The organism is Methanosarcina sp. 1.H.A.2.2 (genome assembly GCF_000979975.1).
Classification (GTDB): Archaea; Halobacteriota; Methanosarcinia; order Methanosarcinales; family Methanosarcinaceae; genus Methanosarcina.
On sequence record NZ_JJQL01000020.1, the window covers coordinates 1 to 57671 of the forward strand.

The 57671-nt window shown below is 42.7% G+C and carries 49 protein-coding genes and 1 tRNA gene (1 of these 50 running past the window's edge); 19 read left to right on the top strand and 31 right to left on the bottom strand.

Annotated elements, in window-relative coordinates:
• Window positions 1-512: 512 nt before the first annotated feature.
• A complete protein-coding gene (locus tag EO93_RS03565; protein ID WP_048161147.1) occupies window positions 513-3872 on the bottom strand; it encodes a tetratricopeptide repeat protein in 3360 nt (1119 codons plus the stop codon).
• 583 nt (window positions 3873-4455) lie between these two features.
• On the opposite strand from EO93_RS03565, the gene EO93_RS03570 reads away from it, so the two are divergent.
• Complete coding sequence (locus tag EO93_RS03570) at window positions 4456-5268, top strand: HD domain-containing protein (protein ID WP_048161148.1); 813 nt, start codon at window positions 4456-4458, stop codon at window positions 5266-5268.
• 292 nt (window positions 5269-5560) lie between these two features.
• Here EO93_RS03570 and EO93_RS03580 read toward each other — a convergent pair whose 3' ends face one another.
• Window positions 5561-6382 (bottom strand): Nif3-like dinuclear metal center hexameric protein, encoded by an 822-nt coding sequence (locus EO93_RS03580; protein ID WP_200898080.1) that lies wholly within the window; start codon window positions 6380-6382, stop codon window positions 5561-5563.
• Between the two features lie 531 nt (window positions 6383-6913).
• Here EO93_RS03580 and EO93_RS03585 point away from each other — a divergent pair.
• The 3 genes from EO93_RS03585 to engB all read left to right on the top strand — a co-directional run bounded on the left by EO93_RS03585 (window position 6914) and on the right by engB (window position 11052).
• Window positions 6914-8518 (top strand): BatD family protein, encoded by a 1605-nt coding sequence (locus EO93_RS03585; protein ID WP_048161150.1) that lies wholly within the window; start codon window positions 6914-6916, stop codon window positions 8516-8518.
• 919 nt (window positions 8519-9437) lie between these two features.
• Window positions 9438-10421 (top strand): DHHA1 domain-containing protein, encoded by a 984-nt coding sequence (locus EO93_RS03590; RefSeq protein ID WP_048161151.1) that lies wholly within the window; start codon window positions 9438-9440, stop codon window positions 10419-10421.
• A 1-nt stretch (window position 10422) separates the two neighbouring features.
• On the top strand, window positions 10423-11052 hold the full coding sequence (engB, locus tag EO93_RS03595) for a GTP-binding protein EngB (RefSeq protein ID WP_048161152.1): 630 nt from the start codon (window positions 10423-10425) through the stop codon (window positions 11050-11052).
• A 130-nt stretch (window positions 11053-11182) separates the two neighbouring features.
• Here engB and EO93_RS03600 read toward each other — a convergent pair whose 3' ends face one another.
• The 4 genes from EO93_RS03600 to EO93_RS03615 all read right to left on the bottom strand — a co-directional run bounded on the left by EO93_RS03600 (window position 11183) and on the right by EO93_RS03615 (window position 16197).
• Window positions 11183-12889 carry an ATP-dependent DNA ligase gene (locus EO93_RS03600; protein ID WP_048161153.1) on the bottom strand — a complete coding sequence of 569 codons (1707 nt, stop codon included), beginning with the start codon at window positions 12887-12889 and terminating at the stop codon, window positions 11183-11185.
• A 68-nt stretch (window positions 12890-12957) separates the two neighbouring features.
• Window positions 12958-13983 (bottom strand): homoserine dehydrogenase, encoded by a 1026-nt coding sequence (locus EO93_RS03605; protein WP_255350194.1) that lies wholly within the window; start codon window positions 13981-13983, stop codon window positions 12958-12960.
• Window positions 13980-14483, bottom strand: coding sequence for an amino acid-binding protein (locus EO93_RS03610; protein WP_048133654.1), 504 nt, complete (start codon window positions 14481-14483; stop codon window positions 13980-13982). Before EO93_RS03610 ends, EO93_RS03605 begins: the two co-directional genes overlap by 4 nt.
• Before the next feature lie 616 nt (window positions 14484-15099).
• On the bottom strand, window positions 15100-16197 hold the full coding sequence (locus EO93_RS03615; protein ID WP_235284093.1) for a winged helix-turn-helix transcriptional regulator: 1098 nt from the start codon (window positions 16195-16197) through the stop codon (window positions 15100-15102).
• 263 nt (window positions 16198-16460) lie between these two features.
• On the opposite strand from EO93_RS03615, the gene EO93_RS03620 reads away from it, so the two are divergent.
• The 4 genes from EO93_RS03620 (at window position 16461) to EO93_RS03635 (ending at window position 20224) form a co-directional block, all read left to right on the top strand.
• Complete coding sequence (locus tag EO93_RS03620; protein WP_235284094.1) at window positions 16461-17654, top strand: chromosome segregation ATPase; 1194 nt, start codon at window positions 16461-16463, stop codon at window positions 17652-17654.
• A gap of 159 nt (window positions 17655-17813) precedes the next feature.
• Window positions 17814-18071, top strand: coding sequence for a hypothetical protein (locus EO93_RS03625; protein WP_048133441.1), 258 nt, complete (start codon window positions 17814-17816; stop codon window positions 18069-18071).
• 786 nt (window positions 18072-18857) lie between these two features.
• A complete protein-coding gene (locus EO93_RS03630) occupies window positions 18858-19955 on the top strand; it encodes a hypothetical protein (RefSeq protein ID WP_235284095.1) in 1098 nt (365 codons plus the stop codon).
• Between the two features lie 11 nt (window positions 19956-19966).
• Window positions 19967-20224: a hypothetical protein gene (locus tag EO93_RS03635; RefSeq protein WP_048133439.1), complete on the top strand. Its 258-nt coding sequence runs from the start codon at window positions 19967-19969 to the stop codon at window positions 20222-20224.
• Between the two features lie 133 nt (window positions 20225-20357).
• On the opposite strand, the gene EO93_RS03640 is transcribed toward EO93_RS03635, so the two are convergent.
• Window positions 20358-20684, bottom strand: a complete 327-nt coding sequence (locus EO93_RS03640) for a phasin family protein (protein ID WP_048161156.1) — start codon at window positions 20682-20684, stop codon at window positions 20358-20360.
• Between the two features lie 792 nt (window positions 20685-21476).
• On the opposite strand from EO93_RS03640, the gene EO93_RS03645 reads away from it, so the two are divergent.
• The gene (locus tag EO93_RS03645; protein WP_048161157.1) at window positions 21477-22154 is read left to right on the top strand and encodes a hypothetical protein; all 678 of its coding nucleotides are present in this window, start codon (window positions 21477-21479) and stop codon (window positions 22152-22154) included.
• Window positions 22155-22158: 4 nt separating this feature from the next.
• Here EO93_RS03645 and EO93_RS03650 read toward each other — a convergent pair whose 3' ends face one another.
• The gene (locus tag EO93_RS03650; RefSeq protein ID WP_235284096.1) at window positions 22159-23343 is read right to left on the bottom strand and encodes a hypothetical protein; all 1185 of its coding nucleotides are present in this window, start codon (window positions 23341-23343) and stop codon (window positions 22159-22161) included.
• Between the two features lie 361 nt (window positions 23344-23704).
• Between EO93_RS03650 and EO93_RS03655 the strand changes: the two genes are divergently transcribed.
• The 7 genes from EO93_RS03655 to EO93_RS03690 all read left to right on the top strand — a co-directional run bounded on the left by EO93_RS03655 (window position 23705) and on the right by EO93_RS03690 (window position 32700).
• Window positions 23705-24991, top strand: a complete 1287-nt coding sequence (locus EO93_RS03655; protein WP_048161158.1) for a serpin family protein — start codon at window positions 23705-23707, stop codon at window positions 24989-24991.
• Between the two features lie 650 nt (window positions 24992-25641).
• The gene (locus tag EO93_RS03665; protein WP_048161159.1) at window positions 25642-28560 is read left to right on the top strand and encodes a HEAT repeat domain-containing protein; all 2919 of its coding nucleotides are present in this window, start codon (window positions 25642-25644) and stop codon (window positions 28558-28560) included.
• A gap of 68 nt (window positions 28561-28628) precedes the next feature.
• Window positions 28629-28946, top strand: coding sequence for a hypothetical protein (locus EO93_RS03670; protein ID WP_235282928.1), 318 nt, complete (start codon window positions 28629-28631; stop codon window positions 28944-28946).
• A gap of 137 nt (window positions 28947-29083) precedes the next feature.
• Window positions 29084-29269 (top strand): hypothetical protein, encoded by a 186-nt coding sequence (locus EO93_RS03675; RefSeq protein WP_048133801.1) that lies wholly within the window; start codon window positions 29084-29086, stop codon window positions 29267-29269.
• 230 nt (window positions 29270-29499) lie between these two features.
• Window positions 29500-30708, top strand: coding sequence for an AI-2E family transporter (locus EO93_RS03680; RefSeq protein ID WP_048161160.1), 1209 nt, complete (start codon window positions 29500-29502; stop codon window positions 30706-30708).
• A gap of 205 nt (window positions 30709-30913) precedes the next feature.
• Window positions 30914-31111 (top strand): CxxC-x17-CxxC domain-containing protein, encoded by a 198-nt coding sequence (locus EO93_RS03685; RefSeq protein ID WP_048133798.1) that lies wholly within the window; start codon window positions 30914-30916, stop codon window positions 31109-31111.
• Between the two features lie 1172 nt (window positions 31112-32283).
• Complete coding sequence (locus EO93_RS03690) at window positions 32284-32700, top strand: hypothetical protein (protein ID WP_048133796.1); 417 nt, start codon at window positions 32284-32286, stop codon at window positions 32698-32700.
• 809 nt (window positions 32701-33509) lie between these two features.
• On the opposite strand, the gene EO93_RS03695 is transcribed toward EO93_RS03690, so the two are convergent.
• From EO93_RS03695 to EO93_RS03745, 11 genes are all read right to left on the bottom strand, one after another.
• Window positions 33510-36092 (bottom strand): vWA domain-containing protein, encoded by a 2583-nt coding sequence (locus tag EO93_RS03695; protein WP_048161161.1) that lies wholly within the window; start codon window positions 36090-36092, stop codon window positions 33510-33512.
• Window positions 36089-37975 (bottom strand): VWA domain-containing protein, encoded by a 1887-nt coding sequence (locus EO93_RS03700; RefSeq protein WP_048161162.1) that lies wholly within the window; start codon window positions 37973-37975, stop codon window positions 36089-36091. Before EO93_RS03700 ends, EO93_RS03695 begins: the two co-directional genes overlap by 4 nt.
• A gap of 8 nt (window positions 37976-37983) precedes the next feature.
• Window positions 37984-38865, bottom strand: a complete 882-nt coding sequence (locus EO93_RS03705) for a DUF58 domain-containing protein (RefSeq protein WP_048133791.1) — start codon at window positions 38863-38865, stop codon at window positions 37984-37986.
• Between the two features lie 39 nt (window positions 38866-38904).
• A complete protein-coding gene (locus tag EO93_RS03710; protein WP_048133789.1) occupies window positions 38905-39906 on the bottom strand; it encodes a MoxR family ATPase in 1002 nt (333 codons plus the stop codon).
• 141 nt (window positions 39907-40047) lie between these two features.
• Window positions 40048-40803, bottom strand: coding sequence for a hypothetical protein (locus tag EO93_RS03715; protein WP_235284098.1), 756 nt, complete (start codon window positions 40801-40803; stop codon window positions 40048-40050).
• 606 nt (window positions 40804-41409) lie between these two features.
• Window positions 41410-41622 carry a hypothetical protein gene (locus EO93_RS03720; RefSeq protein WP_048161164.1) on the bottom strand — a complete coding sequence of 71 codons (213 nt, stop codon included), beginning with the start codon at window positions 41620-41622 and terminating at the stop codon, window positions 41410-41412.
• A gap of 17 nt (window positions 41623-41639) precedes the next feature.
• The gene (locus EO93_RS03725; protein ID WP_048133782.1) at window positions 41640-42068 is read right to left on the bottom strand and encodes an ester cyclase; all 429 of its coding nucleotides are present in this window, start codon (window positions 42066-42068) and stop codon (window positions 41640-41642) included.
• A gap of 97 nt (window positions 42069-42165) precedes the next feature.
• Complete coding sequence (locus EO93_RS03730; protein WP_082107552.1) at window positions 42166-42915, bottom strand: ABC transporter ATP-binding protein; 750 nt, start codon at window positions 42913-42915, stop codon at window positions 42166-42168.
• 15 nt (window positions 42916-42930) lie between these two features.
• Window positions 42931-44136, bottom strand: coding sequence for an ABC transporter permease (locus EO93_RS03735; RefSeq protein ID WP_048161165.1), 1206 nt, complete (start codon window positions 44134-44136; stop codon window positions 42931-42933).
• Window positions 44137-44194: 58 nt separating this feature from the next.
• Window positions 44195-45493, bottom strand: coding sequence for a COG1361 S-layer family protein (locus tag EO93_RS03740; RefSeq protein ID WP_235284099.1), 1299 nt, complete (start codon window positions 45491-45493; stop codon window positions 44195-44197).
• Window positions 45494-45664: 171 nt separating this feature from the next.
• Window positions 45665-47032: a sodium:alanine symporter family protein gene (locus tag EO93_RS03745; protein ID WP_052735375.1), complete on the bottom strand. Its 1368-nt coding sequence runs from the start codon at window positions 47030-47032 to the stop codon at window positions 45665-45667.
• A 229-nt stretch (window positions 47033-47261) separates the two neighbouring features.
• On the opposite strand from EO93_RS03745, the gene EO93_RS03750 reads away from it, so the two are divergent.
• Window positions 47262-47663 (top strand): ACT domain-containing protein, encoded by a 402-nt coding sequence (locus EO93_RS03750; protein ID WP_048161166.1) that lies wholly within the window; start codon window positions 47262-47264, stop codon window positions 47661-47663.
• 75 nt (window positions 47664-47738) lie between these two features.
• Here the strand turns inward: EO93_RS03750 and EO93_RS03755 are convergent, their stop codons facing one another.
• The 4 genes from EO93_RS03755 to nikR all read right to left on the bottom strand — a co-directional run bounded on the left by EO93_RS03755 (window position 47739) and on the right by nikR (window position 51192).
• Complete coding sequence (locus EO93_RS03755; protein ID WP_048161167.1) at window positions 47739-48959, bottom strand: calcium/sodium antiporter; 1221 nt, start codon at window positions 48957-48959, stop codon at window positions 47739-47741.
• A gap of 174 nt (window positions 48960-49133) precedes the next feature.
• Entirely contained in the window at window positions 49134-49703 is a 570-nt protein-coding gene (locus tag EO93_RS03760) for a GNAT family N-acetyltransferase (RefSeq protein WP_048133775.1), read from the bottom strand.
• A 164-nt stretch (window positions 49704-49867) separates the two neighbouring features.
• Window positions 49868-50437: a GNAT family N-acetyltransferase gene (locus EO93_RS03765; RefSeq protein WP_082107553.1), complete on the bottom strand. Its 570-nt coding sequence runs from the start codon at window positions 50435-50437 to the stop codon at window positions 49868-49870.
• A gap of 296 nt (window positions 50438-50733) precedes the next feature.
• Window positions 50734-51192 carry a nickel-responsive transcriptional regulator NikR gene (gene nikR, locus EO93_RS03770; protein ID WP_048133773.1) on the bottom strand — a complete coding sequence of 153 codons (459 nt, stop codon included), beginning with the start codon at window positions 51190-51192 and terminating at the stop codon, window positions 50734-50736.
• 634 nt (window positions 51193-51826) lie between these two features.
• Here nikR and EO93_RS03775 point away from each other — a divergent pair.
• Both EO93_RS03775 and EO93_RS03780 read left to right on the top strand, forming a co-directional pair.
• Window positions 51827-52576: a peptidylprolyl isomerase gene (locus EO93_RS03775; protein WP_048133772.1), complete on the top strand. Its 750-nt coding sequence runs from the start codon at window positions 51827-51829 to the stop codon at window positions 52574-52576.
• Window positions 52577-52740: 164 nt separating this feature from the next.
• A tRNA-Ser gene (locus EO93_RS03780) sits at window positions 52741-52826 on the top strand.
• Between the two features lie 107 nt (window positions 52827-52933).
• On the opposite strand, the gene EO93_RS03785 is transcribed toward EO93_RS03780, so the two are convergent.
• The 8 genes from EO93_RS03785 to EO93_RS03815 form a co-directional block, all read right to left on the bottom strand.
• Window positions 52934-53881 (bottom strand): tyrosine-type recombinase/integrase, encoded by a 948-nt coding sequence (locus EO93_RS03785; RefSeq protein ID WP_048161168.1) that lies wholly within the window; start codon window positions 53879-53881, stop codon window positions 52934-52936.
• 32 nt (window positions 53882-53913) lie between these two features.
• Complete coding sequence (locus EO93_RS03790) at window positions 53914-54240, bottom strand: hypothetical protein (protein WP_048161169.1); 327 nt, start codon at window positions 54238-54240, stop codon at window positions 53914-53916.
• Between the two features lie 50 nt (window positions 54241-54290).
• Window positions 54291-55193, bottom strand: coding sequence for a hypothetical protein (locus tag EO93_RS03795; protein ID WP_048161170.1), 903 nt, complete (start codon window positions 55191-55193; stop codon window positions 54291-54293).
• Window positions 55194-55288: 95 nt separating this feature from the next.
• Complete coding sequence (locus tag EO93_RS17225) at window positions 55289-55447, bottom strand: hypothetical protein (protein WP_156161224.1); 159 nt, start codon at window positions 55445-55447, stop codon at window positions 55289-55291.
• Window positions 55447-55836: a hypothetical protein gene (locus EO93_RS03800; RefSeq protein ID WP_048161171.1), complete on the bottom strand. Its 390-nt coding sequence runs from the start codon at window positions 55834-55836 to the stop codon at window positions 55447-55449. The genes EO93_RS17225 and EO93_RS03800 overlap by 1 nt, the downstream gene beginning before the upstream one ends.
• Complete coding sequence (locus tag EO93_RS03805; RefSeq protein ID WP_048161172.1) at window positions 55823-56236, bottom strand: hypothetical protein; 414 nt, start codon at window positions 56234-56236, stop codon at window positions 55823-55825. Before EO93_RS03805 ends, EO93_RS03800 begins: the two co-directional genes overlap by 14 nt.
• Window positions 56237-56427: 191 nt before the next feature.
• Window positions 56428-56865: a hypothetical protein gene (locus EO93_RS03810; protein WP_048161173.1), complete on the bottom strand. Its 438-nt coding sequence runs from the start codon at window positions 56863-56865 to the stop codon at window positions 56428-56430.
• A gap of 15 nt (window positions 56866-56880) precedes the next feature.
• On the bottom strand, window positions 56881-57671 hold the 3' portion of the coding sequence (locus EO93_RS03815) for a hypothetical protein (protein WP_048161174.1). Its footprint extends 184 nt past the window's final position; only the last 791 of its 975 coding nucleotides appear in the window; its start codon lies off the right edge, out of view — the gene reads right to left on this strand; it ends in the stop codon at window positions 56881-56883.

A 57671-nucleotide genomic window follows, 5' to 3' on the forward strand; every position in this document is an offset into this window, starting at 1 on the left:
GAACATGAAAATAAGATCAACTGGAAGTTTACGAGAAAAGTTGCTGATGAGAAAATGTCTAAATATTATGCACCATAATTAAGTTTCTAAGACACTAGTTTAACAGTACTTCTTCAATTGTTAAAAAAATTGCTATATTAATCTGTGAGAAGGATCTGTTCAAAGAACTTTATTTAGCCCCAATCTTACCAACATACCAAAAAATAGGACGAATTCTCCGCCCGTGAGGAATACTATACTGAGACCACACGGGCTATGTATACTCTTCTCTTTTATTTTGGGGAGGGGCTCAGATTAGAGAAGGATATCAACCGATCAACAAAGACCATCAAGCTGTATTAATTGAAGAAAAATCAGCTTCAGCAAAAAGAATTAAAGTTACACAAAAAAGGTACCGAAAAACTGCTGACAGGAATAATTTTGATCTGGTTTCTTTAGAAAAAGTTTACCGGTATGCCTGAAACCTTACACGCATACCGGAATAATTCATTATTTTTACCTTATTTTAAACCTTAAACCTCGTCGGGTTCCGGAACATACCAGTCTTCACTATTATCAGTTTTCTGATCGTCGTCAGGTTCAGGAATATACCAGTACCCGGTGTCATCATAATCGTCAGTAGTTTCATCAGCGTTATCATATTCCTCACCTTGTTCAGAGGAAGTGTTGTTTAACTGCTGATAAATTTCAGTCATGTTTACACTAACGTTTTCAGAAATATTTTCTTCTCCACCATACCATCTTGCAGGCAGCGGATAGTTAAGGTCGCCTCTGTATGTTTCGGGAAGGAAGATGCGGGTTCCCCTATTCTGAAGGGCTGCCACAAAGCCAGGATCAACAGCATCAAGCCTTGCCTTATATACCGAAGCCTCCTCGTATTCCTTTATACGGTAGTGGGCAAAACGCTTGTTATAAAGGGCAGAAGGTGCATTGGGGTTGATTTTAAGAGCACCGTCATAAGAATTGACTGACTCATTAACGTCCCCCATTACATTGTATAGATACCCCTGGTTGTACCATGCCGTTATGCAGTCTGGTTTAAATTGTACCACTTTATTAAAGCATTCAAGGGCAGCATTGTTACTGCTTATTGCGAAATAAGCGCATCCTTTGAAGTACCAGGCTGCAGCATTGTCTGGAGCATACTCAAGGGCTTTGTCATAGCTGGCAATTGCTTCCTGATATCTCTCCATTTTAGAGAAAACAAAACCCTTGTTATTAATCGCATCAACATTTGTCGGGTCCAGCTTAAGAATCTGATCATAACAGGCGATTGCTGCTTCGAAATCTCCCATCGCTTCCAGAGCCTTGCCCTGACGGTACATTATCTCTCTGTTTTCGGGCGTAATCCGGAGAATCTCCCCATAGGTTGAAGCAGCTTCCTCATACCTGCCAAGTTCTTCATACAAAGAAGCTTTCTCAGCCAGCACCTTTGAATTAGCAGGATCAAGTTGCATGATTCTGTCGTAATCCTCCAGAGCCGCTTCCTGCCTTCCGGATCTGGCTAAAGCAAAAGCTCGACCCTCCAGAGCCTCTATATTTTCCGGCTCAAGTTCAAGAAGAGGATTGAAACAGGAAACTGCTTCTTCGTACCTGCCAAGGCTTACAAGGGCCAGAGATTTTCCCTGAAGGGCTTCAGGATCACTGGAATTAAGAGCAAGTAACTGATCGTAGTAAGCAACTGCTTCTTCTGATCTTCCAAGGGTGCTCGATGTAGAAGCTATCCCATACCAGGCATTGCTCGACTGAGGGTCAATATCAAGGGCTTTTTTGTAACACTCCAGAGCTTCCTCGCCTCTTCCGAGTTTGTCAAGGGCAGAGCCTTTCTCATACCAGGCCTCGGTGCGTACAGGATTAATCTTAAGAGTCATTTCGTAAGAATAAAGTGCATCCTCGTACATCTCAAGTTTGCTGTATGTTGAAGCTTTGCCGTACCATGCGGAATCGTAACTGAATTCCGGACTCAGGGCGTTAAAGCTCCCTGAAAAATCCGAGCTCTCTTCTGGACTTGCATACTTGTAGCCCAGAAGGTAAGACCAGAAACCTCCTGAAATTGTCCTTTGTGGGCTGACATCCAGCCTATTACCTTCAACTGACCTGGAAGTCGAGTTTCCGGATAATACTTCCATATCCTTGTTCAATCTGAAACGGGCAATAGAATACCCTGAATTTATCTGGAGAGCCTGACTGTAGCAATCTGAAGCTTCCTGGTATCTTTCGAGCTGATCAAGGAGAAGACCTTTGTTGTACCAGATTTCAGCACTATCAGGGGCAACGGCAAGAACTCTATCATAGCACACAAGAGCATTTTCATATTCCCCTATTTTTGCCAGGGCAAAAGCTTTGCCGTACCATGCAAGTGTGTAATTTCCATTAAGATCGGTGGCTTTATTATAACTTTTTACGGCATCTTTGTATTGTTCGAGTTTTGAAGAATCATATCCTTTTCTATACCAGACTTTAGCATATCCTGAATCCAGTTTAAGGGCTTTATCGTAGCAGTCAGCGGCTTCTTCGTACCTGTTAAGTCTGTCAAGGTCCTGACCTTTTAAGTACCAGATCACTGCATGATCTGATTCGGTCTCAAGAATCCGATTATAGCACTCAAGAGCAGATTCGTAGTTCTCAAGTTTATCAAAAGCCAGCCCTTTATCGTACCAGATTTTAACTGCAGGAGATTTAAACTCGGGAACTTCAGAATAACTGGCAAGTGAAGAATCGTAGGCATTAAGCTTTCCGAGTACAGCATCTCCAGCCTCTTCTATCGCAATTCCTGCATTGGGGTTAAGAGCTCTATCATAGCAGACTATTGCATCATCGTACTTTCCCATTTTATCAAGTATAGAGCCTTTGCTATGCCAAGCTTCAGAGTTATCAGGACTATAAATGAGTATCTGGTCATAACACTGCAGAGCCTCTTCATTTCTACCAAGCTGTTCGAGACAGAGACCTTTCTTCTGCAGGGCACTAAAGTTTTCAGGCTCTGAAAGGAGGACAAATTCATAGCAGGTCAGGGCATCCTGATACATCTCCATCCTCTCAAGGTTTACGCCTTTATTATACCAGGCCTCCACAAGGTCAGGATTAAGGGAGATAGCCTGATCGTAACACTGTATTGCAGCTTCATAATCCCCGGACATATCATACATTATTCCTTTCTGAGTCCAGAGGTCAAAATCGTCAGGAGTAATGTTAAGAGCTCTTTCAAAACAGCTCATTGCTTCGTCGTATTTTTCAAGCCCGGCATAAGCCTTTCCCTGCATTTTCAGAGTTTCGGAAGAGTTGGATCCACGTTCAATTGAACTCTCATAAGAGGCTAAAGCCTCCTGGTCAAGGCTGAGTTTCTCAGAAGCAAGGGCTTTCTGGAACCAGACTCTGGAAAGATAATTATCCGTAGCGAGACTTTTCTCGTAACAATTGACAGCTTCGACATAATTTTGTGTCAGAAGGTTCTCATTGCCTTTTTCATACCAGACCCCGGAAGAAACCGGGAAGGTTTCAATAGCCCTGTCGTAGCAGTCAATTGATTCTTCGTATCTCTCCAACGCGGTCAGAGCACATCCTTTTCCATACCATGCCATTGACGAGTTAGAGTCCATTTCAAGTGCATCTTCAAAGCATCCTATGGAAAGCTCATATTCATTGAGAGAATAAAGTTCATTGCCTTTACTTAACAGGCCTTCTACAGAAGCCGGGTGCTGCGCAAGTACCTCTTCAAGAGTGGGAATAGCAGCAGGGAAGTTATCTCCTACAATATTTGTCTGGCTTTCAGCTGCTTCCGCTGCAGGTAAAAAACCTGAGGTAAAAGATGAAACAAAGGCCAGAAGAATGAAAGAACAAACGATCAAAGAAGTTTTTTTAATTGAGCTCATTAAATACCCCGATTCATTCTAATGAGTTCCTGTGGAAAATTTTCATAAGCAGTCTATCAGTATCATCTAAGATCACTCTGATATGTAGTTTCCTAAATGATGTAAACGAGAACATCCAGAGATAAAAGTCACTGTACAAATTCCTTTTGTTTCCCCCGAAGAGAATTTACCCAGTTCGAACCGGATTTCTTCCTATAACTTTCCAGTAGATACTCATTTAATTTGAAGAGCTCCTTCCATATATAATTAATGCAGTTTAAAAAGGGACTACCGGATTAATATGAGAATTATCAGTTTTTACTAATTTATAAATCTCATATTGTGGTCATATTTTTTTGGGTGTTTGGTTTGCAGATAACTGTTCAATTCACAGGAAAACGTTGAATTTATAGCAGATAGTCACGGTGTTTACAGGTAAGGATTGGGTTCCGGTAAATTGCAAAGTTATTATCTTGAAGGAAACTATAATTATCTCATAATTGTCCGGAGTAATTAATATTATTATTTAAACAAAAACCTTTTCAGTACAAAATCTGCAAGATATGCATAAAGTATATACCTCAACATTTCTTATTGCAGAAGCATGCAGAAAGAAGACCTGGTTTATTTTCGGAGATGGTTTTTCGAGTATGTGAACAGATTATTTTCTCCCGACTCTTTCATCCAGGAAAATCTTGAGCTAAAGATCGAACACACGGGAAGAGTTTGTGAAAATATCCTTTTACTTGCAAAATCGACGAAAATCAGCGAAAAGGAATGCATGCTTGCCGAAGCAATAGCCCTGTTTCATGACCTGGGTCGTTTTGAGCAGTTCATTAAATACAAAACGTTCAGAGATTCAGAATCGGAAAATCATGCGATTCTGGGCGTAAATATTCTGAATAAAGAAAGAGTTCTCTCCCGCCTTTCCGGAGAAGAAGAAAACCTCATCCTGAAAGCTATAGAATATCACAACCTGATGGAAATTCCAGAAAATGTAGAGACCTGCAGTAAACTTTATTTTTTCTCCAGGCTGATAAGGGATGCAGACAAGATTGACATCCTGAGGCTTGCCAGTGAAGAATATGCAGAAGAGGGATGCAGGAACCCGGCGCTTGAACTATATCTGCCAGATGCTCAGGGGTATTCGGAACCCATAGTATCAGAGATCCTGAATAACAGAATGGCAAGAATTGGAGATATGAAAAACAGAAACGACGTAAAACTTCTTCGTCTGAGCTGGATTTTTGACATAAATTTTCCTGCAACTTATTCTATTCTTAAAGAGTACGGATATCTGGAGGCAATAATGGCCTCACTTCCTGAAACAAAAGAAACGGGCATTTTGAGAAGGCATTTTGAAAACTATTTGAATGCAATAGAATCAGAAACCCGATACTGCAACAGTAAAACATAAAACCGGAAATTAAGTATTAAACAGATGGACTCCTAAAAAAATCTGTTTGAAATAAATTGCCCGGGGTATTTGAGATACCATATACGGTACCTCATTGAAATTTATGATTGAAACATATACAGGATATATTGGTTGAAGTAGCATTGGTTGAAGTAGCATTGATTGAAGTAGTATTGATTGAAGTTGAAGTAGCTTATTCAAGGTATCTTCTGCGATATTCATTTCCAAGGCTGCGCCGGTAATCTGAACGTATCTGGTTTCTTGACTGTTCTTCAAGCATGGATTCAAGAGATTACTTCCCGGTTTCTTCCTGTTTACAGGCCTCCTTTCCTTCGTTCAGATCGAGTGCAACTTTATTTTTGTCAAGCCTGCAGTTAACCGCCAGGAGTCCGGAAGGCTGGTCAATGAATTCCACCTCAATTCCAGGAAGCTTGCGCAGCCTGGAACATAGGGCTTCCATACCCGGGTTCTCCGTAGCATAATGGGTTGCATCAATCAGGCAGAGATCTTCGTGCGTTCGGAGGATGTCATGCTTAAGTTCGGATGAGATAAAGGCATCAACTCCGTTTTCCCTGGCGATTTCAAGATATTCGTTCCGAAAGCCGCTACCCCCTATAACCATCACCTTACTGATTTCATCCTTTTCTCCGGCGTACATAACGGGGGTCTGCAGACAATCCGAAACATGGGCTGCCAGTTCAGCTGAGGAACACGGTTCGATTTCCCCTATCCTTCCGATTTCTGAAGTCCGGATATTTTTGAGCCCCAGGCGGGTGGCAAGAACATCATTAATTCCTCCTTCAGCTCTGTCGTAATTAGTGTGCATGCTGTAAAGGGAGATCCCGTTTTCAAGAGCAATCCTGAGGGATGCTGCCAGAGGCTTTGAAATTATATTTACCGGATGAAAGATAAGGGTATGATGAGTAATCAGCATGTCTGCCCTCATTTCTGCCGCTTTTTTAAGAACGTAGGAGTTTGCATCCAGGGCAACTGCTATCCTGTTCACATCATCCTCAAGACCAAGGATCAAACCAATTCTACCTGTATCAAAGTCATCAGCAAGCTCAGGTGGAGCTATCTCTTCAAGGATATGCACAATTTCACTAAGTTTCATGGAAAAAACCTCCGGAAACCGGAAAATTTAAAAGTACTCGTTTTCGCCAGTCAGAATTCTAATTGCCAGAATTCAGATTAAGTGTTTATGACATTTAATCCCAGCCCTGAGTTAAAACTTCATTCATAAACTAAAAGCTCATCAACAGAACAAAGATTCCATTCTAAAGGAGGTCCTCTTTCAATCAAAATTTGCGAAATCATTAGCAAAAATTAAAATAGAATATGTGAAGATAATTTATAGAGATTTACTTAAGATATTTTGAAGAGATGGATAAACTTATAAAATGTATATTTATAAATACATTATTGAAAATAGGGACCTGAAACTAATTATTTAAGAGGGAGTGGGCTGGGGCGAAGACTATGCTACGCATAAAAATAATACGGCTGTTGTAGAATATCACCTAAAAAATAAAAATATATAAATATATAAAATATTGATCAAGCCGCAAATTTCACAGAAACGCAAAATGTACGTTTCCATTGCCCGGGCCCGATATAAACATAATAAAAATCAAGGAAGGTAACCATGGCTAAAAGGATTGCACTGATCGTATTACTTGCCGTTTTTATCTTCTCCGGCCTCTCAATGGCCGCTTTTGCGGCAGATGAAGTGGAGTGGGTGGAGAAACAGAATAATGCAAAACTATATTGGGGAAGTACAATAACCGTAGACGGGTATGAAATAAAAGCAGAGGATTTCAACGAAGATAAGATGGTTTTCGTTTCGATTTCAAAGGGTGGGGAAAAATTAAAGACATGTCCTCTTACGGCAGGTCTGGAATTTGAATATAATGATGAGATAAAGGTTTATGCCCAGAGTGTAAATCCGAATTATGAAATACTTACCAAAGATGGAAAGGAATTCAAGACCGGAAATTGGAATCCATATGCTGAACTGGATGTTCTTGTAAGAGGAAAACCAGGTTTTGACATAAAGATCGAAACTAAAAAAGATACATACGATTCTAAATCTACAGGGGATGGCAGAATCGATGTAACGATAACAGTTAAAAATAACGGGAAAGCAAAGGCTGAAAACGTTGTGCTGACTGTTGATACCGCCGGGTTAGAAGTACTTAGTGGAAAAACAAAATACACATACACAAAGATCCTCAAAGATGAGACTGTTGAGCCCATTACTCTCACACTGAAAACGCCCACTCCCTGGGAAGATACAAATTTCAAGATAACTGCAAAAACCACATGCGAAGACTTCAAGGGCAATAAGTATGAACACGAAGGTTCCAAAAGTATAAAAGTCGAAAAAAAATGGGACCTCATTGTTTCGAAGAGTGCTACGCAAGAGCGCCATATGGAGGAACAGGTATATGTTTCAGTCACTGTTCGGAACGGAGGGCTATGCGACATAAACAATATCGACCTCAAAGATCAGATTGTTTCCGGAATGCACCTTAAAGAAAGTGTATCCCTTGAAAAGACACTTTCCCTGAAAGCCGGAGAAGTGGCTGAAAAGGTTTTTGAGTATACCCTCGTTCCGGAAAGACCAGGGAGCTTTACCGTCCCGAAAACCACAGCTACTTTCACCCTTGCAAACGGGCAGAGCGGGAAAGTGGATTCCGAGAAGTCGGATACGATAAAAATTTACGGGCCTTATATTGAAATTACGAAAAAGGTTGACAAACAGCAGCTAAACCCCGGAGACGAACTGACTGTAACGGTCACTACAAAGAACACTGGAAATGTTGATGCAAGTGTAACAGTAACCGACGTCGTGCCCTCCGAGGCCAAATTAATAAGTGGAGAAACGAGTTTCAAGCAGGTACTTGGAAGCGGCAGCTCAAAGACAATCACTTACATCCTGCAGATGCACAAAGAAGGAGAAGTCCAGCTTCCTGCCTGCAAAGCAACTTTCCTCGATCTCGATAAATATTCAGGAGAGGTCAACTCAGAAACTCCCGTTGTTTATGTAGGAACGCCAATGACCCTTGAAGGAAGCAGCTCACAGCCGGAAGGGACAACCGGATCCAACCAGGAGAAAAATGAACCTGCAAGCCAGACACAAACCGGCGGGACGGAAGAAGATTATGGAGATACCCCTGGATTCGGTTCCATACTTGCTGTAACAGGGCTTCTGGCGGGAACAGGGCTCCTGAGAAAGAGAAGCAACTGAATGACTATAAAAGTCAAATATTATTCCGGATGCTTCCGGGTTTTCCGGAGCATCCTTTTCCGCCCTGCCCACTACACTTATCTGACTGCTAAAACCAGCATCTTCAATCATTAATTTTTTTGCATGGCACCCTTTTTACTTGTCTTTCAGATTCTCCACATGGCTCACTATATGCCCTGTGAACCAATCCATACACATTTTCCTTTGTAGCCATATTGCTGCTGTTCTAATCTATGGGTTATACTACTGGGCTCCACTCAAGAGGAACAAGTTACAATATCTCTGACCCATACTACGTCATTTGCTTTATTATGTATTTCTTGTTAAGCTCGACGCAGGAGAGCGTTCTTTCCAGCAAAAAAGCCCGAAAAGAAGATCGAAAATAAAAGTCAGCAAGCAAAAACTATCAAGGAAAACGTAATATCGAGGAAACCGTAAGACCCAACAAAAAAGAACAAATCAAATTCTACCTGAAAAACACTCTTTGTCAAATCTCTTTTTTATTTCCCTCTTTTTTTTCAGGGCCGCCAGACAAGCTGGCGGAGGCGCTTGTATTTACCTGTGAATTGAAAATCAGTTTCCGGGATTAAGGGAAGTATTCTCTCAGTCCCTGGGGCATTTCTCCAATGTATTGTTTCTCTTTATTGCGGTGTTGTTTTGTCGGGCACTTATTATCTGGCTGACGGCTGGCTCAGGTCCAGTGCGGCGCAGAAAGAGAGAACTGAAAGATTTCCTCAGGGATTCCGGAATAGGTCCACCAGTCGATCAGAACTGTCAGCTCATTAGAATAAAAAGATAAAATTAACAATTAGAACGTAGAACTTTCATAAAACCGTTGAATGAAATTCAAAAATCAGACGCCTTAAAAAGAGATCAAAACAAAAATATACCTTCTAAAAGAAGAAAACGGAATCAAAACATGAAAGAACTCCAGAACCAGCCTAAAGCAAAAACCCTGATCCTGACCCACGGAGACTCTGACGGGATATGTTCAGGGGCAATTGCAAAAAGTGCCTATCCGGACGCATATATCTACTTTACAAGTCCGGTCAGCCTTCTCGATACGTTAGATCTCATTGAGGACGTTGAGAATCTTATAATCTGCGATATTGCAATCGAGGAAAGGCACTGCTCGGAACTCCTCTCAACACTTGAGGAACTTGCGGAAGAATGCAACCTACACTACATAGATCACCATCCCCTTCCGGAAAGATGCAGAAAAGAAGACTGGTTTTATCACGATACGGGAGTATGTGCCTCAGAGCTCACCTACAGGGTCTTTGAAGAGCTTCTGAGCCCGGAAATGCGGAGGGTAGCAATCTACGGGGCTATAGGGGACTTCTGTGACAACACGCCCTGTGTAAAGAGCTGGGTAAGAGACTGGGACAAAAGAAGCCTCTATTTCCAGGCTGGAGCCCTGATCCAGGCAATACTCCAGAAAGGAAAAGAATACGAGTTTAAAAGAACCCTGATTGAACCCCTATCACAGGACGTAATTCCTTCAAATATACCTGACCTGCTCGAGCTTGCCAGGGAAGCTGCAATTAATGAAGAGAAAACCCGGCTTTTTGTTAAAGAAAACGTGAAAGTCCTGAAAAACAGTGCGTATATTGTAAATACGAATAACTCTATTTCAAAGGCAGCGATCTATGCAGCCTCCTACGGCCAGAGAGAAGTGGGAATTGCAGCCGAGTACCGTGAGAGAAAAGGCGTGTATGATCTTAGCATACGTTCCCGCGGAAATGTGGATGTAAATCGTATCCTTCGCTCGGTTGCACCTAAGTTTGGAGGAAGCGGCGGCGGGCACCCTGTTGCAGCAGGAGCGCGCATCCCCGAAGATTCGCTGGAGGTTTTCCTCCGGGCTTTCGATGTCAGACTCGGGGAAGCAAGTGAGGTAAAATAAAATGGAAACCAGCAAGACTGCAGCTGAACACGGCGTAAATATTGAGATTATTTTTGTAGGGCGCTCAAATGTGGGCAAGTCCTCCCTTCTCAGGGAGATCTTCGGAGCAAAAGTAAGGGTTGGGAGACGCCCAGGCGTTACCCTGCGTCCCATACACGCCCAGGCGTCAGACCTTCTTATCACGGATATGCCGGGCTTCGGCTTCATGAGCGGAGTGAAAGACCGGAAACAGGATATTGTAAAAGACCAGACAGTACGCTATATCGAAAAGAATGCCGAAAGGATCAAACTCGGGGTCCTTGTAATAGACGGCCCGGCTTTCCCGGAAGTAGTCGACCGCTGGGATTCAAGGAACCAGATTCCTATCGACGTTGAAATGTTTGATTTCATGAGGGAACTCGGGATTGACACAATCGTTGCTACAAACAAGATGGACAAAGTAAAAGCAGACGAATATGACTATCTCCTTGACGAGGTTTCAGTTCGTCTCGGACTTGAGCCTCCATGGCAGAACTGGAAGCATATCATCGCTCCTATAAGTGCTAAAAAAGGAGATTTGAAAGCCTTAAAGGGACTTCTCCGGGATAGGCTGCACGAAATGAAAAGGGACGACCTGTTCAAGTATGTTTGATCCATCCTTAAACAGGCCACATTAATTTTTAACAGCATATTTTAAACAGTTCTGTTTTACCCGTTCTGTTTTAACTCAATTATTTTGCTTACTCTAACTAATCTTTCAAAATATAGTGGAGATAAGCCTTTCAGAGCCTTTTCAGCTGCTGGCTGTAGACGCGCCCGATCCGCTGGATTGTATCTGCTTCTTCGGGGTCTTTATCGTCCCGGATACGGATGAAGCGGGGAAAACGAAGTGCAAAGCCCGAGTCGTAGTTGGGGCTTTTCTGGATTTCCTCAAAGGCGATTTCCAGAACAACCTTCGGCCTTATGGCAAATACCCCTCCGGCTTCTCCGCTTTCCATTAGCCCTGAGAGCATCTCTGTAAGTTCTTTGAGCTGCTCATCGGTAAGACCCGTACCCACCTTGCCAACCTGCAGGAAGCGTAAAGTCTCGGGATCGTAGCAGGCAACTGAATACGAGCCTATCAGGTTTGCCCTGCGCCCAAAGCCCCATTCTGCCCCCACGATCACAAGGTCAAGGGTTTCCATAAGGGGTTTTTTCTTCAGCCAGTTTTTACCGCGCTTGCCGGGGGAATATAATGAGTTAGGATTTTTGACCATGACGCCTTCGTGCCCGGCTCTTAAGGCTTCCCTGTAGATTTTTTCCACAACCTCGAGGTCTCCGGTTATCACCTGCTCGTCCACGCAGATGGATTTTGAGTCCTCAACGGAGCTCTCCACGCAGGATTCAAGCGCTTTTCGCCGCTCAACAAGAGGGAGATCAATCAGGGTTCTGCCGTTCAGGTACATGATGTCAAAGAGGTTGAGCTGGATAGGAATTCCGAGCATTTTTTCTTCAACATCGTACTTGCGCCTGAAACGCTTAAGGATCTCCTGAAAGGCTTTAGGCCTCCCATTTTCATCTACTGCAACGGCTTCCCCATCAAGGATTGCGGATTCAGCCTTTACATGTTTCCGGACTATTTCGACAAGGTCAGGGAGGGAATTTGTGACGTTTTCAAGCTTTCGGGAAAAAAGAGTAACCGAATTTCCACTCTTGTGGATCTGGACTCTTGCCCCGTCGAATTTCCACTCAATTGCAGCTTCCTTCATATCCCTGATATCGGCATCTATATCAGGGCTGATCTGCGAAAGCATCATCTTTATGGGACGGTTAATTTCGATCCCGAGACTTTCGAGGGCTTTTACCCCACCTTTCTTGGCAGTTGCAGCCACTATCCCGAGGTCGTTTGTGACCATAAAGGCATGTTCTGCTACATCTGCAGGGACGGAAAAGGCTTTTGCAATGGCATCCCTTACAACTCCTTCCCCTACTCCTATGCGGAGTTCCTCAAGTGCAAGCCTGGAGATGTATTTTGCTTCCCTCGGGGTTGATGAAGTAAATAGAAACTGAAGGTTTCTGACCTTAACGTCCTGTGAACCTTTGCCGGAAGCTTCGGATGCGGTCTTGAAACGCTGGTAAACCTCAGTTATTGAAAGCTCTGGCTGCTCTTCGAGGAAAGAAGAAAATGTCACCTGATTCTTTCGCTTTTCTTTAAGGATAAGAAGTGCGGTATCCCCGATGTCTCCAGTGGTCCGGATAAGAGATTCTATACTTTGTACAGACATACCTGAGGCTTTGGAAAGGGAAACATAAAGCAGGCTTGTGCCAATCCCGAGCTGCTCCCCACTCCAGGCAGGAAAAACCTCACTCATAATAAAGTGAGTTGCAAGAGGCAGCTCTTCGACGTCAACCTTTTTGAGAAGGTCAGCAACCTTATTTGTAGTTTCTATAGTGCTCGATATTTTTTCAATCGTCTGGCAGGTTTCTGCAAATTCCCTGAAGCTTGTCATGGTCCACGCAGCTTTTTCGTTTTATGTTTTTTCAGATTCTGGTCTCTGAAGGCCGATATTTCCAGTACTTATCGATTTCCGTAAATTGCAACCAGGTCACTGAGAACTGCGCTTGCTGTTTCGATCGGACCTGCGCCTTTGCCTGTAACCGTAATTTCTCCTGCAAGCTCAGTGTCTATAGAAGCCACATTAAGGGTGCCTTTTACAGCGAGTGGATGGTTGATAGGCACAAGCCTGGGAGCAACATGTATTCTTTCCCTGCTGACCTCTCCTATAAGCTTTATCACATGCCCTCTTTCATAAGCCATTTCCAGGGCCTCAGGCGTGATCTTCGTGATTCCTGTAACCTCAACGTCCCTGTATGTCGCATCAAGCCCGAAAATTGAATTGGCAAGAATTACCAGTTTGCAGGCCGTATCAATTCCTTCAACGTCATATGTCGGATCGGTTTCGGCAATTCCGAGTTCCATGGACTCGGCAAGAATATCTTTATAACTTGCCCTTTCCTCAAGCATTCTGGTGAGGATATAGTTACAGGTCCCGTTAAGAATTCCTTTGATGCTTCGGAGTTTATTTCCAGCAAGGACTTCATTTGCCAGATTAATAATGGGCATGGAGCCGCCGACTGTAGCTTCGAACCTGAAGTTTGATCCGGCTGCTTTCGCAGCTTCCATCAGTTCCCTGTACTTCAGGGTAAGAGGTCCTTTATTGGAGGTAATAACATCTTTGCCGATCTCGAAAGCTGCAATCATGTTCTGAAGACCTGCTCCTCCAGTGACAATATTTGTAGGAGTGGTTTCGATTACCAGCTCATGGTCTACGGACCTTATAACCTCAACACCTGTGAGCTTATCTATGGCAACCGTGCCCCCTGTCCTCTTGCGGGAAAGGCAGTCGGCTAGATCCACTCCGTCGGGGTTAACAGTAGCCCCTTTAGAATCCACAACCGCAACCACCAGAACTTCCAGCCCGATACTTTCCAGATACTCTTTTTTCATAAGGAGTACCTCGGCTACACCCTGTCCAATTGCACCAAATCCTAGAATAGAGCAGCGCACTGTTTTCATGTTTTCAAATCTCCTATGTTTTTTCAGGCATGGATGTCTATTGGAAGAACCATAAGCAGGTCTTTTCTTACCGAGACTTTTTTAAGGATGTCAAGCGCCTTTTGCAGATCCTCTTTACCCACAGCATCGATTCTGATCAGAGCTGAAGAAAGCAGATTAATACCCGGCATGGATAGCGAGATGTCAACTACCTCCGCAAACCCGGTCTTGTCAATTTCATCAATCGTATCCTGGATCCCTGTATGGACCACGTGCCCTATAAGGACTACATTTATGCTCTCTCTGAAACGGTGTTCTCCAACCCTTACGACTTTTATCCCGTTTTCCTCAAGCTTTGCTTTTATTGCTCCGATGTTCTCAGGCTTTATCTCAAGTACAAGCTGTACAGGAACTGTTTTTCTGGGGGTCCGCTTCTGGTGGTGGTGTAAAACAGTTATCAGGTTAGCCTTAAATTCCGAAAGAGGCTGGAGGGCTAAAAGCATCTGCCCGGGCACATCTTTTAATTCAATGTCCATGGAAACTCGCATACTGTCCCTCATGCAATTTATAATAATTAGATTAGATATGAAGTTTAAGTAATAATATATTAATTTAATAAATGTATCAATTTAATAAATATATCAAATTAATAAATGTATTAAATTTAATATCCAGTAATCTAATTCAGTCAGCTCACTGTCAAGGTTATAATAATATATCAGCATATGGACACCGGCTCAAATTATACTGTTTAAAGCTGATTTCATAACTTATTGATAACCCATCTGCTGGCGAATCAGATATTATAAATTTAATTCATGTGTTATGATTTTATAATTCGTTACTTCTATTCTGTAATTCTTTATTCTGACCCTTAAGATCTTTATTCTGACACTAAATTTCCGTCAGCCTTATCTTTGAGAGATATTTGCCCTGATTTTTACCATGATAATACAGTTTACATTTAATGGCATTCCATTGAATGTAGAAGGTAATCATGTATAAATGAGCAAAAAGGGTATCAAGGAATATCATGTGCCAGATCTTTCAAACTTTTATTAATATTTCCTGCTGCTTAGTAGATGAATTCAGTTATATAGTTTGCTATTTACGGGGTTTGCTATTGACGGTTTTTCAAAAGATGTGAAGAAAAGAGTCATTTTCTTATAAAGTACCGTTTCCTCCTGACTCCTTCTTGCTCTGGGATCCCTGCTTGATAACCTCTCCATCAGGAATTCGGATAATGTTTCCTCTGCCCCTTTTGAACTTTTCAACCAATCCGCGTTCTTCAAGATCCGAAAGCATAAGGCTTACTTTGGATTCCGAATACGGAGACTTTTTACGGAGTTCTCTCTGAGTAATTCGGTTTCCATTAGCTCGAATCAGACTCATAATCTCTTTCAGATCATCAGGGAGAGTTGCTTCAGGGATTTCCAGATCACCGGGACTAAACGAATCAAATTCCTCTTCCGAGGGATTAATAGATACCTTTGAATCTTCTGCCAGCTTTACATTTTGCTGCACGGGCATCTCTGTCCCAGATATGTTCCCAGTCCATTCTTCAACGTTAAGAGATGAAGGAAGCTCCTGGTCGGTTTCTGAAACTTCAATAGAACCTGCTTTATTGGATTTTGCATGTTCCGAGGTCTCTACCTCTATTGTTAAATTTTCAGGTTCTGATGCATCTGGTGGTTCTGATGCATTTAGTTCTGATGCATTTAGTTCTGATGCATTTAGTTCTGATGCATTTAGATGTCCCGTTTTCCCCGGGGAGCCTGCTGTCTTTTCAGGAGGGTTTCTTTTTTCCTTTTTCACGAAATAACCAGCCAATAGCAGGATACAGATTGCAAGTAAAGCAAAAGTTAAAACCATATTTTGTGAGCTAACCTTATTTTGCGAACTTGCCGGAGATTGGGGCTCTGCCTCCTCAAAATCCAGATCAACATTTTCGAAGTCCTCCTGGTCAAGAAGATCTTCCTGATAAGTAGGGAAAAGTAGAAGGTCATGAACGAATTCCCCTTCGTCGGAAACTATAACTTCTTCTTCAGCCGTATAAACTATAGTATCCTCTTCAAAATAATTGGCTGTTATCAAGTAGGTTCCTGGAGTAAGGTTAAAAGAGTATTCAGCATCCGTTGCAACAAAGGACTGCTCCGGAGTAGAGTTGATCTCAACTATTGAGTTTTCGAGGGGTTTGAAGCTGTACCACTCATACACGGTCCCGTGAATAGTCGCCGCAAGTGCGTTCCCCTGAAAACACATTAGGAAAATGAATACGCAGGCGATTTTGCAGAGCTTTCTAAAATTCACGAAGCTTTAAATGGGTTTTTAGCATAAATCTTTTACTTTTCCTTGTAAGAAGTTAAAACGTACTGAAGGCAAATTAAAGTTTTATCAAGAAAATAAAGATCCTATCAAGCTTGGAAGCCCATTTATTGTTATTAATCAGTCTTATTCCGAAAAGTATGCTTATATCTCCCTATCTTAATATGACAGTATCTTAACTTGCCAAAGGAGGCAGTCAGATGAAAAAATCAAGAATTGTTCGATATCTGGCTTATATTACATTTATATTAATATTATTCTGTGTACTGCCTGGAGGATCACTTGCTACTAAGGACTCGTCAGAGCATGGAAGTGGGATCCAGTATGCAGGCGAGAGTGCTACAGGTTCAGAAACAGGTTCAGAAAATAGCGAAAAATACAGTGTCGAGGATGCCAATGGCAATACAGATCCAGAAAATAACGAAAAAGATAGTATAGAGGATGCTAAAGGCAATACAGGTCCAGAAAATAACGAAAAAGATAGTATAGAGGATGCCAATGGCAATACAGGTTCAGAAAATAACGAAAAAGATAGTATAGAGGATGCTAACGGCGCTGAGAATTCCGATCCTGAAAATATGCAGGATCAAGACAGAGTCAGAACACAGGATCAAGATAAGATTTCTGCGTATAAACTTGAAAGAAAACAGCTACATGAAGAGCTCCAGCTACAGAAGAACGAATACCGGGAAGCAAAAGGGGACTTCCTTAAGGTAAGAAATCAAATTCGAGCAGGAAAACTTGATCCCAATTCTGAAGAAGCTGTAAATGCCACAGGACTCTACCTTAACTCAAGTATTAGTTATATGATAGTCCACCTGGAAAACGTAAAAACCAACATGCAGCACTCAAATGGCAATGGAATAGAAGAAAGAATCGTTGCCATAGATGAAACTATAAAACTGCTTGAGGCTGAAAAGGCCGAAGTTGCAACTGCTTCCAGCCAGCAAGAATTTGTAGTTACGGTCAGGTCCGTGCGTGGAATATGGAATAATGCGCAGAAGGCCAGCCTGGCAGGCGCAGGACAGACTGTTAGCCATAAAATAGGGGAATTCCTTAACAAATCCGGAAATCTCTCTAAAAAACTTGATACTGAAATTGAGAGCCTGAACGAGACTGGTGTTAAAACAGCGGACCTTGAGACAAGGCTTACCAGTTATAATTTATATCTAAAAGCTGCTCAGGATAAAAAAGAAGCTGCAGATTCTATTTATGAAGATGAGAACGCTACCCGGGAAAACCTGGAAGTGGCAAACAATTATCTGCGTGAATCTCTTAATAATGTCAATAAGGCAAACCAGATACTCAGAGTAATTTTCGACGAACTGAAAGAATATAACTTTGAAGAAGTTAACAATATTAGAGTAGATAACAATATTGGAAACCAAACTTAATAATACCACAAGTATAAACAATACTAATAAGAATTTATCTGTATACGCGGCACTCCTGTAAACGGGACAAAGCCTCTCCGAAAGGAGAATAAACATTGGCTCAGGGAACAGAACCGAAAACTTCTCAGAGGATAGATTGGAGAATTAAGGAGGCAGAAAATGGTCAAATTCGCTCACCTGCTTGTACTGTCAGCTTTAATTGTCTGGCTTGCAGGATCCGGTTGCGTCGGAAACGATGCAACTGTAGTGGAGGAAACAGCCCCGAATGTTGCCGAGGCAGGGAATGGGATATCAGAAGATTCGGAAATGGGACTTTCCCAGGCTGAGATACAGGAACTTGACTCTGATATGGCCGAACTCGAGAACCTGCTAGAAAATGCAAGCCTTGAGGAAGAAATAGTAATTGAAGAACTTTAAGTCTAAAGTGAAGAAAAGTGAAAGTAGCTGAAAACGGTGAGATGGAAGAAAACAGAATAATAAATGAAAATAGAATAAGAAGTAAAATAAGAGTAAGTTCGATTGAAAGATGACCCTCACCTGAAAAATATCTTTTCTTACTCTCGTTTTCTCAAAATCGTCTTTTCAAGGATTAATATCATTGATCCTGTTTTTTCATTCAGTTTTTTTCATTCAGTTTTTTTCATTCAGTTTCTTTTATTCAGTTTCTTTCATTCAGTTTTTTCATTCAGTTTCTTTCATTCAGTTTCTTTCATTCAGTTTTTTCATTCAGTTTTTCTTTGTAAGTTTCATCCGGTTTCACTCATCTTTTGCTCGATCCTTTTGCTTAGCTCACGATCATCTTCCTTTAATTTTTCAGGCTTATCTGACATAACCGGCCTGACAACTTTATAATTTATATGATAAATGTGAGGGACGAACTTATACTGCATGAATATTCGATTTAGTGCATGATGCCGTAAATTTATTTCCCAAACGAAAGAAAAAAAGACAAAACAGAAAAACTTAATTAAATTTTTTACTTATAGTCAATGAGAAAAGTTGAATTTAATATAAAAGCTTTACGTTAATTGTTTATAATTAAGAATATATAAAGGATTTTAAAGCATTATTTAGCAAATATAAAACTCATAAAGCTTTAGATTATACAATTGCCAATTAATGATCTCTTTTACGAAAAGTATACTTATATATTCCCCCCTCCAAATAAGGTAACAATTGAATAATTTAAATGGAGGAAGTCATATGGGCAAATTTGGGAAAGTAATACGCTATGCATCTTGTCTAACTGTCGTACTTATTGTATTTAGTATCCTATCGACAGCGGCTCTTGCCGGGAATGGAGCTGGGGCAAGTAATGATGCTAAGAATAGAGCAGGGGTAAGTAATGATGCTAAGAATGAAAAGACGCTTGAAACTCTCCAGAAACAGGAATTGATCAAGGAAAAAATTCCGGCCAGAAATCAAACCGAGTATGGAACTCTGGAAAGAGAACCGCTGCGAGAAGAAGCTCAGGAAAGGACGCAGTTAAAAGAACAGCTCAAGGTCCATAAAAATAACTATCAAAACTCAAAGAAAAATTTCCTTGAGATCCGAAAACAGCTCAGGTCAGGAAATTACGGTGATGAAGAACTGGAAATCACAAGGGAATATCTGAACTCGAGTATAGATTATATGATAGCTCATCTTGAAAAAGTGCAGTATAACCGTAAGCAGTCAAACGGTGACGACACAGAAGCCAGAATTGATGCTATTGAAGACAGGATAAGCCAGCTGGAAGACGAAAAGAAGGATATTGGAAAAGCCGAAGACCTTGAAGACTTTGCAAATGCAACCGAATCGGTACGCGGCGTCTGGAACAATGTTAAAAATCGGACCGCAGTGGAAACCGGGCAGACTGCCTGCGAGAGTCTGGATAAATTTGTAAACAAATCCGAAGCAGTTTCTCTAAAACTTGAAAATGAAATCGAAAGCCTGAACAAAACCGGTGTTAATACAACTGAACTTGAGGCAAAGCTTGCCAATTACAATGCCCTGATGGACTCAGCCAGGGAAAATAATGAGGCAGCAAAAAAGATCTACAATAAAGAAAACGCCACTCAGGAAGAACTGCAAAAAGCAGACAATTATCAGCAAAGTGCTCTCAAGGAGATAAAAGAGGCAAACCAGATCCTGAAAGAAATCTTCGGTGAGCTGGAGCCGCATAGAAGTGAAGAGAAAAACAGAATCAGAACCCGAAATACCGTGGGAACTGAATTTACTGATACAGAGACCTCTGGAGAAACCAATGGTAGCTCAGGGAACGAATCCGAAAATTCCTCTGAGGACGGACTGGAGAATTAAGGGGGCAAAAAATGGTAAAATTCATACATGTGCTTATGCTTTCAATTTTAATTTTCTGGCTTGCAGGGTCCGGTTGCATCGGAAACGATACATCTAAAGCGGAAGAAGCAGGTATAGCCCCAAATATTCCCGGAGCAGAAGAAAATACTTCAGCTGAACAGGAACTTACCGAAGCAGAAATTCAGGAATTTGAAGAAAACATTACAGAACTTGAGAATCTGCTCGAAAATTCAAGCCTTGAGGACGAAATAGATATTGAAGATCTGTAAGAATAAAAAAGCTGTAAGAATAAAAGAGCTGTAAGAATATAAAAGAGCTGTAAGAATAATTCCTCCTGCAAAACAGAACCAGCAAGATAAAGCAGGAAAAAATACAGCCAATATTAACCAGAAAAAGATGATCTCATTTGAAGAACATCTTTTCTTTATTTTTCATTTTCTGGACTTCGTCCTCCAGAATCTCTAACCTTGATTCTAGCTCACGCATATCTTTTTTGGTAAAGAAATCTGCCTTTGAGGTAGCATCCTGAATCTTTTCAGATATTTTCTTTTCGAGGTCAACCCTCTGTTTCCTGCTTTCTTCAACCAGGTCCTGAACAACTTTTTTGCCTTCTTCCTTGCTGATATCTCCTGTGTCGACCAGGTCTTTTACAAGCTCATTTACTTTTTCTTCGGTCATTGCCCACAGGCCAGCCCCTATGAGGCCAAGTTTTCTAACAGATTCTTTCATGTATAACACTCACCCTGGATTATTAATCTGAAAATAATTAATTTGAAATGATGTATGATGTATTAAAAACTGATAATATATTAAAGGTGATGATGTGTTAAAGATACTATTGTAAAAAGAGTGCCCTTATGTAAAAAGGGAAAAGCTGTCGGTTTTGATTTGAGGCCGGTGAGAGCCCGGTACCCGAAAAACTAAAACAATCCAAGGTTGTTTAGTTCTCAGAAGCAGCCTTAAACATCATTCTGGTAACAAATCAACATCATTCAATAAATTTGGCAGATCCATAGCCCCATCAAGATGAGGAACAATAAATGAAATTGCCTGTGGCCTCATGTCTTTGTCTTTAAGGCTGGAAGCTAACGACTGCCGAATTGTATCTTTTTGTAGAGGTTTAGTTCCCACCAAAACTATTCAAAAATTTAATTTGTGCTCAAAAGAAGACACGACATTCAAAGCAAAAACAACATTCACAGAAGGTAAACAAGTATTCAATATATATATTATAATATCCTTTTTATTAAAAAAGTTATATAAATGTTGATGTCTGGACCACATGTTCAGACCTCTAAACGAATGGGGAATAATATCATGGGAAATTGTGTCCTTCACACTCGGTGAAGTTGAAGAGGTTCCAGCGCAGTGACACAGCCTACTACTGGCGTGTCAAGATTAATTTGAGGGATAAATGTAGGGACGAACCCTTGTAGTTGCCCAATTTGGGTAGGCACAAGACCTGCCTCTACCTATCAAATCACCGTTGATGAGACACTACCAGCTTTTGGGAGACAGATCATGAACGAAGAAGTACGTCCCTTGAATGACCTGCGGCTCAAGACGCCACGTGCTGCGGCCGTTGCCGGTATCCTCTTTGCCGTGCTGAACATCACCGCCAATGTGCTCATCCGGCTCTCTATCCCACCCGATCCGGCCAACGGCGACTTCTGGCTGGAGGAGCGGGCAAAGACCGTAGCCCTGGGCCTGAGTCTGGTGCCCATCTCCGGGATCGCCTTCCTGTGGTTCATCGGTGTGGTGCGCGACCGCATGGGACAGTTGGAAGACCGTTTCTTTTCGAGCGTGTTCTTTGGCAGCGGTCTGCTGTACCTGGCCATGACCTTTGTCTCGGCGGCGTTGGCCGGCGGGCTCCTGACCAGCTATACCCTCGAACCAGACTTGCTGATTACCAGCGGCATATACACCTTTAGTCGGGAGGTGATATTTAACATCACCAATGTCTATGCCATTCGCATGGCAGGCGTATTCATGATCTCGTTGGGCACCATCTCGGTGCGCACCCGTATCATGCCGCGCTGGCTGTCCTTTTTAACCTATTCGCTGGCACTCGTCTTGCTGGTGAGCATCGGCCTCAATTTATGGGTGACGCTGATCTTTCCGGCCTGGGTACTGGTCGTCAGCCTCTACATCCTGGCTTTGAATCTGCACATCAAAGACGCGGGCGCAGAGGACACATAACGTCTTATTTTTCTGACCCACCAATATACGGAACAAGCGAAAAAAGCGCCTGAGCCCTCCGAGACTCGGATTTAATCCTGGTTGCCATCTCAAGGGCTTTTTCAAAAAGTTCTTTTTTCCTTGTTTCATCCAGATGCAGAATAATAAATGAAAGCGCCTGGGGCCTCATGTCTTTATCTTTGAGATTGGAAGCCAACTCAAGGGCTTCTTCTATGATTTCCTCTTTTCTTTGCCCTTTCAGGTGTGGGATCAGCAAAGAAAGAGCCTGTACTCTCAGAAATTCGGATTGAATCCCGGCTGCCATTTCAAGGGCTTTTTCCATAAGTTCCTCATTTCCGGAGCCTTCAAGGTGCGGAATAAGCAAGGAAAGGATCTGGAATTTTGCATCCCCATATTGAATGTGGGGAGAGAAGTCAAGGATATCTTCAATAATTTCTTCTTTTCCCTGCCTCTTCAGGTGAGGGACAAGTGAAGAAAGGACCCTGGCTCTTTCGTCTTCATCCTGAATATTGGAAGTAGAGTAAAGGGTTTTTTCAATGAGTTTTACCTTGTCTGGCCCCTTCAGATACGGAACAATCAGGGAAAGGGCCTGGGACCTTAAATCTCCATATTGAATCTTAGAGGCAAAGTCAAGGGCTTTTTCCATAGTTTCTTCTTTTCCCTGCCCGGCTTCTAACTGCTCTAAATCATGAGCAATACTGACAGTATTGTTTTTTGCGGTGAATTCTTCAAGCAGCTTATTAAATTCTTCAAGCACTCTGGTTTTCTCACTTGAATTTTGTGTTATAAGCTTGACCGAACCATCTTCAGCCTTCATCCTCTGTTCGAGAAGCATTCCCTGTATAATCCCATCTTCCATAAAGGAGGAAATTTCTTTAGCTAAATCAGGGTCCTTTTCAAACGAGTTTATAATTGCCCGGATTAAAACCTGCTTTACCTCCGGGTCGGCGGGTGCAATAACCAGATCTCCTGCGGCTTCCTTCAACTCCGGCCTGTCTCTCGAAAACAGTTTTTCCCACAGTTTTTTCTTAAGCTCCCAAACAGCAGGCCCCACCTTATTGCCAGCTTCTTCAGCCGCTCTTTTAGAGCCAATGACCATATATGGAACTACTGGTTCGATAAAATCTGTTACTTTCTGTGCCAGTTGCCTCATTATTGCATCCTGTTGCCGCATTGTTTCATCCTTCATTTACGAAATGTTATATTCTTCTCTGTTAGATTAGTTCCAGAATAAAGTGATATCAGTAAATGTAATGTATGTACTGGAATAAATATAATAACAGATAAATACTTCGTTGGAAGCTTTAGAAAGCTCAGTGTGATCTGTCTATAAAATCATAATGATTAACCACAAGCACAAATTGCCCGTGTACTTGCCGGTACATTAAGCGGTTGTTGAAAATCCAGGTGCTCAGAAAGCAATCAAAAAGGTTGAAAAAAAGGCTGCATATATTTTTGGAATATACATCGTACTTTATTCAGGGAGAACAGGAATTACCCAGCTAATATATAAATAAATTTTAGTACACTGTTCCCAAATATTATAATAGATGGCCAGAATGAAAATTATTTTTCTGTTATTTACCCTAATGTTGCTGTGCACAGGCTGTGTTGAAGATACAACTGTAGTTGAAGAAAATATAGATGCAGTTAAGGAAAATACGATTAATGCGGACTCAGTTAAAGATTATGACATCGCTGCCGCAAACAATGCTTTTGCTTTTGACATGTACTCGCAACTGGCACAGCTGGAAGCCGGAGATAAAAAGAACGTCTTCTTTTCGCCGTACAGCATATCGGCTGCCATGGCGATCTGTTATGAGGGAGCTGAAAACACTACGAAGGAGCAAATCTCAAACGCATTTTATTTCCCCGCCAATAAAACAGTTTTGAAAGTTCGTTTGGAGAGAATAAACGACAAGATAAATTCCGATGCCGGCGATTACGAGCTTCAAACTGCAAATGCGCTCTGGGTGCAGGAAAGATATCCCGTAAAAGATGCGTATATTTTCAACGTGAAAAAATACTATGACGGAGAAGTGACAAATCTCGATTTTGTAAGAAAACCGGATGATTCCAGAGATACCATCAATGAATGGGTCGAAGCCAGGACCAAGGACAAAATAAAAGACCTGGTTCCTGAAGATTCAATAACGGCTAATACACGGGTAATTATCACGAATGCTATTTATTTCAATGGAAAATGGGTGTATGAATTTGATAAGGAACTGACGGACAAAAAACCGTTTTATCCGACAGGAGGGAAAGAAGTCTCTGTGGACATGATGTACATGTGTAATAATTTTAAATATGGCGAAAACTCAAAGGCGAAAATTATAGAATTGCCTTATAAAGGTAATGATTTATCCATGTACATCGTGCTTCCGAAAGGCAACAATATTGAAAAGTTTGAAACGGAATTCACACTGAACGATTACATTAAACTTAAAAATGACATGGAATTCGTGGAGGAAGTGGAGACTACGATTCCAAAATTTAAGTTTGAGACTAAAACAGAGCTTTCCGAATCCCTAATCGAAATGGGCGTTGTGGATGCCTTTGGGCAGGCGAACTTTTCAGGAATAAGTAACAGTCCATTATCAATATCCAGAGTAATTCATCAAGCATTTATAGATGTGCAGGAAGAAGGCACGGAAGCTGCCGCAGCAACAATGGAGGAAATGGATATGGGCGTGAGCATCTCCTGGGATTCCAAACCAAGAGAATTCAAAGCCGACCATCCGTTCATGTTCTTCATAGAGGATAAACGGACAGGTTGCATCCTTTTCATGGGAAAAGTTGAATACCCTGAGTATGAGGAAACTAAAGAGTTTTAAAGTGGCAGCGAAAAAGGAAACGTCTGGGGTTTTATTTGCTTGTGACCGCGCCCCAAACTCCCGAGGTATTGGACTCGTACCCCTGAGCCAATCGGCATATCACCTGTCTCAAATTATCTTAAGCAACAGTATGGAGCAAAAACAAACTTGAAACTAAATAAGAAAGAGCTGAAAGAAGCTAAGAATAGAAGCTAAAAATAGTTACTGCCAGGACATCTTATCGAGTATCCTGATTAAGTTACTTGCCTCATCAAAGGATAATTCAGGCCAGCTTTTTTTGTATTCATCGCAATACTGACTAATTTTTTTATGTCTTTCCATATACCGAAGAGACTTTATTACTATATTTTTTTGCCTAAAAGTTATCGCTGAATCCGTAAACTCCATAAAATACTCCTTATATCATGCCTTCATTTTTCAATATGCTGTACTGCAATCAATCAAAAATCCGGAAATATTAGAAAAGTTATACTCTTTGATTGCCATTTATATATATAGCTCACACTATATATACATACCTCACGAGGATATATTTATTAGACATAAATGTTAAAATATCATATATAGTCCGGTGTCTTTATAAGAAACAAACCTGCTAAACTCAAATATAGCAAATCGGAAGGGATTAGAGCAGCAGTTGGTGGAAATTTTTGAGTGACCAGCCAGGTATACATGATAAGACTTTCAGTCAGGTTTCGGATGAGAGGATAAAGGCTGCAAGAAAGCTTGGAGCCCTTTTTGAGGTTTTTCCAGAGCGGAAGCAGGCATTCGAAGACCTTTTAAGGCTTTGCTCTGACAGAGACAATGAGGTAAGGGAAGAGGCTGTCAATTCCCTTCAGACGGTTTTTCCTAATGTACCGGACAGGGAGCTTGTCTGGGAGAGGTTTGTAAACCTTACGGCTTATCCGTCAGAGATGGTAATGAGAAGGGCAGTAAATGCTCTGATTGCTGTTTTTCCACTTATGCCTGATAAAGACCGGGCATGGAAAGATCTGGCTGAGCTGGTAAATTCAAAATCAAGTATGGAAGACGTTAGCAGGGGAATTGTCCGCCTGCTTCCTGACGTGGTCCGTGAGATCCCGAATAAGGGGCAGGCCTGGGAAGACCTGCTTGAGATGACTTTTTCAGATGACTCTTATGTGCGGGAAAAAGCGGCTTCTTTTTTAAACATTGTTTTTCATGAAATGCCGGGTGGAAGGAAAAATGACGCCTGGGAAGAATTACTGAAACTGGCAGGCAAATCCGGAGATTCAAAGGTTAGGGAATTGGCTGCAAGGTCTATTGGGGAGGTTTTTCCATCTTTGCCTGATGAAAAGAAAGATGAGGCCTGGGAAGAGATGCTGGAACTGGCAGGAAAATCCGCGGACCAGCCAGTTCAAAAGGAAATTTTGCTTTCTCTGCCTTCTTTCTTTTCTTCTGTACCGGATAAAATGCGTTCATGGGGTGACATTTTCAAGCTGACCGAAGATGAGAGCGGTCATGTAAGAAAGCAGGCAGTAGATACCCTTGTGGCTATATTTCCTTATATGCCCGACAGAACCAGGGTATGGGCTGATTTCCTGAGGCTCACCAGGGCAAGGGACGGGTACGTAAGGGATACTGCTGCAGATGCGCTTTCAGCTGTATTCCCGGGCCTGGACGACAAAGATCTCGTCTGGAAGAAACTTATTGAACTTACAGGGGATGAGGACGAATATGTCCGGAGAACCGCAGCTGATACTCTCAGTAAGGTTTTTCCACACGTGTCCGACAAAAATCAGGCATATTCGGACCTTGTGCATCTGGCTGAAAAGAAGGATAGTTATGTGCTCAGGAGAGTCGTAAATACTCTTGCTTCTGTCTGCCCTCAATTCTGTAATGGGTATGAGATAAATGAAGTGGAAACGGAAACAGGAAAAAATAAAGAGAAAGAAGAATGGAGGGAAAAGAGAGAAAACTGGGTAAAAATGGCAGGAAAGTGGGAGGGAGAAGAGAAAAGTAAACCTGCAGGTTTTTACGAGCTGGCATCAGAAACAGAAAATAGAAAACCTGCTTTTGACCTCCTGAAGCTGACTGGTGACAGGGACAGCGATGTACGAAAAGACGCAGCTGAGTCCTTTGCCAGGGCATACCCTCACCTGCCGGATAAGAAAGAAGTCATAGGAGAGCTGCTAAGCCTGATACAGGACCCGGACCCGCAGATGCGGAGAGGTGCAATCGAGTCTCTACTCACTATTTATTCTCGAAAGGAAGGCAAGACGCAGGATATCTGGAGTGAACTTCTTAAAATGTCAGGGGATGGAGACACAGGAGTCAGAAAGGGCACTGCAGGACTGCTTTCCCACGTATTCCCAGCGGTTGAGGAAAAATCCGGAGTTTTTTATGACCTTGTCAAACTCACTGAAAGCCAGGATGCCCAGCTCCGGAAAAGAGCGGCAGAGCTTCTTGCCGTTGCATTTACATATTCCGATAATAAACAGAGGGCGTGGAACGATCTGTTGAGGCTTACATCCGTTGAGGATAGGGAAGTCAGGAAAGGGGCGGTACTTGCTCTTGCATCCGGATATACAGATATTCAGGATAAAGGAAAAGCCTGGAGTGACCTTATCAGGCTTTCAACTCATAGCGACAGTTTTGTGCAGCGGGCTGCAACACGAGCTCTTGGCCCTGCCTTTTTCTATGTGCCTGATAAAACACGGGCATGGAGAGACCTGCAGGTTCTGATCGATAACCCTTATATCTATGTCCGCAGGTACTCACTCCGCTCCCTTGGAAGAGCTTCTCTCTGGAGGGCACTCAGGGCGGAAAATGAGGCCACTTATCTTTTCGGACTTAAGGAAGCTGTCAAATACTTTAAAGAAGCATTTGGAACTTCTGTTGACACCGCCATCCCTGAGTTCTACTCTCCATTTTACGAGACTTTCCTGCAAATACTTTTCAGCGACAGTCCGGAGAGGGCTGCAAGGCTCGGAAGTGAGAGATACCTCTCAAAGCTAGCCCATGAGATCAGGGATCTGGAAGAAAATCAAAGGCTTCTGGAAATTCTGGGAGAGTTCACAGGGCTTCTTAGAGCAGCAGGAACTCTGACTCCCGGAGATCTGCCTGCTCAGAAAAAACTGCTTGAGACCTGTGTTGCAGCTTTTGATAGGGTTTCAGGCCTTCTGGAGGCCATGGAAGAAGACGTTATTCTTGCACAGAAAACTGTGAAAAAAGAGTATCCCAGGATTGGAAAGGTAGTTCTGGAACAGAAGTTAAAAGAGACACTTTCCGGAATCCGGTACAGAGCAAGGACAGCCTGCCTGAAGGCAAAGGGTACTCCCACGGAAAAAATCGTGTGCACTGTAAGCCAGAAGGTCAGGGAGTGGATTTTTCAGGACCTTGAAAAAGACAAAAAAGAACTGGACAGACAACTTGATTCTCTGCTCAATTTTCTCAGAGCCCAGATCCCCAATGTTCCTGAAAACCTGTACATTTTTGAAAAACTTGAAGATATCAGGCAGGAACAGGACATGCTGGAACGCTACAGGCGCGTTGGCAGATTCATAGGCCTGATCCCCGGAGTCAGGATGCCAAAAGGTTCAGGCAAATAAGGGCCCTTTACCTGTAATTTATATCCAATCTTGCCAATCTCGTTATTATGTACGAAGCAGGTATTGAAATGACAGACGAGGACTTTGAATTTGCAAAGTCTCCTCTATCAAAAAAATTCATTCGCCTCGTATTTGAAAAGTATCAGCTGGACTACATCGCTTATTTCGGGGAAAATATGTTCTATGTCTCAGGGCAAAACTCCCAGCCTCTGACTCCATTATATCCCAATACCGGATACCCTGAAGATATTGAACTGGTTTTAGATTTCATGGCGTGTGAGAGAATCCGCAGGATAAAATACGAGGATGGAATACTTTTCAGGTCTTCAGTTCCGAGACTATCTGATTCGGGAAAAATAGCTAAAAATAAATGTGAAAAATATTGATATGAAAAAGGGGCTCAGACATATCTGTATTTGATACAGAAACCCAATTATTTTTTTTCTTTTGTTCGGGTTATTTATAGTTTTATTGCAATAATTTACATCACAAAGTTTCTCTTAATCGTTAGGAGGGGTATTGAATGATACATCTATGGGAGTATGATTCTCGCAGGATTCATGGTGTGCATATGCCACAACTGATGAGCGACCTTGAAAAAATGGGAAATGAGGGCTGGGAACTGATTCTAATTAAGGAAGATATTGATGATGAAGGAACAGTAACTGCAATTTTCAAACGGAAGAAGGCAGAAACCATATCTCTGTAACCAAATATTCTCAAACACTCTTTAAATATTTTTTATTTTTTTATTTTTTATTTTAATAATACTTTTTTCCTACTAATTTATTAAACGAATTTGATCCTCTCAAACATATTTGATCCTCTCAAACATTAATACTTTAATGCTTTCAAGAAAACAAATTTAATGCTTTCAAAGAGAGAAGTTTATTTATATTGATAGTAAGTTATTTATCTACTTTCCCAGTATTTAATTATATGAAAAATTATGACCCTGTTAAGGCTATCTATGCAGTTATAATCACACTGGTTTCTTTATATGCCTTATATATAACATCAGCTTTTTTTTATGTTATTGTTCTCAGTGCTCTTTTTGCTTACGTTATTCATCCTGTGTACTTTTTTTGCCTCAGATTCATAAAGCGCAAGCAGACTTGCGCCCTGATCCCGCTTGGCGCAATCTTTCTTCTTACAATATCCTCCAGTGTTATGATAGTGAAGGCTTTAATGAATGAGATTTCAAAAATTTTAGAAATTCCAAATACCCTTAACGGGTTTGCAAATATGGATCTCAGGAGGATAGTCGGGCTTTTTGAGCCTTTTATCCAGACTCATCCCGGAAAACTGACTGAAAGCATCGGTGCATACTTTAACTCCCTGGTCATGGATTATGTCCCCGAAATCCAGAATAATATATTCCAGATCTCAACCAGCCTTTCGATCCTGATTGTAGAGCTGATAGTAATTGTTGTCCTGACCTATTACCTTCTCGTAGAAAGCGAAACTATCGCAGCCGAACTCCCGAATCTCTTTCCGGACAGGAAAGTGGGAGTTGTATTCCTCGGGGAGCTCAATTACATTTACCAGAGCCTCTTCATAGTCTACTTCCTGACCTGTCTCGTGACCGGTGTAATCGGGGGAATCCTTTACTGGGTACTTGGAGTCCCTTATCCTCTTATCTGGGGAATTATAACCTTCATAATGGCTCTCCTGCCAGTTGTCGGAGCAGGCACGGTCTACGGCCTCCTTGCCCTTTACTATGTCCTCATACAGGACTTTTTTACAGCAGGAGCCCTGGTTTTCCTGGGAATCGTCTTCCTGAGCCTTATCCCTGATTTCTTAATAAGACCAAGGCTTGCCAGAAACCGGGCTGCAATCCATCCGGCAATTACTCTTATAGCCTTTGCAGCGCCGGTCTTCGTTCTTGGCCCGATCGGAATCATTATAGGTCCACTCACATACGGGTTTTTGCTTGCAGCCTTCAGAACAAAGAAAATACTTGGAATTACCCCTGTCCAGACAGGAAGTTCAACTGCAAGCTCAATTGAAAATTCGGTTGAAAGAACGATAAAAAAAGCAGTTGAATTCCCGGTTGAAAAATCAGTTGAAAAATCAGTTGAGATTTCCAGTGATCACATTTTCAGTCCGGAAATTAACCCCTGGAATGATAGAGAAAAAACGGTATGAATCTAACTTATGAAATATATAAATTTTCATATAGTTACATGCTTTACAGATATATTTATATAATATATCTGTCTCGTAGGTACGTTAAAAATAAAGATACGTATAATCTGTTATTAAAAACTCATTTTTGTTTTTAATCAAAGAGCTCTATACAATCTTATTTTTAAACTATTGACTATCCGCTATAAGCGGAGGTGAAACGAAAATGGCTTTTAATGACAGAAATTTCAGAGGAAATTCCGGAGGTTTCCGCGGAAACAGCGGTCCCAGGGAAATGCACACTGCAGTTTGTTCTGATTGCGGCGTTGAAACTGAAGTGCCTTTCAAACCTGACCCAGAAAGACCGGTCTACTGCAGGGATTGCCTTCCTAACCACAGGGCTCCCAGAGAGAACCGCTATTAAGTGTTATCCGTGTAACTGAGTTACATAACACTTCATTTACAATTTATTACTTTCCTTTTTTTGTATATGTGTCGCACCCGAATTGCGATTCACTCGAATTGCGCTTTGGGATTATGGGCATTAATAATCGTTTTGTCCGGTAGACTTCTACTTTATTGTGTTTGATGAACGCCAGTGAAATTTGGGGCAAGAGGTCTTGTGTAGGAATGGCCTGAGCCTTCAAAGGTTATCCATTATCGCTTTAGAGTTCGTACGAAAAGTTTGCCAGGCAATTAATGTACGACGAGTTTTTGAAGGCGGATGAAGGCTTCCAGTAGATATGTTAACGTCAAACTTTTTAGGGACACTGTTTTTAAATTTTCAAACAGGTGTTTAAATAAAGCTCTTTGTCACAAAGTCTAAAAATTTATAGTTGGTCCTGAATAAGTATACTATACTTAAATCATGCCCCATTTTTTTATATATTAAGCAGTGTCTCAAAAAAACATTGTCTCAAAAAAGCAGTGTCTCAAAAAAACATTGTCTCAAAAAAGCAGTGTCTCAAAAAGCATTGTCTCAAAAGCAGGTTTAGTCACACTGATACGCTTCTTTATCCCTCATAATATCTATACAAAGCTGGAGGGTATTATCACAAAGTCCGGAATAATCATATTATTATTTGAAGAAAAGATTGCGTTCCCACCTGAATTCTGGAAGTTCCGAATACTTATAAGAGATGCTTTTGTTTTGGGAAGAGGTTTGAGGTACTTGACTCATAGGCTGTGAGTTTTGGTATTATCTCTTTATTTATGGGGTAGTTTTTCGGAGTGGATGTTGAAGTATGTTTGGAATAGGTGTTTGCTAATTTGGCGTAGAGAGATGAGAACGCAAACTATACTAGGCACTCACTGTATATAATATTTTCAACAAATAATATTAGTTAACCATTATATCTGATAGTTTATTGACATAACTTTTCATCACAGATATAATATTATATCGGTAGACAAACCGTGTGCGGCCTCCCACTCAATCGGGGCATCAGTAGAAATATATTTATTTGATTTTTTAAAAAACACTATATAGTACTTGGTCCAATTCTTCTTTAATATATTGATGTCAAATGATTCTTTTATTTTTAATATCGTTCCGAAACCTGAGGAGGAAGAGGCATAAAAAAATTTAATTTCATTTTGATTCTGATTATTGGGGTACTGATCACAGCAAATGCAGCTGATGCCAGGCCAGCAGGTACCATAATAAAGGAAGGTGTACTGACGTATCCTGCAGGACCTTATCTCACAGAAGACCCTCTTCTATTGGGCCTTGAAAATTACGGAGATGATAACAAGATACAAACATCAGACGATTCTGTTAAAAAATATGATTCTGAAAAGGAGTGCCTGGGTTATTATAACAACAGAGAGTATATTATTCCCTGGAACCCGGGTGCTGGAACCCTCTGGATCTGCCCCTCTTATCTTCTTTTGATCTATTATGACTGCAATACGGAAATACTGCAGCCAGGTTTCGCTTTTCTTTGCTGTTCTACTTTTCCCTCTTTCAACCTGATAACTTTATCCGCCCCATTCAATGCTACTTCTCACTAACCGCCACAACTTTTGTCTATAAAACGGGTAGAATTCAATCAATTATATTCAAAAAAGTCATATTCAAAATCTTTTATCACCTTCAACAGGGTTCAACTGGATAAGATTAGACGGATTTCTAAAAACAGCTGTTCAGGCTCCCTGAATAAAACAAAAATTATGCACTCGAGAAACAGGTAAAACAGAAACAGGAGTGTGCATTGAGTTTTATTAAATAGAATTCACCGGACTCATTGTACTAATTGAACTCATTGAATTCCTTGCTGAAAAGGAATAGGAAAAAATCTTAAAAATCAGTTTCTTTTTTGAAGAAAAGATTGCGTCCCCACCTGAAAATATCTGAAAGTTCCTAAGGGTACTAAGATATTTATTTGTTTGGGAAGAGTTTTGAGGTATTTGATTTGTGGGTTGAGAGGTTTATTTCGTCTCTTTATTGTGGAGTAGGTGTTTGTTTGCTAGTGGGGTTGTTAGATGAGAACGCAAATTATACTATGCAGTTCTCATATATAATATTTTTAACATGAAATGTTACATTATCGATATATTATGTAGCTCATCAGATTCATTTTAGTTAATTAGTTTAATAATATATCATTGAACTAATGAGGTTACATATCTGACCTGATGCCTCTACATACACAGGGTCTCTTACTTTGGATAAATCACATCTCTGAGCTTATTGTATTCTTTGGCTGTATTCATAGGCATCTCATACTTCCATGGTGTATCATACTTCCTGGATTTGCAGGCTGTCTTCGGGTTATATATATCAATTAACCTATTCCGGATACCGTCATTTCATCCGTGTATCATTTCATCCGTGTATTATATGTGTGGTGCAGGGTATACAGCAGGTATATCAGGAAAGCGAGGGCAAGGAAATATTTCGTATAAAAGACTTTTGTCAGGATTTTTTTCTTTGTGCCGGTTGAAGCGTCCTCCAATATACTTGAGTAGACGTCTCCTTTAGTGTAGATTTTCCCTCCGTTTTCAAGTATAGCTGTCCTGAAAAGAGTATTTTCGCCGACATATGTATATTCGTCCGGGCGGTTTACGGCAGCAGGTCTCCAGGATACGTTTTTAGTCCCCGAAGCTTCAGACATTAATTCCTCGGTCAGGTTTGCATCAACAGGGGTTTCGGAAATTTTATGGAGCCCGAAGGTGTCGGCTGTAACGTATGATTCGTACATGTTGTTCCCGATGGAGGTGATTTCCATTGGCTTTTTGTCAAAATAAAGCTCAGGAGCACCTTCTTTTCCAGTTGTTATCAGGATTCTGCCTGGCTGGTTCATTTTAAGGTCAGGTATCTTTAGCTGGATCTCTTCGGACATTTCGGGATCTGCAACTGCCCAGTTCAGGGTCCTTGTAATTATCAGGCTGTCATTTCCCGAGTACAGAGACTTCGCCCAGGGAATTCCGTTTCCGTTCCCATTGTCGGTTGTAATCGCAGCAACACGCCCAAGCCCCAGCCTCCAGACTGTTATTATCGGTTTGCCAAGCCTTGTTATAACCAGGCGGTTTGCTTCAGGTTTCGGGGTAACCTCATTGTACCCAAAAATATCCTGGTTTATGTCGGAAATGTTCCGGGTAATGAAATGCTTCGGATCATAAACTATGATTGATCCGCTTGAATATTCGTCATCCCTGTCTTCGGACTCTTCGGGATTATCGGAGAAGCTTATTTTTACCCTCTTTCCAGGCTCTATCCTGTGGTAGTTTTTGGACAGACCTATTTTATTCATGAAAAGCTCGGCATAATACTGACCTTTAGAGGTAACCTTGAGCTCGTCAATTTTCGGAGTGTATATATGGACAAAATGGATGTTAATGCCACTGCTTTCGTGAAGGTTTTCCGCACACTGGATTGCTCTCTCAAACCTTAAATCCCCTTCAGCTACGTTACCTATTCCGCCGTCAGACACGATTATAATTTCAGCGTCGGCACTATTGTTCTGTGCTTTAAGTAGATTATTTGCAGTTAAAAGTCCCCGCTCAAGGGACGTGACCTGCGCTGTTGACGGCGTTATTTTACGGATTTCAGCATCAAGCCAGAGCCTGTTTGACTCTTTTGACATATCTATAAACCCGTCTGTAATGTCCTGCCCCACGCTTCCGAAGGTGATCACGTCGACTCTTGCATCTTTAAGGAGGTCGCTTTCGAGAAGGACTATGGCATTTGAGAGAATATCGTCAAGCACCCTTCCCCCAACACCGTTTTTCTGCAGGGTACTGGGCGAAACATCAAGCATCAGAACAATGTTTCTGCCTCCCCTCCAGTTCGAAGGCTCTGAGGTGACAGGAAGGAGTTCCTCAAACCCGGTGTTCTGATATGTTTTTTCTGCAGGGCAATCAAAAGAAGAGACCCCTCCAACCACTACCATGCCGCCTCCGTTAGTTACATAATTCCTGAGGGCTCTGGCTTCTGCGTCCGAGATAGTTGATGCAGCCTGGTTGTCAATTATAACGGCGTCCGTGCCGTTAAGAGAGCTGAATGATCCGGCTACTCTTACGTCGTAGATCTCCTTCATCGTGTTTGCAAGAGGAGAGTCGGGCTCATTCGTAACAAGTAAGACCTTGGGCTTGGGGGTTACATATACACTTTTCATATACTGGTTATTGTTCTCAAAATAATCCAGGTTTTTAACACTTATGCTTGCCGGGTGCAAAGTTGCCTTTACAGTATGAGGCCCAAGCGTCTCAAAAGTGTGGTTGAACTCTATACTTTCTATTCTCCCTGTCTGGGTGATTTCCCTCTCCATTACTTTTTGATGGTCGACAGTAATCCTTATCTGGTAACTCATTTTTTCGTCAGTTGCCTTTCGAATATTAACTTTATAAAACGCTTCATTATCGATTACAGCCTCATTATCTCCTTCTATCTCCACGCTGAGATCCTCTTTTTCAGTCCGGGGGATAAGGGCTGCTACAGGAAAATTATTTTTGTAACAATAAGAAAGGGCTTCCTCAACCGGGGTTCCTGAATTGCTCTGCCCGTCCGAGACCACAAGCACATAGTTTTCCGGGGAAGCCTGCTGAATAATAGCATCGCCAAGAGAGGTATGTATCCCTGAAACCGTTGTGACTGTAACAGGAACTCTGGTCCCGAGTTTTTCTGAAATTTCCTCGGAGACTCCTTTCTGCAGCAGTTCCATGCTGGTGCTTTCATCGGAAATTATAGTTATCCTGGTCTGGTTGGTTTTTGGAGAACTCATTTCTGCAGAATAGGGGGCAGCAAGAGCCAGGATCAGGAGGAAGACCACAAGGGCATGGAAGAACATATGTTTTTTATCGACCTTTTTCCAGCGCCCTAAAAGCACAAGGAGTGCCAGAGGAACCAGAAGCAGCAATTCGCTGCTGTGTAAAAAATCAAAACTATAAGGATTGAAGGTCATATGATCCTCCTCCTGAACATAACTGCGTTTTCAATTATGATAAGCAGCAGTAAGGCGTAAATAAGGTACTTTCGGAGTTTGTCAGGGGACTTTGTACGGAGTTCCAGCTTCCGGATTTCTCCGTTTTCACCTGTAAGGTTCAGTCTTTTTTCCGTAAAGGTATTCGATTCCATGGCATCGTAGAGGTTAGCAGCAACGGTCTTCTGGTTCAGGCTGTACAGTCCGCATTCGTCATAATAAACGAAACTACTGCTGAGGGTTTCTGTCGGAGTTTTTATAAGGATATTCTGGTCAAATGCCTGGTAACGGCCCGTGTTCACGTTTGTTTCACTGATGTCTCCGACACCCCACATGTACCTGAGCAGTTTTACCCAGAACACAGGGTAGGTCGGGGTAGTGGCAAAATTGTTCCATGCGTCTTTTCCGGTAGCATCACTGAATCCTACATAGGTAACGGTCCCGTTTTTTATATTCCGCATACTGACCAGAGGCCCTGTTCCCTTTACCTCTGCAAGGACTGAAGCCCCTTCTTTCGGGGTAGTGACCAGGAACCTGCGCAGGTATACCTCGCTGAACGTAACGTCTTCAAAAATATTTTTTCCGCTCCCCACGGTCTCGATGGTATGGCTGCCTTCGTCTTCTACTGAAATTATGTCTACCGGCAGGATAGAATAAAGTCCGCGCATCTGTAATGAATCGTACAGGCACTCGTTTCCTATGACTATCAGGTCTCTTCCGCTTTTTGCATAAGCCACGATTTCCAGGACGTCGAGGGTCGAGAGAGATTTGTGTTTGGAGTTTACAATTATGGTATCGTATTCCGTAACATCATCAGGAAGGTCCTGCCGCACATCAACATGAATGTCAGGCAGAAGGGATATCGCCGTTATCAGGGGAGACTTCCCGGCAGCCTCCTCAGGGTCTGTTAAGGCCAGGATTTTTTTGGGTTTGACTTCAGGAATTGAAATGTAAGCAATGTTGTCGCAGGGTATTGCGTCTTCATTGAGGATTTCCACAGTTGATGTGCCCTGAGGGATGTTTGAAAATTTTATTTGCTGCGCTCCGAACCCTGCAAGCTGTACCGGGCTACTCACCTTTGTGCCGGAGGAGGATTCAGCCTGACTCTCCAGTTGAATGTCAAGATCTGCACTGATATCGTTAAAGTTTTTGACAGTGCAGGTATATTCATACGTCCCGTCGTTTCTATCTTTCAAATAGCCATCCACAATGGCATAATTGGCAGTTTTATTGCCTACCTGCCTGAACTCAAGCTCCATGTTTCTCGTGTTTGCAATCCGGATGTATGTTTCAGGCGCCCTTCCGGCCCAGTTTTCAAAATCGGATATGACTACGATTTTTCCGTTCTCGTTTTCTTTCTCGTTTATAATGGTCAAAATCGCTTTGGGGATATCTCCGGGAGTGTTTCTCATCTCCAAGCTGTCAATCACGCCTTTTGCATCGTCTGCGTCCAGCGCTTTTGCAAGCACCACAGGAATACTTTCTGCGGTGATAATTGTATTTTCTTCGCCCAGGCTATCTATTGCTATTGTCCTGGCGCCATCAGCCCTATCAGGTGCGTTCATGCTTGCAGACGAGTCTATTATAAGTACTACCTTTTCAGAATCTGTTTTAACCTCTTCTAAGAGGGGACCTGCAATTGCTGTCGAGAGAAGAATAAGGGCCAGCAGCTGTATGAAGAAAAGAGGGTCTGTTATTTTTTTACTGATGGTGCGCCTGGAATCAAGCACATTCTGGCTTATCCTCCGAACGAACATAAGGGAGGGAAGAATAACGTTTTTAGGGCGAGGCTTAAGCAGGTATACTATTATAAGGGGAATTATGCCTGCAAGTGCAGCCAGGCCCTGGGAAAATTCAAAGTCCATAGGCAGGATCACCCTTCACCTATAATTCTAAGAACAGTATCAAACGGCTGGTTTATTACGCTGACCCGGAAATAAGGGATTTTAAAATCGTAAGCAATTTTCTCCAGTTCAGCCATATGCTTTGAGTATTCGGCAGCATATTCTTTTTTAAAGTTAGGGCCCACCGTAAAACTGATTTCTTCGTTCGTCTCGCTGTCAATGAATTTTACTGCCCCGTCCACGGTTTCAGGCAGGTTCATTTCGGTCTCGTCATAAATGTGTACAAGCACAAGCTCATGTCTGGACAGTTTGTTAACTGCATTACGGACCGAATCTATGCTGTCCAGGAAGTCTGAGATTATAAGCACCATTGATTTCGTTTTTATTCTCGGGTATATGGAGTCGGCGCAGTCTGCAAGTTTTGTGTTTCCATTGACAGGAATCCGGGTCAGGGAATCTATTGTCCGCAGGAAATCATCCCTTCCTTTGTGTGCCTTTGTGTAATCCACATCATCTGCAAACGTTGAAATGGTGTACACGTCATTATGTTTCATTACGATGTAAGAAACTCCTGCGGCTATTGTTGAAGCATATTCGAACTTGTTCGGCGTGCTGTCAGGAAAGAGCATGCTGCTGCTGGCATCAAGCAATATGACCATGTTAAGATTTTTGTCTTCTTCGAACCTGCGGATGTAGAGTTTTTCCGTACGTGCATAGAGGTTCCAGTCGATTTTTTTTAATGAATCTCCCGGATTGTATTTTCTGTGGTCTATAAGGTCAAGCCCTGCCCCTGCCCTGGTTGACTGATGACTGCCCGTGTGAATTGCTGAAACCCTCCTGCTAAGAGGGATTGCATACCTGTCGAGTTGAGTCAGGAATGATGTATCGATTGTGTGTTTTACGCCAGCCATGTATGATCATTGCCTCAGCCATTTTTTCCGCTGGCCGGATCAGAGAATTGTTTTTCTGCTCTCCAGGATTTTTTGTATGATTTTATCGCTGGTGATGTTGTTCCTTGCAGCATCAAAAGATAGAATTATCCTGTGCCGGAGGACCGGAAGGGCCATGGAGTCAATGTCCTCTTTATCAACATACCCCCTGCCGTCGAGAAACGCGTTTGCCTTTGCACAGAGGATCAATGCAATTGAAGCACGCGGGGATGCGCCTGATTCTATCATTTCAGGCATGTTTCTAGTCTGGTTTACGATATCGATTGCATACTTTTTGAGCTTGTTTGAGATAGGGATTCTGCGGGTTATCTGCTGCAGTTCGATAAACGTATTTTTATCCATGCACCTCCTTACAGCTGGCCTGAAAGCCTCAGCATAACGGTTTACAATCTCGAACTCTTCTTCTGAATCCGGGTAACCGAGGCGGATTTTCATTAAAAACCTGTCAAGCTGGGCTTCGGGAAGTGTATAAGTTCCTTCCATTTCGATAGGGTTCTGTGTCGCAAGGATAAAGAAAGGCCTGTCCAGTTGATATGTCGTACTTGCCACTGTAACCTGCTTTTCCTGCATGGCTTCGAGAAGGGCGGACTGGGTTTTCGGGGAAGCACGGTTGATTTCATCCGCAAGCACGATGTTTGCAAAGACAGGACCCTGCTTGAACTTGAAGTGTTTTGAACCTCTCTCGTCTTCTTCGATAATGTCAGTCCCTGTGATATCTGCGGGCATAAGGTCAGGTGTACACTGTATCCTGCTAAACTTCATACTCATGATCTGGGAAATAGTGGATATAGTAAGTGTCTTGCCGAGCCCGGGATTGCTTTCAACGAGGACATGCCCTTCACACAGCATGGTTATGAGGATCTGCCGGACCATTTCTTTCTGGCCGACGATAGCATTGCCAATTTCTTTAAAGATAACCTCGAAAATCTGGGGGGCTTTTTCATATGTAGGTTTTAAGTTAAGTTCTGAATCTTCAAGCTGGATTTCCTGTAACTCTCTCATATTGAAACTCCGTTATTTTTTACATAAATCAGGCATTTGCTGCAAATTCGGGCACTTCTGCTGCTTTAAGGGCTTTTTGCTTTATCCGACCTTCTTTTTCTATAACTTCGTTATAGGGAATGATTCATAAAGGGGAAAGATTCAGGATGAAAGTGCTTCAAAATATTGTTTAATCAAAGGCTCATATTCTTCTGGCAGATTTTCCGAATAGGTTTGACTCTGCTTGAATTCCTCGTTAAAGCTGTCCGCGCTCTCGTTGAAATATTTATCAGTTTCCGTATCTATCTGGCTTGTGAACCCGAGTCCCAGGCTCGGATTGATTTTCATTTCAACCTGATCTCCATTTTTTATGATTACAGCTTTTATATTGTACCTGGAATCCGGGACAACGGGCTCATTTTCTTCATAAGCAGCTCTGGCATTCAGGTTAGACATATTATCCCGTAGATCATCGATTAGCTGGCTGGGAGATATATCAAAACTGAAGCCCTCATGTATGCAGAAGGTGACAGCTCCTGCAGCCAGCAGAAATATTAAAAACGACCTGAAAATCTGGTTTTTTGGAACTATTTTTTTTATTTTGAGGCCGGTAAGTTGGCTGTGCACGTCCTCAAGCAGTTTCTTTGTAACTATGTTGATGTTCTGACTATTATCATATGCTGTACTCAGCCTTGTTTTTAGTTCCGGAAAGCTGGTTTCGAGGAGATTTATCAGATTAAACTTACTTCTCCTGTTAAATAACCTGGAAATTAAACCGGCAAGGAAAATCAGCACCAGTGCCCCTGTAGCCATTAACCCGAGGTTAAACCAGTAAGTGCCCAGATATATCTGGAACTTACTCAGTTTATCCACTCCGGGAACATAATAAGCCAGTTCATACAGGTTAAATAGAATCATCAATAAAAACAAAAAGGAATATTTTCCGGCTATTTGTAAAAACCCGAGGGTACGATAGGACCATATCAGGTATTTTTTATATTTATTCAGAAGAGGTACTACAAGCATACAATCTCAGACCACAGTTGTAATTTCTAGTAATTATATTGAGAATGTTACTAAAAAAACTTTTCTAATATTTTAATTTTTAGTTAGGCAAATTATCCAGTAATAAAGCGACAACTACCCGGCTAATACAATGTTAAATATTCCAGGTAACGCGCCAATAAATCCCCTTTTAATCTCCTGTTATATCCTGTAAAATTGAAAAACTATATAATTCTATGAGAAGCATATTTTTCATGCTGTTTTTTGGATAACATATTCAGGAAATAAGATATGACACCTATTCAGGAAATGAGATGTGATTTCTGCGCCGTAAAGTCTGAGAAATACTTCCCTTGACCCTGTAAACCGCTTTTAAATTCAGATATTAAAGTACCCCCGTCAGCTTGTCTGGCGGCCCGTCGAAAAAAAAGAAGCAGAAAGAAAAAGTCTGAAAAAGAGGCAGAAAGAAGTAAAAAGAAGTAAAAATAGATGCGGAAAAAAGTATTTTTCAGGTATAATTTAATTATGTTTTGTTTGCACCCTTTCAGGTTTTCTGGTTGCTTTTACTTGTTTGGTTGTTTTTACTTGTTTGGTTGTTTTTACTTGTTTGTCTCTCAACGGCTCCCAATTTTCTCTTACTTTCTGGCTTTTTTCTCTTTTTTTGAAACCAGCTGTTGCTGGCCCCCTTTCATTTTGGAGAGAAAATGCTTCAACCCCAACGGCAGTCAGCATCGCAGAGGTAATGGCATTTAACTCTGGTCTCCAGGCATAGGAAAGATTCCTAACTGCTGCATCAGACCTAAAAGGTTAGCCTCAGCCCATAGCTCAGTAATCTTACCGTCCTTAATGCGAAAGATCTCTATGCCAGTCATGGTTATCGGTTTGCTGGTAGCCGGTAAACCCATGAAATTGCCTTTATGTATTCCGTGAGCTGTAAAGCGAGCAACTACTTTATCACCCTCGGCAACCATGTCTTCAATTGTAACATTGAGATGCTCGAAGGCTGCCCTGCAAGTGGTAATTGTTTCATTCATCCCTTCGATTCCCGGAGATGCAGGAAGAGGTGCATGCATAACGAAATTAGCTGACAGTAACTCATCAGCAGCACTCAAATTTCCCTTAGATGGTCCTTCTTCAAAGAATCGGCTAACTATTGCTTTGTTTTCTTCTGTAAACATTTTTTTTCCTCACTTTTTTAAATACAAGGGTAATATCGACTCAGTTTCAATATCTAATGATAATTCCAAAAAATACTGATTGTACACTATACACTATTTATTGCTCTAACATCCCGTCCTTTAACCTGATCACCCTGTCAGTATATGCAGCGTGCCAGTCTTCATGTGTGACCATTACGATCGTTTGCCCCAATTCTGTGTTAAATTTCTTGAAAAGGTCCAGAACTTCCTTTGAGGTCTGAGAGTCCAGGTTGGCGCAGGGTTCGTCTGCAAAAAGGACTCTTGGGGAATGAGCAAGCGCTCTGGCGATTGACACGCGCTGCTGCTGGCCGCCGCTCATTTTGGAGGGGAGCTGGGAAAGGCGATCGCCGAGGCCTACGGCCGTCAGGATTTCGGCGGCTGAGGATTCGTATTCTGCTTTACTTTTTCCCTGCATCATTAGGGAGATGTAAACGTTTTCAGAGGCGGTAAGTTCGGGCAGGAGGGCATAGTCCTGAAAGACGTAGCCCAGGTTGTAGAGGCGGAATTTACCTTTTTCCCTGTCAGAAAGGGTAGAGGTATCGATGCTGTCAACGATGACCTTGCCGGAGGTGGGAGTGTCCAGGATTCCGAGCTGGTTTAAGAGCGTAGTCTTCCCCGAGCCGCTCGGCCCCATGATGGCAACAAATTCCCCGCGGCGGATGCTGACGGTGACTCCCCTGAGGGCCCGGACTTCCACCTCCCCCATTTTGAAGGTGCGGACGATGTTGATGCCTTCTACAATGGCAGAGGATTTTGTTCCGGAAAGCCCGGCTCCGGGTTCAGTTTCCCTTCCGATTTCGATTCTTTCTTCGCTCTGGGTTTCCATTTTTTCAGTTCCTCCTTATTTCTCCCAGATAAGTTCCAGGAGGCCTTTGTTTGCCAGTTTGTATGCGGGGATCACGGAGCCTATCACAGAAGCCATGAAGAGGAGGACAGCGCGATTTACGGCTTCCAGGTCGTCCAGCTCCAGGCTGATGGCACCAACAGGGACCTGTACGGGGTTGGCGACGGTGTAGGGGACGATTCCGTAGTGCATAAGGATGTAACCGAGGATCACGCCTGCACCTGCGTAAAGCATGGCCTGGAGGACGAAGGAGGCTATGATCACGTTTTGTTCGATCCCTATGGCTTTCTGGACGCCGATCTGACGTTTTTTGTTTACGATGTTTACGTAAATGACCACGAAGATGATCACAAAAGCAATCAGCAATCCGATTGCATTCATGATGTTCCTCACCATGCCAAGCGTGCCTTCGATCAAACTCAGGAGGCCTGCAAATTCCCTCCAGGTACGGACATTTTCCCTGACCCCGAGAGAGATTAGCTTTTCCCGGGTCCCGACTTCGTCCGTGCCTTCGGTGGTCCTGACGGCTATTTCCTGAGCAAGGTCCCTATCCTGTACGCCGAGCATCTCTTCCATATCGGCCCTGCTGATGTAGGCGGCCGAATCGATCATGAAATAGAGGGTGCTGTAGATCCCCTTGACCCGAAACTCCTTTGTTCTGCCCTGAATTGTGACTTCTACGGTGTCTCCGACTTCCACGCCGCCCAGGGAACGGGAGTCCATCAGAGCCCCAAAGCCGCCCGAGATTTCTCTGCCCAGGATAATCTCTCCCCTGTCGGGTTTGCTTAAAAACTCCCCGCTTAACATGGTGCTCTCAAGCCCCGTAACAAAACTTTCGTCCGTCGGGTCCACCCCGTATACCGTGGCGCCCATCTCTTTTTCCTTGTAGCTGAAGGCACCGGAGGCTTTCAGGCGGGCGGAAGTGCCAGTGACTTCGGGGAGGCTCTCTATTTTCTTCTGGAGGGCTGAAGCAGCTTCAATATACCTTTCCTCTTCCTTTGGCTCTATGACTACGTTCCCGGTCTGAAAGTCCACCAGCAGTTTGTTGAACTGGACTGTGACTCCTGCTAACATGCTCGAAAAGAGCACAAGCTGTACAAAGATCAGGGTCAGCACGAAGATCGTAAAGATCGTGATCCCCTTATTGCCCCTTCTTATAGAGCGGCCGGCAAGGAAGAAGGAGACTTTCGCTTTTTCAAGCATAATCAGGCGTCCTACTTGGGTTATTTTGCTTAGGGATTTATTTTTATATATATGACCTTCAGAGCTTGCCTTTCTTTTTCATGTAGAAGACTGCGGCTGCAAGAATAAGGGCTGCTCCCAGCACAATGGGGATAATGCTCCCCTCCTGTCTGTCCACACTGAAGGTCAGGTCCTCACTGAGCTGGTGTTTTCCAAAGTCATCTTCGTATTCCACAAGCAGAGTCACTTCCTGGTCTCCTGCTTTTTCCGGAATGAAAGTAAAGACTGCCGGGGCGTCATCGTCCTTTTTCAGGCGTCCCAGGAAAGCTTCTGTGCTTCCCGGGCCTTCAAGCCCATCAAGACTGGCTTTCACGAAGCGGGCTTCCCCTTCCCCAACGTTTTCAAGCTTGAGGATCATGGAAACCTTCTGTCCCTTCACCGGCATTTGGGGGTCGAATTTCAGGCTCGCAATGTTAATTTTCGCCTGGTTCAGCACGTTGACCCCTATTTCCTGGGCCTTGTTGATCTGGAAATCCTCGGCTTCGTTTGAAGCTGTTATCCTGAGGGGGATTTTGTAGGGCTGCACCTCTGCGTTGCTGCCTAAAAGGAGTTTGAAAGACAGGTTCTCAGAACTTCCGGCTTTCAGGGCTTCAAAGAAACGGACGTTGTCTTCGAGGGAGATAAGGGGAGAAGAGCCATTTAAGTCGAGGATCACCCGGACGTTTTTTGCATTTCCGTTCCCTGCATTCTTAACCGTAGTCCGGAGGTAAAATGCCTGTCCCGGGATCAGGGCGTCAACAGAAGCATTCTCTCCGTTTGCCGGAGTGATTACAGTCCCCATGAGTACAATATCAGGGTTTCCTTCCACCCTGATCGGAATCCTTTTCGAAAAGCTCACCCCGTCCCCATCTACTATGGTGAACTCAAGCTGGCGGACTCCCGACGTTGCCCTTTCATCTACCCTGAAGTGGAAGTTAAGCTCGACTTTTGCGCGCTGCCTTATCTGTTCAATTTGAAAAATGCGCTCGGTGTTAGTCCCGGAACCGTAAACCTCTGAGGTGCTGTACTTAAAAATAAAGGGGTCCAGTTCCTCAATTCCGATTTTCACTTTTTCGGCGGGGTCGTTTCCGGTATTTTCGATGTTGATTTTTATGAGCAGGTCTTCTCCGGGCCTGGCAGGGTTAGGGGTTATTTCCGATACATACACCTCAAGATGGGTATTTCCGGAAACTACACCCGCAGAAGCTGTGGGAGTCAGGAGAGCGGTAATTATCAATATGGCCGCGATAAAATGGAAGACGGCTGCAGGGGAGGTAGCTGTTTTAATATATCTCTGCTTCGCAGCCCTGGAATTTGTTTCTTGATGGGTGGATTTCATGGGTAACGATCCTTTTCTGGACAGGTGAATTTTATGTAATAATCCGCAGGAAGGGCTTATAACCGTTACACTTTATTTGCAACCTTCATCAGGTTGTATTCTTCCCTGCCCCGACCGGACTTCAGGCCTCAGGTTCAGGTGGTTTGATGTCGATTTTCAGCGATCGGACCCTCAACTCAGGGCTTCAAAATACTTCCTGGTCTCGGCTACAACGACCTTTCTCAGCGCAAGGAGGGCTATCAGGTTCGGGATAGCCATCAGCCCGTTTACGATGTCTGCCAGGACCCAGATGATGTCAAGGGTCAGGAAGGCTCCTGAGGCAACAATGAGGATGTAAAGAATCTTGTATGGAAGAATCCCCCTGACCCCGAAGAGGAATTCCGTGCAGCGTTCCCCGTAATAGTTCCATCCTATAATGGTTGTGAAGGCAAAGAAGATCAGGCCCAGAGTCACGATGTAGCTTCCGAGGTCTGAAAGCACGGTGGAAAAAGCGTAGCTGGTCATGTAGGCTCCAGCAAGGTCCCCTGTCCAGGAATCCGTCATGATAAGCACAGTTCCGGTCATGAGGCAGACGACGATCGTATCGAAAAAGGTCCCTGTCATGGAGATCAAGCCCTGTTTTGCCGGTTCTTTGACCCTGGCAGCTGCAGCTGCAATGGGCGTACTCCCGAGTCCCGCTTCGTTTGAAAAGATCCCACGGGCAATTCCCATCCGGATTGCAAGCATCACACCGGCTCCAAGGAAGCCGCCCCGGGCTGCGGTTTCTGTAAAGGCGGAATTGAGGATCAGAGAAAAGGTTGCAGGGATTTTGTCAAGGTTCAGCCCGATAATAATCAGACAGCCCAGCACATACGCAATTGCCATGAAAGGCACCATTAACTGGGCTACGGCCGCAATCCTCCTGATCCCACCAAGCGTCACAAAAGCTACAAGCAGGCTCAGCACGGCTGCACTCAGGACTTCGGGGATATCAAAGGCGATCCGGGCCGAGTCCACGATGGCATTTACCTGAGGAAAGGTCCCTATACCGAAAAGGGCAACATTTACCCCGAAGATGGCAAAAAGCGGGGCAAGAATTTTGCTGTACTTTTTATGACCCAGCCCGTTTTTGATGTAGTACATGGGGCCCCCGGACATCTGCCCGTTTGCGTCAACAGTCCTGTATTTGACTGCTAGCAGGGCTTCGGAATACATGGTAGCCATCCCGAAAAAAGCCGCAAGGAACATCCAGAAAAGAGCTCCGGGCCCCCCGGTCTTGATTGCAGTTGCAACCCCCACGATGTTTCCGGTCCCGATCGTTGCCGAAAGGGCCGTACTGAGCGCAGCAAAGCTTGAGACGTCCCCCAGAACTCCCGCCTCAAATTTTCTCGAATTCAGGACATATTTGAGAGCAAGCGGCAGTTTGAAGACCTGGATCAACCCCAGGCTCATGGTCAGGAAAATCCCCGTCCCCACCAGCAAAATCAGAAGGGGTGGCCCCCAGACAAATCCGTCTATCCCCGTCAAAACTTTAAGTATATCGATACCCAGCAGTTCCATTCAAGCCAGCCCCGGTTAGAAATAAAGCTTAAAAGATAAAGATCAAAAGATAAAGAAACGGATTTAACTAAGTATTTGTTCGCGGTTGGTCTTAAATATTGATGTTGGCGCTTCCTGAGATAAGAATAATAATTCCTGGAGCCTGGAGTGCTAAATGGAACAGAAATCCAGACCAGGACCATAGTCTGAGGTAAAATGTCTAATAGAAAAGACAAAAGAGGAATCCTGTATGAAGCAAAATAAACCCACTTTAAGTGTCCTTGAAGGCAGGTTTGGAATCTGCAAGCTGGAAACAGGCTCTGAAATTCCTGAATGGGTGTATGGAAGCAGTTTCTTATCGGTTACGCAAACCCCTGAAGAGCTCTCGGTCGTCTGCCAGGAAAGAAGTATCCCTGAAAATATTCCTGCAGGTGCCCTGGTTGAAAAGGGATGGAGCTGCCTGAAAGTTGAAGGGCCTCTGGACTTCGGACTGACAGGAATCCTTGCAGGAATCAGCACGGCTCTGGCTGATAACGGTATCAGCATATTTGCCGTTTCAACATATGATACCGATTACATTCTGGTCAGGGAAACATACATGGAAAATGCAACAAGAGCCCTTGAGGAAGTCGGTTATGACATCCTGAAATGAAATCCTCAGGAGCCATATTTTTGAAATGCAGGAAGGATTATAGCAAAAATAGATGTGTTTCTTCAGGGTGGTAACTCATCCGAGGCGGAAGATGAAAAACATGAATCCGGAGTAGAGAAGGAAAAGGATAAGCCCTTCAAACCTTTTTATTCTCCAGCCTGTCCGGATAAAGAGGAGAAGCAGGAGACTGATAAGCAGCATGAAAGGTGTTATGTAATAGACACTGATTTCGGTTACTGTGAGAGGGTGGACAAGTCCCGAACAGCCCAGAATCAAGAGAGTATTAGTGATATTTGACCCTATGACGTTTCCAAGAGCTATGCTGGCATAGCCGCTGCGGGCTGCAGAAACCGTTACCATCAGTTCAGGAAGGGAAGTCCCGATTGCAACAAGGCTTACACCGATAAGAGTCTCCGGAACCTCCAGAATCTGGGCAAAAAATATTGACTGCTCTATGAAATACTTTGCCCCGATTATTATAGCAAATCCGCTTGTGACCAGTTTTATAAACTCTACTAAAAGGCTGCTTTCAAAAAGATATTCAGTTTCATTTTCTATCTCAGTTTCATTTTTTATTTCAGTTTCATTTTTTATTTCAGTTTCATTTTCTATCTCAGTTTCATTTTCGGCTTTAATTTCAGTGCAAGTTTTATTCTCTGCCCTAATCGCTTCTTCTGTTTTAGTTTCTCTTTCTGTTTCTTCATAGCTTTCTTTTATGGCTTCCTTTATTCTTTTTTCATCGATTCGTCCTCTAATGCCCGTTTCAATCCTTGCTTTTAAATCGAAAATATATTCAAACTTGAAAAAGTAGTGAATAAAGTCTTTGAAATATATATCTTCTTCGTGCTTTTTCACCTTCTCAAGCAGGAACAGAAGATAGGCAACATATAGAAAAAGAAAAATTGAGGCTTCAATCCTTGAAATTCTGAAGTCCAGAACAAAAAGTAAAAAAAGAAAGGCGGAAAATAACATTATATAGCCGTCTCTTCTAAGCATTAGTTCTTCAGTCTTCACATTGGACAGAAGGGCAGCGGTACTCACGACCAGTCCTATGTTTGCGATGTTTGACCCGAGTACATCGCCCATAACTATTCCGCTTGCGTGTTCGAAGGATGCTGTAAGGGAGGAGGCAAGCTCAGGCATAGATGTCCCTATCGATACCAGAGTTAGCCCGATTATAAACTCTGAGACCCCAAACCTCTTAGCAATCCAGGACGAGGACATTACAAACAGGTCTGCCCCCTTTACAAGCAGCAGTAGCCCCCCGATAAAAATAAGGGCGTTAATTAAGTACACATTGAATTGTGAACTCGAGTTTTATTTAAAGATATCCTTTAAGCTGCCGTACCTGATAATATGCTAATAAATGACAAACTGTAAGAAAAGGATAATGTCTCATCAGGTAACGCTTTTCAGAAATTAGAAACACTTGCAGGAAAATGCCAATTTTAAAAACAATTGAGGAGTTAATCAGGCAAGTTTTAACTCCATTATATAACAGGTCTCATTCTGGCCGCATATACCTTCTATTTTTTTGATTATCTGAAAATCCATTTTTTCGTACAACTTTATTGCAGGGGTATTTTTTACATTTACATACAGGAGAATAGAGTATATTCCGTTCAGCCTCATTTCCTTTATGCTTTCTTCCAGAAGCGTCCTGCCATATCCTTTTCCCCGAAATTTCTTATCGATTGCAATTGAGTAAACTACGGATTTCTTTTTCAGTCCTTTGAACGAAAGTTCTGGTTTCAGGTAGTATATACAGTAACCTGCAATTTTGTCCTGGTTTTTAATTACATAAAAGATTTTTCTGAATTTCTTTGAATATTTTATAAGATTTTCCTGTTTCTTACTATCAAATCCCTCTGCCTGAATTCTAAGAATCTCAGGAAGCATAGTTTCATCTACAGGCAAAATATGTTCCTTTTCGGTATGTTTCCATTCTTTTAGAAGATGAGCCCCGATTGTATCCCGCAGTAGTTTCAGAAAACTCGCAAAATATGAAACTAATCTCATGTAAATTTGTGTGGGATCCATAGAATCACCTTAAAGTGGAAAGCCATTGATATAATTCTCCGTGGGTTTTGTCGCTGCTATTAAAAGAAACTCTTTCCTTTGCTGCAGATATAAAGTTATGAACTACAGGCATACTGGACTGTAAAACCGAATTTTTATATAAATATACCCTCTGAGTCCTGAAATCAAAAAAGTTTAAGTTCCATTTTGTAGCACATCTCCTTTTGTCCACATACGTTTTCTACTTCTTTGACTATCAAGAAACCCGTTTTCTCGTATAATTTTATGGCAGGGATATTGTTTACGTTTACATACAGGAGGACAGAAAATACCCTATTCAACTTCATTTCCCTGATGCTTTCTTCCAGAAGCTTCCTGCCAAATCCCTTCTTTCTGAATTTACTGTCAATTGCAATAGAATAAATTACAGATTTTTTCTCAAAACCCCGGGATGACAAAAACGGCTTCATGTGATATATGCAGTAGCCTATTACCTTATCCTGTCTCTTAATTACATAAAAGACTTTTCTGAATTTCTGTGAATATTTTATAATTTCCCCCTGCCTTTCATTTTTAAATCCTTCTGCCTGAATTCTAAGGATTTCCGAAAGCATGGTATCGTCAACAGTTCCAACATTTTCTTTTTCAATTTGCTTCCATCCCTTCAGAAGAAAAATTCCTGCGGTATCCCATAGTGTTTTTTTAAAACCTCTTAAATATAGATCTGGCTTTGCGTGGATTTTTGCAAGATCCATATATCTCCTGAAGTGCTAGAATTGAAAGAAATGAAACCATCGTTGTATATAAATTAGATAAGTTTTTCAGTTCACTCCGCTCATAAATCCTCAGCAGGAAACCCCGGAGTCTTTAGCTCGGGGGAAGAACGCGTCAGAAAGATTTAGCGATGCGAGCACTTCCCTACCTCTCAGGACTGTTTAACTGGTATCCTTAGAGCCTGAACCCGAGGCGGTATTTCAGGGTAACTATTTCTTTCCTATCGGTTCCCTATTTTCCGTTGCTCCAAATCGGGGATCTGGTCAACCAGGGCTTGTTAGACACGTCCCTGAGTCTTTAGCTCAGGGATAGTTGACACTGTCCTCTCTTCAGGTACGGTTGTTAATCTGGCGTGCTTAACTCCCTTTAAACTAAGTATTTTTTCAGCCAGTTCCACTATTTTTTCTCCGTCCCCTTCAAGGATTATCACTTCAAAGCAGAAATTTTCTTCCATATGGAAATGGACTGAAGAGCTTATCAGATCCATGTATTCATGCTGAATTTCTGCCAGGGTACTTGTTACGCCTTTTTTTGAGCAATCGTATACAATAGAGATGCTTGCAGCCCTTTTGCCTTCTATCTGCTGCATCCATTCATAGTGCTGGTTGTATGTTCTTATGGCATCCCTTATGCCTTCAGAACGTGAGGAGTATCCTCTCTTCACAAGGGCTTTATCAAACTTATCCAGAAGCTCCCCGGGAAGGGAAATCCCTATTCTCATAAGTCTTTTTTCCATACACCTCTCCTGAAAATGAGATCCTTTCTGTCAGGCTTTTCTGGCCTCAGCCGTTTTACTGATGAAAAATCAAACCTGTTGACCAAACAGATAAAATCCACTATATTTCCTAATCCCCATTAAATATAATATTCAAGGATATATTTAAGATTTTATTGTATTCAGAGACATAAACAGTCACATGATAGAGATAATTAGACTCTGGAGTTATGTTTGATTCAAAAGATGTTTATCTGACAAAATGACGGCGTGAATGAACTGGTACAGACTAAAGTCTTCCTGCCGGAACTTCTGTCCCTGCCTGACAAAGCTGCAAAAAAGGGTATTTTTGCCTCAGAGGACAGTTTCTAAGACGAAAATGAAAGTGACTTTTCTTCCGTATTACAGGCCGAATCTTTTCCCCAAATATTCCATAATGGCAGCAGGTGCTGGTTATGGGATAAATTACAATAAATTAAAATTTTTACAACGACCAGTGAGGTTTCAGGCAACCCTGTTGGTTCCCAAAAAGCTTATTAAAGCCAGAGTTCTATAGCGTGAAACGCGTTTACTCTAAAAGTTCAGGAATTTAACTAATAAAGGATAATTTCCTTACTTATCAAATTTAATTAATTTAATAGAAGAGTTGAGAATTATGGCAATTCAGAAAGGCGATTTCATAAAGTTAAACTACACAGGTAGATTTGAGGACGGCAGGATTTTCGACACAACAGACGAAGAGCTTGCAAAAAAAGAAGAGATCTATAATCCCCGCGGACTTTACGGCGGAGACGTCGTTATTGTTGGAGCAGGGCACACAATCGATGGCCTTGATGAAGACCTTGAAGGAAAGGAAGATGGTTACTCCGGCACAGTTTCAATCCCTCCGGAAAAGGCATTCGGCCCAAGCAACCCGAGTCTCGTAGAGACCGTTTCCATAACAAAGCTCCCGGACAGAAATGTTCACCCCGGCATGCCTGTTGAACTGGACGGCAGAAGAGGAGTTGTCAGCAGGGTTATCGGCCGCAGGGTCACTGTAGACTTTAACAGCCCCCTTGCAGGCAAGACTGTTAGCTACGAGTACACCATTGAAAAGATCCTTGAGAATGATGTTGAAAAGATCCAGGGTATTCTTGCCCTCTATACCGGCATTCGTGACACAGAAGTCGAAATAGCTGATGGTGTCGCAAAGATCAATGTGCCCACAGGCCTGACCTTCAACCAGCGCTGGCTCATGGCAAAGAACAGGGTAGCATCCGAACTCTTCAAGTACGCCGGTCTCACAGAAGTCCAGCTCATTGAAAAGCTCACAGTTGAAGCTGAAGTCCCTGCACCTGCAGAGCCTGAAGTCGAGGCTGAAGCCGAAACCGAAGTTAAAGAAGAGACTTCCGAGTCCCAGGAATAATTATTTAACTGTAATTAACAGAAATGCGAAGAGTTATTTCTCTTCGCAAATTTTATATATAATAATCAGGTTCTCTGTATACGCGTCCCGGAATATCAGGACGGTTTGCCGGGATTTATCCGGAAAGCCAAAAAAAGTTACATTTAAAAGTATATTTTCAACATGCTGAGGTAGCCCAGCGGACTACGGCGCCGGTCTTGAAAACCGGTAGTGCTCACGCGCTACGGGAGTTCGAATCTCCCCCTCAGCGCTAACTTTTCCGGCCTTTTCTCAAAAACCAGCCCGGTTTTATTTTTAACTCTTCTAAATTAAATTTTGATGGGTTGCCGCATTCCCTAAAAGGAGCAATTTTCCAAATTATAATTTTATTCCCAGCTTAGGAATATATTTCAGGTAATCTTCCTTCAGCTCATCCTGGGTGATATGGTCGTAAATGTCTATTGCCTCCTTCCTTGTATCACCCCTGAGTTCCTGGATAATAGCCCTTGGACAGCCAGCCCGCCTCATCCAGGTAGTAAACCAGTGCCGGAAACAGTGAGGAGTAAACTTCTCATTCAGCAGGCCTTCCGGGTTATGGAAGCCCAGCTGCAAAGCGTGTTCTGTTGCAGCCTCATAAACTGCATCCCTGGATATCCGGGAACCCTGGACCCCTATAAACAGGGCACTTATCCTTATTTTCCTGTTATACCGCCATTTCAGCCACGTCTCCAGGACCTGGGCGCACTCATCATCAAAGAACACTATCCGGTTGCTTCTTTTCGCATGAGGCTTCAGGACAGCATACCTTTTTAAAACGTGCAGGTCCTGGACATCCAGGTCTATAAGCTCCTGTCTTCTAACTCCTGTTTTTGCAAAAAATACAAACATAGCCTTATGACAGATCCACTCTGCAGAGTCTATAAGGTCCCTCATCTGTTCCAGGCTAATCAGCTGCCTTTCCTCATTCCTCTGGTCTTTGTACTGCCTCAGATACCGTTTCCTGAATTGAGGTACCACATTTCTTTCAATAACTCCTTCCCATTCCAGGAAGTCATTGAAAGAAGAAAGAGCAGCAAAGTAATTTTCCACCGTAGAAGGAGCATATCCTTTTTCATCCCTGATATGGACAAGAAAAATCTTGAGGTCCTCTGGAGATATCCGGACAGGATGCCTGGATAAAAAATATTTCAGGTTGCTTTTGTAGCTCTGAACTGTCCGGGGTGAAAAGTTCCGGACCTGGCAGTCAAGCAAAAAATCATCCAGAAAGTTTGTTTCGGGAAGGTCCCGGGCTGCATCGCGTTCCAGCAAAAGGTCATTTTCGTACATCGAAAACTAAAAAAGATAGTATCCTAACTATCTTAAGATTGTGGGACACTGTTCTTAAATCTTGAAACCAGCATCTGTATATGTTTTTCGTTGAGTTCGGTAGCTGTTGACTCTACCCCTAACTCAAATATATTCTTCTCGAGATCAGAGATGCTTTCCAGGACTTCAAGTGCTTCAGGAGTTAGATAACGTTTTTCTCGGAGATGGCTTTCAAGTGCTACATTTATTGTATTGCTTAAATCAAGCCCATTCATATCTATTATTTTTTTCAGAAACTTTTCAATAGAAGGGTGGATCTGCTCTCTGTCTTTTTTTCCTATCCCGAGGTTTCGTGCAACTACAATAGAATATAGCTCCATGCCTCACCCCCATATATAATTTATAGAGTTTTTCTATAAATAACCAGTTGTTACTGAGAAGAAGCTACAGCCTTCAGGGCCAGGACCAGGTCCTCCAGAGAGACATTTGATTTTGAGGTCCTGGGCTTATCTCCTTCAGGTTTCAGGTGTCCTATGTACCTGATATATCCGAGGTCCTCACCTTTCCCGTACCAGGGAATCCTTATTTTATCCGTAAAAGTCTTTGTCGGAAAAGCAATAATTGCCTGCCCGGGTTCCAGCTTCTCAAAGAGCCGGTTAAACCTGTACAGTTTCGGCTGCTCACTGCTGGGGTAATTTGCGCCTCTCAGGGAGATCAGGAACTGGAAAGAGGACCTGATACCGGGCCTGAGTTTTCTCCATCCATGAGATGAAGCAACAAGCCTCACATTCTGGCTTCTCAGCTGCTCTGCATTATGCTGCAGGATTGCACCTGCCTGCTGATCCCCGGAGAAACCCTGGCCTCTGCTTGGGGCTATGTTGTTAAGCTCATCCAGGAAGACAGCAACCCTCGGATTCTTTCCTTTCATGAGAGAATAGGAATATCCTGCCGGTTTCAGGTCATAGTTCATTGCTTTCAGGATAAGGGCCTCAAAAAGCTTGGCAGTCGTAGGAGCTACCAGAGAAGGATGCAGGATAAACCGTTGAAGACAAAGCACATTTATGTGGTCCCTGTCAAGGAGATTCCATACTTCTTTCGGGTCCTGGAAGTACCTCTTTTCGATATCGTAATGCTGGACCTCTTCGTCCTCAGGATCTGTAAAAAAAGTAACATTCACATCACAGGATTCTGGAATAAGCAGCCTTACAGGAGCCATCCTGCACAGCTGCAGGACCTCAGAAGATTTCCCTCTATCAAACCAGACCAGGGTTTCCCACTGGTCCGGAGGAAGCTGTGTTCTGGCCTTCAGGAAACCTTCCAGGAGCCAGTACATCAGGGTGGTTTTCCCGGATCCTGTGTTTCCGATTTCCAGGCCATGTTCGCCGGGTCTTAATATGAATTCTTTGTATAACTTTTCTTCCCAGGAGTTCAGCTTTTTACCTCCTTTGTTTCAAAAATGAACTTAAGGAAGGAAATTATCTGAGCCTGGGAAAATTTCCCCATAATATACCCGGAAGTACTGGAAACCAGGCCCACAAGCAAGCAGAGTTTCTGAATTTCAAATGAGTCAACTGTCCATAAAACCATTAAAGCCACCTGTTGCCCTGAATTTCTTTAATCATGCTTTCCGTGATAAGTTCGTGTTTATGGATAAGAGTCATGAGCTGAAGCCTTGTAATGTCCAGGGCTCCTTCTATTGCTTTTCGTCTTTCATCTGAGAGCTGCACGTTTTCCGGATCATCCAGGATAGGCTCATAGGTCCCTCTTACGGTACTGATGTCCTTCTGGATATCTTCCATCAGCTTTTTGTCCTCATTATTGAGGCCTTCTTTCTCTGCCACAGCTGCAGTAATGCTGTAAATCAGAGCTACCAGGGAAATCTTGGCCCTCAGGGTTGAGTCTATATTGTAAATCTGGGACCTCAGAGCCTCAGCAAGGAGGTAAGGAAGCCCTAAAAACTTTTTATCGTTCTGCATCCTGGCCTCCTGCTGCCTGCTGAGAATTACGCTTTTTCAGGAAGGAGAAAAGGGACTTCTTGGGGCCCTGTCCAGGTTCCATCTGAGGGTAAAGGGTAGGAACTACAGGCCTTGGAATTATGGTGTTTACAGCCTCTTGTCTGCCCAGGCGGTCCCTGGATGCAGAGAGAGAAGCTGCCCTGTTCATGAAACACATTACCCCGGGAAGAGGAATTACATACTGATCTACAGCCCCGTAGAGAGACATTGCAGTTATCTGCTGCTGGCTGAGATCATACATCGCGTCAGTTGTGGGATTAATCAGAGCGTGAACCGTAGACCGCTTAAGGGCAATGTCGGAATTATCGCTTACTTTCCCGTTCTCTTTTTCTCTTAATTTTTCTGCAATTTCATTTGCCACCAGGACCACCTCAGATCTGTTCTATTGACTTCGTTTTAGTGAGTTTATAGCAATATTCAACTGAGAGACCGATGATCAGAAAACAAAGACCCTCAAAGAGTTGATTGAAAGAAACTAGAGCGGCTGCATAACCACTACAGCAACCTATGAAAATACAGAATAATTCAGATTTAGAGTGCATCAGGACCACCTTAGAACATTAAACCGAAGAAGAACCCGAAGAGCAGACCGAAGAAGATACTGGCCAACAGCTGCCTGGCTTCGGGCTTGATCTTGAAAGCCTCCTGCAGTATTGCTCCCTGGGTGATATCGCACATTAAAGCAGGATTTGTCTTGATTGTCATCTGAACCCGGCCAGAAGGGGTTTCTACATCTGTCACGTAGGAGTTTTCATCACGGAAGATATCCAGATCCACCACACAGCCGCGTTCCTGGTCCACTGCATAGAGATCTGTTTTTTTGCCGCGTTCATCGAGTTGTACTGGCCGGGCTGAGACAGTATATTTTGAATCTTCAAGCCTGTCATGAAGCATGTTATCCCTGAGGACCATACTTTTTAATTCCAGATTTGAAGTTCCAGGAATAATCTTGAGTACCTTTACTTTATTTCCACGTCTGAAGAGGCTCATAGTTTTTTAATCTCCTTAGATCGGTTTAAGGCCCTGGACTACCTGGGCGATAGTGTGAATTATTGAGGTTAAGAGATCAATTGCGAGTTTTGCTTTCTCTATGATCCATTCGAAAACGGCTATCTGATCACTGACTACGTTTTTGAGCATTTTTACCGGGTTCTTTGTCCGGGTCCTGTTTAGAGAATACGTGATCATGAAGAACTCAATAGCAAGAATAGTGGTTTCTATATACTCAATAAAAAACAGACTGAAGTAAAAGAAAATCTCGTCTATGATGTAGCTGGCTATCAGAATAGCTGTTACCAAGTCATCCCCTATGTACGGAATAAAGCCAACGAAGGAAAGGACCTGATCCCATGCCCAGCTAAAAGCAGTTGAAACAACTACCTCTGCTGGAGCCCATAAATTATTAGCTAATTGATCTAAATATTCTTCATGTGTTGCGGCATATAATATAAGATCAAAATAGCTGGAGCTGCTGGCTGATACTGTTGTAAACTGGAGTACCCCGTTATCAGGCAAGTTTGCCGGAACTGTTGGATCTCCTGTTGTAAGTGTTGCAGAAAGAGGAAGAATTCCTGTATATACGTCAATATCAAAAATATTATCAAATGTAGAATCCCAAAAATATTGTATTTCTAAATCATAATCTGTGGCGAGTGGGGCTATAGATGATAAGGTGGTATATTGAACAGTACCGTTAGGAGATATTAGGGAGATATTAAAATTCCATTTTGAAAGATAAGATTTTGTTGAAATAACGTTCAGGGTATAAATGTCTCCATAAGAATCTAAATAAATCG

Coding starts and splice junctions, on each gene's coding strand:
- EO93_RS03565 (WP_048161147.1), bottom strand. CDS start 3,872: ATGAGCTCAATTAAAAAAACTTCTTTGATCGTTTGTTCTTTCATTCTT.
- EO93_RS03570 (WP_048161148.1), top strand. CDS start 4,456: ATGCAGAAAGAAGACCTGGTTTATTTTCGGAGATGGTTTTTCGAGTAT.
- EO93_RS03580 (WP_200898080.1), bottom strand. CDS start 6,382: ATGAAACTTAGTGAAATTGTGCATATCCTTGAAGAGATAGCTCCACCT.
- EO93_RS03585 (WP_048161150.1), top strand. CDS start 6,914: ATGGCTAAAAGGATTGCACTGATCGTATTACTTGCCGTTTTTATCTTC.
- EO93_RS03590 (WP_048161151.1), top strand. CDS start 9,438: ATGAAAGAACTCCAGAACCAGCCTAAAGCAAAAACCCTGATCCTGACC.
- engB (WP_048161152.1), top strand. CDS start 10,423: ATGGAAACCAGCAAGACTGCAGCTGAACACGGCGTAAATATTGAGATT.
- EO93_RS03600 (WP_048161153.1), bottom strand. CDS start 12,889: ATGACAAGCTTCAGGGAATTTGCAGAAACCTGCCAGACGATTGAAAAA.
- EO93_RS03610 (WP_048133654.1), bottom strand. CDS start 14,483: ATGCGAGTTTCCATGGACATTGAATTAAAAGATGTGCCCGGGCAGATG.
- EO93_RS03615 (WP_235284093.1), bottom strand. CDS start 16,197: ATGTGTTTTCAGGGGAACGCACTTGCGGCGACTATTCACGGGACCGTG.
- EO93_RS03620 (WP_235284094.1), top strand. CDS start 16,461: ATGAAAAAATCAAGAATTGTTCGATATCTGGCTTATATTACATTTATA.
- EO93_RS03625 (WP_048133441.1), top strand. CDS start 17,814: ATGGTCAAATTCGCTCACCTGCTTGTACTGTCAGCTTTAATTGTCTGG.
- EO93_RS03630 (WP_235284095.1), top strand. CDS start 18,858: ATGGGCAAATTTGGGAAAGTAATACGCTATGCATCTTGTCTAACTGTC.
- EO93_RS03635 (WP_048133439.1), top strand. CDS start 19,967: ATGGTAAAATTCATACATGTGCTTATGCTTTCAATTTTAATTTTCTGG.
- EO93_RS03640 (WP_048161156.1), bottom strand. CDS start 20,684: ATGAAAGAATCTGTTAGAAAACTTGGCCTCATAGGGGCTGGCCTGTGG.
- EO93_RS03645 (WP_048161157.1), top strand. CDS start 21,477: ATGAACGAAGAAGTACGTCCCTTGAATGACCTGCGGCTCAAGACGCCA.
- EO93_RS03650 (WP_235284096.1), bottom strand. CDS start 23,343: ATGAAGGATGAAACAATGCGGCAACAGGATGCAATAATGAGGCAACTG.
- EO93_RS03655 (WP_048161158.1), top strand. CDS start 23,705: ATGGCCAGAATGAAAATTATTTTTCTGTTATTTACCCTAATGTTGCTG.
- EO93_RS03670 (WP_235282928.1), top strand. CDS start 28,629: ATGACAGACGAGGACTTTGAATTTGCAAAGTCTCCTCTATCAAAAAAA.
- EO93_RS03675 (WP_048133801.1), top strand. CDS start 29,084: ATGATACATCTATGGGAGTATGATTCTCGCAGGATTCATGGTGTGCAT.
- EO93_RS03680 (WP_048161160.1), top strand. CDS start 29,500: ATGAAAAATTATGACCCTGTTAAGGCTATCTATGCAGTTATAATCACA.
- EO93_RS03685 (WP_048133798.1), top strand. CDS start 30,914: ATGGCTTTTAATGACAGAAATTTCAGAGGAAATTCCGGAGGTTTCCGC.
- EO93_RS03695 (WP_048161161.1), bottom strand. CDS start 36,092: ATGACCTTCAATCCTTATAGTTTTGATTTTTTACACAGCAGCGAATTG.
- EO93_RS03700 (WP_048161162.1), bottom strand. CDS start 37,975: ATGGACTTTGAATTTTCCCAGGGCCTGGCTGCACTTGCAGGCATAATT.
- EO93_RS03705 (WP_048133791.1), bottom strand. CDS start 38,865: ATGGCTGGCGTAAAACACACAATCGATACATCATTCCTGACTCAACTC.
- EO93_RS03710 (WP_048133789.1), bottom strand. CDS start 39,906: ATGAGAGAGTTACAGGAAATCCAGCTTGAAGATTCAGAACTTAACTTA.
- EO93_RS03715 (WP_235284098.1), bottom strand. CDS start 40,803: ATGATTCTATTTAACCTGTATGAACTGGCTTATTATGTTCCCGGAGTG.
- EO93_RS03720 (WP_048161164.1), bottom strand. CDS start 41,622: ATGCTGACTGCCGTTGGGGTTGAAGCATTTTCTCTCCAAAATGAAAGG.
- EO93_RS03725 (WP_048133782.1), bottom strand. CDS start 42,068: ATGTTTACAGAAGAAAACAAAGCAATAGTTAGCCGATTCTTTGAAGAA.
- EO93_RS03730 (WP_082107552.1), bottom strand. CDS start 42,915: ATGGAAACCCAGAGCGAAGAAAGAATCGAAATCGGAAGGGAAACTGAA.
- EO93_RS03735 (WP_048161165.1), bottom strand. CDS start 44,136: ATGCTTGAAAAAGCGAAAGTCTCCTTCTTCCTTGCCGGCCGCTCTATA.
- EO93_RS03740 (WP_235284099.1), bottom strand. CDS start 45,493: ATGAAATCCACCCATCAAGAAACAAATTCCAGGGCTGCGAAGCAGAGA.
- EO93_RS03745 (WP_052735375.1), bottom strand. CDS start 47,032: ATGGAACTGCTGGGTATCGATATACTTAAAGTTTTGACGGGGATAGAC.
- EO93_RS03750 (WP_048161166.1), top strand. CDS start 47,262: ATGAAGCAAAATAAACCCACTTTAAGTGTCCTTGAAGGCAGGTTTGGA.
- EO93_RS03760 (WP_048133775.1), bottom strand. CDS start 49,703: ATGGATCCCACACAAATTTACATGAGATTAGTTTCATATTTTGCGAGT.
- EO93_RS03765 (WP_082107553.1), bottom strand. CDS start 50,437: ATGGATCTTGCAAAAATCCACGCAAAGCCAGATCTATATTTAAGAGGT.
- nikR (WP_048133773.1), bottom strand. CDS start 51,192: ATGGAAAAAAGACTTATGAGAATAGGGATTTCCCTTCCCGGGGAGCTT.
- EO93_RS03775 (WP_048133772.1), top strand. CDS start 51,827: ATGGCAATTCAGAAAGGCGATTTCATAAAGTTAAACTACACAGGTAGA.
- EO93_RS03785 (WP_048161168.1), bottom strand. CDS start 53,881: ATGTACGAAAATGACCTTTTGCTGGAACGCGATGCAGCCCGGGACCTT.
- EO93_RS03790 (WP_048161169.1), bottom strand. CDS start 54,240: ATGGAGCTATATTCTATTGTAGTTGCACGAAACCTCGGGATAGGAAAA.
- EO93_RS03795 (WP_048161170.1), bottom strand. CDS start 55,193: ATGTACTGGCTCCTGGAAGGTTTCCTGAAGGCCAGAACACAGCTTCCT.
- EO93_RS17225 (WP_156161224.1), bottom strand. CDS start 55,447: ATGGTTTTATGGACAGTTGACTCATTTGAAATTCAGAAACTCTGCTTG.
- EO93_RS03800 (WP_048161171.1), bottom strand. CDS start 55,836: ATGCAGAACGATAAAAAGTTTTTAGGGCTTCCTTACCTCCTTGCTGAG.
- EO93_RS03810 (WP_048161173.1), bottom strand. CDS start 56,865: ATGAGCCTCTTCAGACGTGGAAATAAAGTAAAGGTACTCAAGATTATT.